This window comes from Micromonospora sp. NPDC050686 (genome assembly GCF_040654475.1).
Taxonomy (GTDB): domain Bacteria; phylum Actinomycetota; class Actinomycetes; order Mycobacteriales; family Micromonosporaceae; genus Micromonospora.
In genome coordinates this window covers 1-45,674 of record NZ_JBFAID010000054.1, presented here as the reverse complement: position 1 = coordinate 45,674, position 45,674 = coordinate 1, and the positions used below count along the sequence as shown (strand labels likewise).

The window sequence follows — 45,674 nt, the reverse complement described above, 5'->3', positions numbered from 1 at the left end:
TTGGCGCCGCCGTGGCAGGTCCAGAGGTGCACGGCCTGGCCGTCGGTGGAGCTGTTGTTGGAGACGTCGAGGCACTTGCCGGTCTGTGGGTTGCGCAGTGAGCCGTCGGATTGGGCCGACCAGTTCTGGCTGGCGGCGCCGGTGCAGGTCCAGAGTTGGATCTTGGTGCCGTCGGCGGAGGCGCCGCCGCTGACGTCCAGGCACTTGTTCAGTGCCTTGATGGTGCTGTTCGGGGTCACCGTCCATTGCTGGTTGGCGCCGTTGTTGCAGGTCCAGATCTGGATCTTGGTGCCGTCGGCGGAGGAGCCGCCATTGACGTCCAGGCACTTGCCGCCGAGCCCCACGATCCGCCCGGTTCCCGTCGCCGGCGGCGGGGTGCCCGACTTGACCAGGGTGAACTCGTCGACGTCGAAGAGGAACCCGGAGCCACCGGAGAAGGTCAGGTAGAGCGGCTGGGTGCCCGACGGGACCCCGGTGAGGTTGGCGGTGACGGTGGTGTACGTCTCCCAGCCGCCGGTCACCGGCACCGCGACCTGACCGAGGATCGGGCCACTGGCCGAACCGCTGCGCACCTGCAGGGTGCCACCGGAGCCGGCGGAGGCGACCCGGGCCCGCAGCGCGTTGACCCCGGTCAGGGTGAGGTTCTGGTAGCCGACCCAGTCGCCGTTGTTGATGTCACCGACGACCTGCCCGCCCCGCGCGGAACCCTTGGCGACCCGGCTGATCCCGCTGCCCGAGACGTACGACTCGGCCTGCACGGTGACGTCACCGCTGGGCGGTGGGGTGCCACCGAGCTCCTTGATCCGGATGTTGCGGAACAGGACGTCGTCGCCCGTACCGTGGTTCTGGATGCCGATGTGGCCGTCGAACTGTCGATTCGGGTCGGTGTTGGTGAAGTCGTTGATCCGGACGCCGTTGAGGAAGACCTGGAGCCGTTCCCCCTCGACCAGCAGTTCGAAGGTGTTCCACTCGCCCGGCGGGTTGAGCGCGGCATCCCGGGCCGCGGTGTCGGGGGCCTTGATGGCATAGATCGAGCCGGTGGTGCGATCCACCGCGTCGGTGGCGTCGATCTGCACCTCGTAGCCGGTGTCCAGGGCGGCGTTCGGGTCGTTCGTCGCCGGGAAGCCGAGGATCACCCCGGAGTTGTCGTCGCCCAGGACCTTCCAGTCCAGCTTGAGCGAGTAGCTGGGCGCGAACTGCTTGGCGCTGTACCAGAGCATGCCCATGCCACCGAACGAGGTGAGGGTGGCGTCGGAGTTGGTGAAGCCGCCCGGCCCGGCCTGGGACCAACCGGTGGTCGAGCCGTTGTAGAGGGCGGTGTAGCCGGTCTCCGGCCGGCAGTCGGCCCTGACCTGGCCGGCCGCGTACCGGATGCCGCCCAGCAGATGGGCCCGGAAGGCCGGGTCGGAGTACGACGCCTGGGTGTGGCCGCCGCCGGTGTAGAAGGACCGGCCGCCGCTGTAGGTCTTGCACCAGGCGTGCGGGTGGTCGCCGCCCATCTGGCCGCCGGAGTACGAGGACTCGTCGAGGCTGGCCAGCACGTGCGCGGTGGACCGGGCGTTGGTGCGGTAGTCATACCACTCGTCGGTGCGGTTCCAGCGCTGGGGCAGGTGCGCGGTGGCGGCGTGGGCCCGGTCCTCCACCTTGACCGCCGCCGCCTGGATGGCGGGGTGGGAGGCGAACCAGGCGCCGACCAGGTTGCCGTAGAACGGCCAGTCGTACTCGGTGTCGGCGGCGGAGTGCACCCCGACGTAGCCCCCGCCGGCCCCGATGTACGACTCGAACGCCGCCTGCTGGGTCGCGTTCAGCACGTCGCCGGTGGTGTTGAGGAAGATCACCGCCTCGAATCGGGCCAGGTTGGCGGTGCTGAACTGGGCGGCGTCCTCGGTCGCGGTGACGGTGAAGTTGTTCGCCGCGCCGAGATCCCGGACGGTCTGGATGCCGACCGGAATGGCGTCGTGCCGGAAGCCGGCGGTCTTGGAGAACACCAGCACGTCGTACGGGTTGTCGGCGGCGCTGGCCGGGGTGGCGGCGGTGGTCAGCGCGAGAGCCGCCAGGACGCTGGTGGCCGCGCCGAGAGTGGATCGGAGGAGTCTTCGCATGTCGCTCTCCTAGCGGTTAGGAGGGGCCCCCGCCACAGCAGAATGCGTTAAGCGGGGGCCCCTCCTTTCATGTCAGGGCAGGGTCCATTTCTGGTTGGCGCCGCCGTGGCAGGTCCAGAGGTGCACGGCCTGGCCGTCGGTGGAGCTGTTGTTGGAGACGTCGAGGCACTTGCCGGTCTGTGGGTTGCGTAGTGAGCCGTCGGATTGGGCCGACCAGTTCTGGCTGGCGGCGCCGGTGCAGGTCCAGAGTTGGATCTTGGTGCCGTCGGCGGAGGCGCCGCCGCTGACGTCCAGGCACTTGTTCAGTGCCTTGATGGTGCTGTTCGGGGTCACCGTCCATTGCTGGTTGGTGCCGTTGTTGCAGGTCCAGATGATGATCTGGGCGCCGTCGGCGGTGGAGCCGCCGTTGACGTCCAGGCACTTGCCGCCGAGCCCCACGATCCGCCCGGTCCGGGTCTGCGGTGGGGGAGTGCCGCCGGTGTTCAGGGTGAACGAGTCGACGTCGTAGAGGTACCCGGAGCCGCCGGCGAAGGTCAGGTAGAGCGTGGTGGTGCCCGCCGGCGCCCCGGTGATACTGCCGGTGACGGTGGTGAAGGTTTCCCAGCCACCGGTGCTCGACACGCTCGCCGAGCCGAGCACGGTGCCGGTGGGGGAGCCCGCCCGCAGCTGGAGGGTGCCACCGGAGCCGCCCGACGAGACGCGGGCGGTGAACGAGGCGGCGTTGTCGAGCCGGTACGGTTCGAACGCGATCCAGTCGCCGTTCTCGATGTTGCCGACCGTGGTGCCGCCCTCGGCGGTGGTCTTGGCGAAGGTCGCCACGCCGGAGGCGGTCTTGTAGTGCTCCGCCTGCCGCTTCCGCGGCTGGAGGGTGTGCTGCTTGTGGGTGGTCAGCCCGCCGTTGTCGGTGTACTCGGCGTCGAAGACGCCGAAGATGTTGGCCGCGTCGTCGTGTTCACCGTCGACCGGGATGGTGATCGAGCCGGAGCAGCCGTTCTTCGAGGTGATCGCATGGCCGTGCTGGTCGTGGCCGAGCACGTAGGTCAGCTTGACCTTGGCGCAGTCGATCGTCCCGTCCTCCGGGTCGGTGACGGTGACGGTGTACGGCACCGTGTCGCCGTAGGAGAAGAGGGTGCCGTTGAGCGGGGTGGTGATGGTGACCGTCGGGGCGGTGTTGCCGACCCCGATCTGCACGCTGGCGGTGCCGGTCGCGCCCTGCGGATCCCGGACGGTGAGCGTGACGTTGTACGTGCCGTTCGCGGCGTACGTCTTGCTCGGGTTCGCCGCGGTCGAGGTGGTGCCGTCGCCGAAGTTCCACGAGTAGGTCAGCGCCCCACCCTCCGGGTCCGACGAGCCGGCGGAGGAGAAGCTCACCGTCAGCGGCGCCTGGCCGGAGGTCTTGTCGGCGCTGGCCACGGCGGTCGGCGCCCGGTTGCCGGCGGGACCGACGTAGTCGAACCGGTACAACGCCGAGTTGGCGTCGCCGTTGTAGTACCCGGTGCCGTAGTCGAGCACGTACAGCGCGCCGTCCGGGCCGAAGGCCATGTCCATGACCTGCTTGCCGACCCAGGGGAAGGTGTCGATGGCGCCCCGGGAACCGTCGGCGTTGAGCTGGATCGGCTTGATCCAGCCACGGCCGAACTCCCCGGCGAAGAACTGCCCGTTGAGCGACTGCGGGAACTTCGTGGTGGAGGGGTTGTTCGCGTCGTACCGGTAGACCGGGCCGGCCATCGGCGACTCGGAGCCGCCGCCGAACTCCGACGGGCTGCCGGAGTCGCCCGCGTACCTGATCCAGGCCGGCTTCGCCGCCGGCAGGGTCGACAGGCCGGTGTTGCGGAACGAGTTGTTCGTCGGGCCGCCGGTGCAGTTGTACTTCGCGCCGGAGGAGTTGCTGGCGAAGTCCCACTCCGCGTAGGTCTCGTTGCTGGTGTTCGTGCCGGTGCAGTACGGCCAGCCGTAGTTGCCCGGACCGGTGACCCGGTTGAACTCGACCTGCCCGCTCGGACCCCGGTTGCTGGTGACCCCGGCGTCCGGGCCGTAGTCACCGACGTAGACCACCCCGGTGGCCTTGTCGACGCTCATCCGGAACGGGTTGCGGAAGCCCATCGCATAGATCTCGGGCCGGGTCCGCGCCGTGCCCGGCGCGAACAGGTTCCCGGCCGGGATCGAGTACGACCCGTCGGCGTTGACCTTGATGCGCAGGATCTTGCCGCGCAGGTCGTTGGTGTTGCCGGCGCTGCGCTGCGCGTCGTACGCCGGGTTGCGGTTGGTGCGTTCGTCGAGCGGGGAGTACCCGGCGGACTCGAACGGGTTGGTGTCGTCCCCGGTGGACAGGTAGAGGTTGCCGGCGGCGTCGAAGTCGATGTCGCCACCGGCGTGGCAACACTGGCCGCGGTCGGCCGCCACGTCCAGGATGGTCACCTCGCTGGCCCGGTTCAGGGTCCAGTCGGCGTTGAGGGTGAACCGGGACAGCCGGTTGACGCCCTGCCAGGCCGACCAGTTCGTGCCGGTGCCCGGGGCGTCCCCGCCGGGCGTGCTCAGTGGCGGCGCGTAGTAGAGGTAGATGTGCCGGTTGGTGGTGAAGTTCGGGTCCACCCCGACGCCCTGCAGCCCGTCCTCGTCGTGCGAGTAGACGGCGAGGCTGCCGATCACGGCGGTGTTTCCGGCCGCGTCGGTGCGCCGCAGCGTGCCGTTGCGGGCGGTGTGCAGCACCGAACGGTCGGGCAGGACCGCGAGGGTCATCGGCTCGCCCATCTCGGCGACGCCCTTGGCCAGGGTGACCTGTTGGTAGTCCGCGGCGTTGATGACGGCCGCGGCGGGTGTGGCGCTGCCGGCGAGGGCTACCGCACCGGCCGCGGCCACCATGAGCAGCGTGGCGCCGGCCGACGTGAGTCGCCGGCCCACCTTCGTATCGCGTACAGACATGTTGGGTTCAGTCCCTTCGGTTGTCACGCCGCACCGAACCGCCACTGCTGGTTCGCGCCGCCGTGGCAGGTCCACTGCACGAGACGCGCGCCGTCGCTGGTGGAGGCGCCGTTGACGTCGAGGCAGAGCCCGCTCGGGACGCTCTTCACCGTGTAGATCCCGGTGGTCCCGGTCGAGGTGGTGGTGAACTTCTGCTGGTTGCTGTTGGTGCAGGTGGCTTGCTGGAGGAAGGCGCCCGCGGCGGTGGAACCGCCGATGACCTCGGCGCACTTGCCGCTGTGCACCGCCTTGAGGTAGACCGCGCCGCCGCCGGCGTCGACCGCCTGCCACTTCTGGTTGTTTCCACCGGTGGCGGCCCACTGGTTGATCTGGGCGCCGTCGGCGGTGGAGACGCCGCTGACGTCCATCAGCTTGCCGCTGTGCTGCGCGGTGAGAGTCCAGGTCCGGCCGGCCACGCCGCCGGGACCGGTGCCGCCGCCGGTGCCGACCCCGGCACCCCCGAAGGTGTACGAGTCGAGGTCGAACCAGTTGTTGGCGCTGCCCTTGAAGACCAGGTACAGGGTCTGCGTCCCGGCCAGGGCGGTGACGTTGACCGGCGGCGTGGACTGGTAGTTGTCCCAGCCTCCGGTGCTGGGCACCGGCGTGGTGGCCAGCAGCGTGCCGGTCGGCGAGCCGGCGCGCAGCTCGATCGAGCCGCCGCCGGAGGGTGACGACAGCCGGTAGCTCACGGTCGTGATGCCCGACAGGTTCAGCGGGTTGAACGCCAGCCAGTCGTTGTTGGAGATGTCGCCGACCCGCTTGCCGCTCTCCGCGGCGGCCTGGTCGACGACCCGGGTGCCGGACTGGCTGCTGAAGTACTCGGCCTGCTTCTGCTTGGGTTGGAGGATCACCTGCGCGTGGCCGGTGAGCGGGGCGGCGCCGCCCGCGCCACCGTTGTCGGTGTACTGCGCGTTGAGCACGTAGAACAGGTTGGCGCCGTCCGGGTGCCCGCCGAGCAGGTCGGTGGAGATGGTTCCCGAGCAGCCGGCCAGATCGGTCGTCTCGTGCGCGTGGTCGTCGTGGCCGAGCGCGGGGTTGAGGAACACCTTGGTGCAGTCGATCGCGGTGCCGCCCGGGTCGGAGACGGTGATCTGGTACGGCACCTTGTCACCGAAGGTGAGCATGCCGCCGTTGGGTGGGGTGGTGATGGTCACCACCGGAGCGGTGTTGCCGACGGTGATCTGGACGTTGGCGAAGCCGGTCTTGCCGGTGTTGTCGGTGACCTTCAACTGCGCCGTGTAGTTGCCGTTGGTGGTGTAGACGTGCGACGGGTTGGCCGCGGTCGAGGTGGTGCCGTCGCCGAAGGTCCACTGGTAGCTGAGCGTGTTGCCGGGGTCGGGATCCATCGACCCGGCGCTGGAGAACTGCACGGTCAACGGGGCGTTGCCGCTGGTGGGCGTGCCGCCGGCCTTGGCGATCGGGGACCGGCCGCCCTGGATGTAGTCGATCCGGTAGAGGCCGGAGTCACTGTTGCCGCCGCCGAAGTTGGTGCCCCACTCCAGCAGGTAGAGCGAGCCGTCCGGGCCGAACTCCATGTCCATCGGCTTGTTGAACCGGGTGTTGGGCAGGAACGGGTTGGTCCGGGTGACCGCCGTCGCCGAGTCGAAGTGCATCTCCTTGATGTAGTTGCGCGACCACTCGTAGAAGAAGTGCACGCCGTCGTAGTACGGCGGGAACTTCGTCGCCGACGGGTTGGCCGCGTTGTAGCGGTAGACCGGCCCGCCCATCGGAGCCGAGCCGCCGGAGCCCACCTCGGGGAAGGTCGGCGAGGCGCCGTAGCCGTACCACAGGTTGGGGGCGACGACCGGCCGGAGGCTGGTCAGGCCGGTGTTGTTGGGGGAGTTGTTGACCGGCGCGGCGCAGTTGAACTTGGCGCCGACCACCCCGGTGTCCGGGTTGTACGGCGCGTAGGGCTGGTTGTCGCCGTGGCAGAACGGCCACCCGTAGTTGCCCGGCGCCTTGATGACGTTGAGTTCGACCAGGCCCTCGGGGCCGCGGTTGGTGGTCGGCGGGTTCCGGTCGGGCCCGTAGTCGGCCAGGTAGACCCAGCCGTTGGCCGGGTCGATCGAGAACCGGAACGGGTTGCGGAAGCCCATCGCGTAGATCTCCGGCCGGGTCTGCGCCGTCCCCTGCGGATAGAGGTTGCCCGTCGGGATGGTGTAACCGCCGCCGGCCGACGGCCGGATGCGCAGCAGCTTGCCGCGCAGGTCGTTGGTGTTGCCGGCGGTACGCGCCGAGTCGAGCATCTGCTTGCCCGGCCGCCAGTCCAGCGGGGCGTAGCCCTGCCAGTTGGGGTCCAGGTTCGGTGGCACGTCGTCGCCGGTGCCGATGTAGAGGTTGCCGTCCGGGCCGAAGTCGATGTACCCGCCGGTGTGGCCGGGCTCCGGGTAGGTCCGGTCGCGGTACGCCGGGATGTCGATGATGGTGACTCCGCTGGACATGTTCAACGTGTCACCGGAGAGGGTGTACCGGGAGACCCGGTTGATGTCCGTGGTGCTGCTGGCGGGTGAGTGGTACAGGTACACGTAGCCGTTGCTGGCGAAGTTCGGGTCCAGCGCCAGGCCGGTCAGGCCGTCCTCGCCGCCGGTGTAGACGCTGAGGGTGCCGGCGGTGACCGTGCTGTTCGTGCTCGGCTTGAAGATCTTCACCTGGCCACCGCGCTGGATGTAGAGCACCCGCCCGTCCGGGGCCACGGCCAGCGCCATCGGGTCGACGGTGTTGCTGTCCAGCGTGCGCTTCTCGAAGTTCCCCCAGACGGTGCCGCCGCAGTCGCCGGGCTCGTTGCCGGCGGCCCACTTCACGCCGCCGAGGACGTGGTTGCGGAAGTTGGTCTCGCTGTACGACTCGATGGCATGGCCCATCGCGGTGGCCCAGACCCGGCCGCCCCCGACGCCGCGGCACCAGGAGATCGGATGGTCCGAGCCCATCGCCCGGGGGCCCGGGTTGTAGGTCCGTTCGTCGGCGGTCACCAGCACGTGCACGTCGCCGCGCGGGTTCTTGTCGAAGTTGTACCACTCTTCGCTGCGGTTCCAGCGGTCCGGCAGGCTGGTCGTCGACGGGTGCTTCTTGTCGGCGACGATGGCGGTGCCGGGCAACACGCCGGGGGAGTGCTCCGGCATGTGCGCGCCGGCGTTCACGGTCTGGTCCCACCAGGGGTATTCGCCCTCGATGCCCATGTCGGTGGCGTTGTGGACGGCGACGATGCCCTTGCCGCTGGCGAGGAAGCCCTCCACCGCCTGGCGTTGGGCCGCCGTGGTCCAGACCATGCCGGAGGTCTGGAACATGATGAGTACGTCGAAGGTGGCCAGGTTGGCCGGGGTGAAGACGTTCGAGTCCTCGCTCTGCACCAGCTCGAAGTTGTTGGCCGCCGCCTGCTGCTGGAACATCGAGATCCCCGCGGGGATCGAGTCGTGCCGGTAGCCGGTGGTCTTGGTGAACAACAGGGCGCGGAAGGCCGGGGCCGCCGACGCCGGGTGCACGAGCGCGAGCGCCAGTATCAGGCCCGCGATCACTCCGATGATGGATGGTGTGCGACGCATGCTGTCTCCTCGTTGGGGCGGGGCAACAGTGGGTGCGACCACGGGCCGGTACCGGTTGAGGTGACGGAGCGTCATCTCGGAGTGGTGCCTGGCCCATGGTGGCAGCGCGGCCGAAGGTAATGTCCATAGGTTAACATCGATGTTAACGACAACATGTACGACCACATGGGTGATGCCCTCCCATGTGCTGGCGGCCCGGCAGCCTCCTCGGGTCAGCGCCGTCGTGGCCGAAGGGCTCGACCTAAACGCGCTGTGAGATCGGGGATTGCGAACTCATTCCCGAGCATCTATCTTCATACGTGTGATGTTTCGATCGTGTCAAGCGAAAGTTTGAGCACGACAACACGAAGTAGCCCTCCCGGTGATCGGAACCGGGTGTCACCGACCGCGACATGGTCCACGCGCGGGTGTCGGTGCGCGGCAATAACTACTTTCCGTAAGGAAGGAGACCTGGTGTCCGTACCGTCATCCCCCATCGCCGGGCGGGTGCTTGCCGTGGTCGCGGCGGCGGCACTGGCCGCCGTGACCACCGCGACCGTGGTGGCCTCGTCAGCCGCCCCGGCCCTGGCCGCCACCACCACCCTCTACGCGTCCCCGTCCGGTGGCGGCAGCAGTTGCAGCGCGACCCAACCGTGTTCGGTGACCGCCGCGCAGACCGCGGTGCGCGCGCTGACCGGCTCCATGTCCGGCGACATCGTCGTGCAACTGGCCGACGGGGTGTACCGGCTCTCGGCGCCGCTGCGGCTGACCGCGGCCGACTCCGGCACCAACGGCTACCGGGTGGTGTGGCAGGCGGCCCCGTCGGCCCGCCCCGTGCTCAGCGGCGCCCGGGCGGTCACCGGCTGGTCGCTGGTCGACGCCGGGCGCAACATCTGGCGGGCCAACGTCGGCGCCGGCGTGGACAGCCGGCAGCTCTACGTCGACGGAGCCGTCGCCACCCGGGCCCGCACCCAGGTCAACCGCGCCGACTTCACCGCCGACAGCACCGGCATGCGGTTCACCACCGGCGCGTTGAGCTACCTGAACAACCTGGCCAACCAGAGCCGGATCCAGCTGGAGAGCGTCAACTCGTTCACCGACCGGTACGTGTCGGTGCAGAGCATCAGCGGAAACCTGATCCGGATGCAGCAGCCCGGCTGGAGCAACAACAACTTCGGCTACGACACCTTCACCAGCCCGCACCGGGCCGGTCCGCTCTATCTGACCAACGCCTACGAGTTCCTCGACGCGCCGGGGGAGTGGTATCTCGACCCGGGCACCGGGGCGCTCTCCTACATCCCGCTCGCCGGCCAGAACATGAGCAACGTCCGGGTGGAGCTGCCCACCCTGCAGTCCCTGATCCAGATCGGTGGGACGTACGACGCGCCGGCGCACCACGTCACGCTCACCGGCATCACCTTCACCGGGACGAGCTGGCTGGGAGCGAGCAGCAACCAGGGCTACGTGGACCAGCAGACCGGCGCGTACATCTACGGCAACTGGACCTGGCCCGGCTTCACCACCTGCCACAACGGCTGCCCGCAGTTCGAGGCGACCCGGCCCAACTGGCAGCAGATGCCCGCCGCCGTGCAGATCTCGGCCGCCAACACCATCACCCTCAGCGACTCACAGTTCGTGAACCTGGGACAGACGGCCATCGGCATCGGCAACGACGCCAACGCCCACGCCAGCGGGGTCGGCCTCGGTGCCAGCAACATCACCGTCACCCGGTCCGAGATCGCCCGCAACTCGGCCGGCGGCATCGTCGTCGGCGGGGTACGCGCCGACGCCCATCACCCGAGTGACCAGCGCATGGTCAACCGGGACATCACGATCAGCAACAACCGGCTGCACGACCTGGGGATCGAGTACCGGGGCATCGTCTCGGCACTGGCCACCTACGTCACCAACGCCACGATCTCGTACAACGAGGTCTACAACATGCCGTACACCGGCGTGTCCATCGGGTACGGCTGGGGCTCCAACGACGCCGGCGGCAGCAACCACTACGCCGACCGCGGCCTGTACAACTACCAGCCGCGCTACAGCACCGCCACCACCGCGTCCAACAACCGGCTCATCGGCAACTACGTGCACGACGTCATGCAACAGATGAACGACGGCGGGTGCGTCTACACGCTGTCGGCGAACCCGGGCGCGCTGATCAGCGACAACTACTGCCTGCGGACCAACGGCTACTTCGGGCTCTACTTCGACGAGGGCTCCCGCTACTACACCGCCCGCAACAACGTCTTCTCCTCGACCGGCACGTGGGCCACCGCCAACTACTGGTTCGCGGAGAACATGGGCAACTTCACCGTCACCAACAACTGGTCGACCAACGGCAGCACCAACGTGACCAACGGCGACCGGGGCAACGCCGTCTCCGGCAACGTGACGGTGACCAACGGGAACTGGCCGGCGGGCGCCCAGGCTGTGATGACGGCGGCCGGGCCGCAGAACGGCGGCGGACAGCAGAGCGGGCAGATCGTCGGCGGTCAGTCCGGCCGCTGCCTGGAGATCGGCGGATCGAGCACCGCCAACGGCACCCAGGCGCAACTCTGGGACTGCACCGGCGGAGCGAACCAACGGTGGACGTACACCGCCGGCCGGCAACTGATGGTGTACGGCACCAAGTGCCTCGACGCGTCCGGCCAGGGCACCGCCAACGGCACCCTGGCGATCATCTGGGACTGCAACGGCCAGGCGAACCAGCAGTGGAACGTCAACGCCAACGGCACGATCACGGGCGTCCAGTCCGGGCTCTGCCTCGACGCCAGCGGCAACGGCACCACGAACGGCACCAAGGTTCACCTCTGGGCCTGCCACGGCGGCAGCAACCAGCAGTGGAGCCTGCGCAACTGACCTCGCCGGCGCGCCGATGCCGGTGCAGGTGGCGCCGTCCACCCGGCCGGCCGGCGGCCACTGCCGAAATGCCGGACTCGTTGTCCCGGATCTCCGCCCGCCGCCGCCCCACTCCGGCCCACCATGACGGTGGGGCGGGCGGTGGAAGCTGCTCGCCGGCCGCCCGATGCGGGCGGTCCGGCCGAGCGAAGGAGTGGACGTGTCGACCAAGGAGATCGTCCAGCGGATCGGCGAACTGCTGGATCTCGCCGGCGTACTGGTCATCGCGGTGGGTGTCGTCCTCGCGGCCGTCGTCTTCGTCCACCGGTCCTGGCGCACCCGGGACCTGATCGCCGCCTACCCGCAGTTCCGGCAGGGTGTCGGCCGGGCGATCCTGCTGGGACTGGAGTTCCTGGTGGGCGGCGACATCATCCGTACGGTGGCCGTGTCGCCCACGTTCTACAGCGTCGGTGTGCTGGCGCTGATCGTCGCGGTCCGCACCTTCCTCAGCTTCTCCCTGGAGGTCGAGTTGGAGGGCCGCTGGCCCTGGCAGAGCAAGGAGAGGAAGGCCCTGGCGTCCGACGGCTGACTCGTTCCCGAGGGCGGTCAGGAGGTGAGCAGCCGGCGTATCTCCCCGGCGGCCGGGTGGTCCGGCGCGACGGCGACGAATCGCCGCAGCGTCCTCGGCGCATCCCCGGGCCGGGTGGTCCGCTGGGCCAGGCCCAGCACCAGCAGCCCGTCGGGTGAGTCCGGGGTGTGGTCGAGGACCTCCCGCGCGGTCCGCTCCGCCCCGGCGGGGTCCGACGAGCGCAGCATGGCGAAGGCGAGGCGCAGCCGGACGGCGTCGTCGGGCCGCTCGCGCAGCGCCTCGCGGTACATCTGGGCGGCGGCGTCGTACCGCTGTTGGCCCTCCAGGTCCCGGGCCAGCCGCAGGGCGACCGCCGCCGGGTCGGTGGCCGGCGGTGGCGGCGCCGGCGGCGTCAGCCGGTCGGCGGCCACCGCCACCGCCGCCACCAGGACGGCGAGCCCGACGGCGGAGAGCCACCAGGCCACCCGGGGCCGTCGCCCCGGCGTCGAGCCCTCGTCCGGCCCCGGCCGCGCCCCGGCCGGGCGGCGCGCCGGTCGGCCGGCCGGGCGCCGACGCCGGGGAGCGCCGGGCGTCCGGATCGGGCGCAGGCTACGCCGCGCGGCGTAAGCCGCGCCGAGCAGCGCCACCACGGGTACGGCCCACAGCAGCAGACCCGTCCCGCGCAGGGGTGGCCGGGCCAGCACCTCGGGGCCGTAGCGGTCGACGAACCAGCGGCGGATCTGCTCCGGGCTGCGGCCCTGCGCCACCTGGTCGGCGATGGCCTGCCGCATGGACGCGGCGATCGGGGAGCGGGAGTCGGCCACCGACTCGCCCTGGCAGGCCGGGCAGCGCAGCTCGGCGGCCAACGCGCGGACCGGGTCCTGGTGGGCACCGGGACCGGCCGAGCGGGCCAGCCCGGTGACCGCCAGGGCCAGCAGCGCGGCCAGGCCGAGCGCGACGAGCAGCCGTCGTCCGGCCAGGCCGCCCCGGGTCACGCCGCCGCCAGCAGGGGAGCGAGGTGCTCCTGGAGCCACTGGGCGGTGACCACGCCGGGCTGGCGGGCGACGATCCGCCCGGCGCGGTCGACGACGAAGGTTTCCGGGACGCCGCGCACTCCCCAGTCGACAGCTCGGGTGCCGTCGGGGTCGGGCAGCACGGTCAGCCCGTCCGCGTCGGCCTCCCGGAGCAGGGCGCGGACCGCCTCGGGGCCGTCCCGCAGGTTCAGCCCGACCACGGCCAGCCCCTGCGGTGACCACCTGCCGGCGGCCTCGACCAGCAGCGGCAGTTCGTCCCGGCAGGGGCCGCACCAGGAGGCGAAGACGTTGACCAGCACGACCCGCCCCCGCAGTGCCGCCAGGTCGAACCGGTCGCCGGCGAGCGTCGTCCCGACCAGCGCGGGCGCGGGCACCGCCGGCCGCTGCCGGACCTCGCCGGCTCCGGCGAGGTGTCCGGTCGTGGCGGCGGCGCCCAGACCGACGCTCAGCAGCAGGACCGCGGTCGGGACCGGGCCGGCCCGCCACCACCGGGGTTGGCGAGGTCTTCCGCTCATGCCGGGGCTCCGGCCGTCACCGGCGTGCCCGACCGGGCCGCTGGGGATCGCCGCTGCCGGCCTGAGCGAACCGCGCCGGCGAGGGCGAGCAGGCCGCCGGCGGTGCCGACCGCGCCGCCCGCCCAGATGAGACCGACCAGCGGATTCACGGCCAGGCGTACGGTCGCGCTGCCGCCGTCGCCGGCCACGGCGAGCAGGGTGAGGTAGACGTCGCGGCGCGGGCCTTCGTCGATCGCGGGCACGGTGACGGCCGTGTCGCGGGCCGGGTCGTAGCGCAGTTGCGGGGTGGCGGTGCGGGTGGCGCCGCCGGCCGAGACCGCCAGCCGGGCCTGGACGGCCATCCGGCCGTCCGGTGTGCCGCGCCGCACCGATTCCAGCCGGGCCGACACGTCGGCCACCCGCAGCGTCTCGCCCACCCGCAGGGTTCGCTCGTCGGCACGCCCGTACGCCGAGGATGCCGCGACGCCCACGGCGACCAGAGCGAGCCCGGCGTGCCCCAGCACCCCGGCCCAGCGCCGGGGGCGCGTGGTGAGCAGGCCGGTGAGGACGAAGGCGGCCGCCCCGAACGCGGTGAGCGCCGCCGGGCCGGGCCGGCTGAGCAGGCCGATCGCGGCCACGGTGGACAACGCCGCCGCGCCGGGCAGGGCCAGGCGCCGCAGGGCGGCGGCGCGGTCCCGAACCCGCAGCGCGGACGTGACCCCGGCCAACAGCAGCACGACCACGGCCAACGGCACCGCGGTGCGCTGGTAGTAGCCGGCGCCGACGCTGGCCCGGGCGCCGGCCAGCGGCTCGGTGAGCAGCGGCAGCACGGTGCCGATCAGCACCGCGGCGGCCACGGTGACCAGCAGGACGGCGTTGACCAGCACGGCGGTGCGCCGGGACCACACCGGCGCGGCCACGCGGGCCGGCGCCGGCCGGTGGCGACCGGTGAGGACGGTCGCGGCCAGCACGGCCAGCAGGACGAAACCGAGCAGCAGCGGCCCCAGCGGCGAGTCGGTGAACGCGTGCACGCTCGCCACGGCGCCGGAGCGGGTCAGGAAGGTGCCGAGCAGCACCAGCAGGAAGCCGGCGCAGGCCAACCCGCTGTTCCACCGTTCGCGCCCTCGACCGCCGCCCAGGCTGGTGTGCAGCAGGGCGGTGGTGGTCAGCCAGGGCAGCAGCGACGCGTTCTCCACCGGGTCCCAGGCCCAGTAACCGCCCCAGCCGAGCACCGCGTACGACCACCAGGCGCCCAGCACGACGCCGGCCGTGAGCGCGCACCAGGCCGCCAGCGCCCACGGCCGGGCCCGGCGGATCCAGTCGCGTCCCTGGGCGCCGGCGAGCGGGGCGGCCAGCGCCAGCGCGAACGGCACCACCATGCCGAGGTAGCCGGCGTACAGCAGGGGCGGATGCACGCCCATCGCCGGATGCTGTTGCAGCAGCGGGTTCGGGCCCGGCCCGTCGAGTGGGACCGGGTCCACCGCCCGGAACGGATTGGCCGCGAAGGTGGACAGCGCGAAGAAGCAGGTGGTGACCACGCTGACCACCACCATCGCGTACGCGCGCAGCCGGTCCGCTGCGCGCCGGGCGAGCAGGGCGCCGTACCCGGCGAGGACCAGCAGCCAGAGCAGCAGCGACCCGTCCATCGCCGACCACAGGCTGGTGACCGTGTAGTAGGCGGGCACGTGCCGGCCGCCGTTCTCGGCGACGAACCGCACGCTGAAGTCGCGGCCCAGCAGCGCCGTTTCGAGGACCGCGCAGGCCGCGGCGGCGGCGAGCAGCGCCCCGACCGAGGCCAGCCGGGCGGGCCGGGCCGGCGCCCCGAGCAGCGCCACCCGCAGCCAGAGCAGCGCGGCGAGCGGGGCGGTGAGCAGCCCGGCGGCCAGGCCGGCGGTGCCGAGGTCACCGAGCATCGGGCGACTCCCCGGCGGGCGCGGCGGGCCGGTACTCGTTGCCGTGCCGCACCACCACGTGGTCGGCGTGGAACACCCCGTCTGCGCCGAGCCGTCCCTCGACGACGGCGTCCTCGCCCTCCCGGAAGGTCTCGGGCGGCACGCCCCGCTGGCGTACGGTCACCTGGTGGCCGGCGTCCGCCAGCCGGAACACCACGAGGTCGCCGTCGAGGCGCAGCGAGCCCGGGACGACCTCGCCGCCGAGGCGGACGCGTTCCCGGCCCCCGGCCGGGTCGGTGAGGACCTCGGCCGGGGTGCGGTAGTAGGTGAGGGTGTCGCGCAGGGCGCCGGTGACCAGCAGGCCGCCGGCGGCGAGCAGCACCGCGACCAGCGCGAGGCGTCCGGGGCGGCGGATCATCTCACCCGTGCCGGGCTGCGTCGGCCGGCCGCGGCCCGCGCGGCCGGCGGCTCGCCGGCGGCGGCCGTCGACGGCGCCGGCAGTTCGCCGGTGGCGGCGAGCCGGCGCTCCAGCCGGAGCACCCGGTGGGCCAGGACGAGCAGCGCCGCCGTACTCGCCGCCGCCACGGCGAGCAGCAGCGCGAGCGCCATCCGCGGGTCGATCGGTGGCCGCTCGGGGGCGAGGATGGTGGCCTGCTGGTGCAGCGATCGCCACCAGAGCACCGAGAAGTGCACCACTGGGACGAATAGGAAGCCGGCGATGCCGGCGACCGCCGCGGGCCGGGCGATCCGCGGGTCGCCGCCGTCGGGTCCGCCGGTGCGTTCGGCGAGCGCGCGGCGCAGCGCCAGATAACCGGCGTACACCAGCAACAGCAGCGCGGTGCTGACCAGCCGGGGATCCCAGGCCCACCAGGTGCCCCAGACCAGATGCCCCCACAGGGCTCCGGTGCCGACGGCCGCGGCGGTGAGCGCCACCCCGATCTCCGCGCCGGCCCGCGCGACGCGGTCCCAGCGCAGGTCCCCGCCGATCAGGTGGGCCGTGCTCGCGGCGAACACGAGGGCGAACGCCAGGTACGCCACCCAGGCGGCGGGCACGTGCAGGTACATCAGCCGCTGCGCCTGCCCCTGCAGGGCGTCGGCCGGCGCGAGGATGCCACCGGCCAGCCCGGCCGCCGCGGCGAGTCCGGCGGCGATCCAGGCCGTCGTGCGGCGCGCGCCGGCTCCCCGAGGGTTGTCGGCGGTCAGGTCCACGGTGGTGGTTGGCATGATCATCCCTGTCCGCGCCGTCGGCGCTTGCCGGCTGTCTCCGAGCACGACTGTAAGCAGACCAACGAGCCATGTGGCCCAATCGGGGCAAAACCTGGCATATGTCTCCGTAATCGATATCGTGGGTGCCGGTGGACACGAGACGCGGCCTGACGAAACGCCCCCGACCGGGGCGCCGATGCCGGCATCTCCTCCCGGTCGCGGTGCTGGGTGGCGGGCTGGCCCTCGCCGGCTGCTCCGGCGGGGCCCCGTCGGCGCTGGACCCCGCGGGATCCGGTGCGGGCCGCATCGCGGGCCTGTGGTGGCTGCTGTTCTGGATCTCCATGGCGGTCTTCGCCGAGGTCATGGTGGTGCTGGCCTGGGCGCTGCTGGCCCGCCGCCGCCGCGACGTCCGGGTCCGGCACGGCCAGCCGCTGCGGTTCGTGACCGTCGCCGGCGCCGGCATACCGCTGGTGATCCTGGTGGCGGTCTACGCCGTCGGCCTGCGCGACCTCGCCGCGCTCGGCGACGGGCCCGGCCCGGACGCCCCGACGATCGAGGTCACCGGCCACAAGTGGTGGTGGGAGGTACGCGTGCAGGGCGTCGCCGGCGCCACCGCCAACGAACTGCACATCCCGGTGGGGGAGAAGGTGCGCATCCGGCTGCGGACCGCCGACGTGCTGCACAGCTTCTGGGTGCCGCAACTGATGCCCAAGACCGACCTGATCGCCGGCGAGGTACGCGAGACGTGGCTGCACGCCGACCGGCCCGGTAGGTACCGGGGGCAGTGCGCGGAGTACTGCGGCACCCAGCACGCCCACATGGCGCTCCTGGTCGTCGCCGAGCCCCGGCCGGACTTCGACGCCTGGACGGCCCGGCTCGCCGCACCGGCCCCCGCGCCGCAGACCGACGCCCAACGGCGCGGCCGGGACGCCTTCGTGCAGGGCAGCTGCGCCGGCTGCCACGCCGTCCGGGGGACCGCCGCGAACGGCCGGGTCGGCCCCGACCTGTCCGACGTCGGCGCCCGCTGGAGCATCGGGGCCGGGGCGGTGCCGAACGACGGCGGCCACCTGGGCGGCTGGATCGCCAACTCGCAGACGGTCAAGCCAGGCAACCGCATGCCACCGCAACCGGTGGACGCGGGCCGGCTGCCGGACCTCATCGCCTACCTGCAGTCGCTGAAGTGAGTGGAGGGAGGTAACGGATGTCCACGACCGCCGCCCCGGTGCCCGGCGCCAGCCGCACGGAGTTGGCCGCGCTGGAGGAGCACTGGGGGGAGCGCCCCTCGCTGCGCGCCTGGTTCAGCACCGTCGACCACAAGAAGATCGGCCGGCGCTACCTGGTCACCGCCGCGTTCTTCTTCGTCCTCGCCGGGCTGAGCGCGCTGGCGATGCGCACCCAGCTCGCCCGGCCGGAGGCGGGGCTGCTCTCGCCGCAGGAGTACAACCAGCTGTTCACCATGCACGGCACCGCGATGATCTTCCTCTTCGCCACCCCGATGCTCTTCGGGTTCGGCAACTTCCTGGTCCCGCTGATGATCGGCTCCCGGGACATGGCGTTTCCGAAGCTCAACGCGTTGGGCTACTGGGTCTTCCTGTTCGCCGGGCTGTTCATGTGGGCCAGCCTGCCGTTCGGTGCCGCCCCCAACAACGGCTGGTTCGCCTACGCGCCACTGACCGAGCGAACGAACACCCCGGGCCTGCACATGGACGTGTACAGCCTGGGCCTGCTCTTCCTCGGGATCGCCACCACCGCCGGCTCGATCAACTTCATCGTCACCGCGCTCAAGCTGCGCGCCCCGGGCATGTCGCTGAACCGGGTGCCGCTGTTCGTCTGGGCGATCGTCGCCACCGCCTTCATGGTGATCTTCGCGCTGCCGGCGCTGAACCTCGACAACGCCATGCTCTTCCTCGACCGGCGCTTCGGCAGCCACTTCTTCGATCCCGACGCCGCCGGCAACGTGCTGCTCTGGCAACACCTGTTCTGGATCTTCGGGCACCCCGACGTCTACATCATCGTGATGCCTGCCCTGGGCATCGTCTCGGCGGTGCTGCCCGCGTTCACGCGCCGCGGCGTGGTCGGTTACCCGCTGATCGTGCTCGCCATCGTCGCCATCGCCATCATCTCGTTCGGCGTCTGGGTGCACCACATGTTCGCCACCGGGCTGCCCCGCCTGTCGTACAGCTTCTTCAGCGCCGCCAGCACCGTCATCACCATCCCGTCGGGGATCCAGATCTTCGCGTGGCTGGCCACCATGGCGCTCGGTCGGCTGGTGCTGAAGGTGCCGATGCTGTTCCTGATCGGTTTCATCGTGACGTTCGTGCTCGGCGGGTTCACCGGCACGATGTTCGCGCTGACCGCCTTCGACCAGCAGGTCACCGACTCCTACTTCGTGGTGGCCCACTTCCACTACGTCCTCATCGGCGGGGCGGTGTTCCCGATGCTCGCCGGGATCTACTACTGGCTGCCCAAGATCAGCGGCCGGATGTACCACGAGGGGCTCGGCCGCTGGGCGTTCTGGCTGGTCTTCGCCGGCATGCACATCACGTTCTTCCCCATGCACCTGTACGGGCTTTTCGGCATGCCGCGACGGGTCTACACCTACCGCAGCGAGCCGGGCTGGGACGTCTGGAACCTGGTCGCCACCGTCGGGTCGTACGTGCTCGCCATCGGGCTGCTGCTGGTCCTGATCGGCGTGGTGCACGCCGTCCGGCGCGGCCGGCCCGCGCCGCCGGACCCCTGGGGCGGCGACACCCTGGAATGGTCGACCGACTCGCCGCCGAAGCCGTACAACTTTCCGGTCCTGCCCCGGGTGCACAGCCTGCATCCGAACTGGGACGAGGCGAGCCGGGAGTCCATAAGCGGCGGCGCCACCGGGGACCGGATCCTGGCCGACGGGCGCCGCACGCTGTTCACCAGCGAACTGGACGGCCACCGTGAGCGGGTGGTGGAGATGCCGGAGGCGTCCCTGCAACCGCTGCTGCTCGCCCTGGCGATGCTGGTCTTCTTCACCGCGATGCTGTTCGCCTGGTATCCGGTCGCCGCCGTCGCGGCGGTCGCCGTGGCGGCCACCATCGCCGTCTGGCTCTGGCCACCCCGGCGGCCGGAGCGGGAACTCGGGGTGCAGGCATGAGCGAGCGCAGCAAGCGAATCAACAGGCACCGCGCGACCGCGCATGCCGGCACCCCGGGAAGCGCGGTGCCGGCATGAGGGTACGGGGTGGCATCGCCGCTGCCACCGGCACGGAGGCGCTGACCACCGAACTGCCGGTCGGCCGGTCGGCCGGCTGGTGGGGAATGGTGATGTTCGTGGCCACCGAGGCGACCCTGTTCGCCTGCCTGCTCGGCAGCTACTTCTACCTGCGCTTCCAGTACGGCGGCCCGTGGCCACCGGACGACATCAGCAAGCCCAAGCTGCTGGTCCCGCTGGTGATGACCGCAGTGCTGCTGCCCAGCAGCCTGCCCGTGGTGTGGGCCGAACACGGCATCCGCAAGGGTCAACGCTGGCGGCTGCGCTGCGGACTGACCGCCACCCTCGTGCTCGGCCTCGCCTTCATGGCCCTACTGGCCAACGAGTACGCCGAGAAGCTGCGCGAGTTCACCATGACCACCAACGCGTACGGGTCGCTGTTCTACCTGATCACCGGCTTCCACGGCCTGCACGTGCTGGTCGGCCTGACCATGATCAGCTGGCTGCTGGCCGCGTCCCTGCGCGGCGGCAGCTTCGGCGCGCACCGCCACGAGCGGGTGCGCAACGCCGCCATCTACTGGCACTTCGTCGACGTCGTCTGGGCGGCGATCCTGTTCACCATCTACCTGTCGCCGAGGCTGTGATGAGCACCCACCCCGGCCCCCGCGCCCGGCTCACCGGCGGACTGCTCCTCTGGTACGCGGTGCTCGGTGGCGCGGTCGCCTGGGCGGTGCACCTGCTCGCCGGCTGGGGCGTGGACGAGCTGACCTGTGCCGGCGGCCGGGAGCACATCGGGACGGTGCCGCTGCGGGCCGTCATCGCGGTCGCGGTGGTGCTGCCCGCGCTGGCCACCATCGGGGCCCTGCTCGCCGCGACGCTCGTCTGGCGCCGCACCGCGCACCCCCCAGAGGGGATGGACGATCGGCCGGTGGGCCGCAGCCGGATGCTCGCCGTGGTGGCCATCTGGTCCAACCTGCTGTTCCTGACCATCATCGTGCTGGGCGGGGTCGCCCTGCTGTTGTTGCCGCCATGCCTGAGCTGAGCGCCGGGGGACCGAACGACGTGGCGGCCGGGCTGCTCGCCATGCTGCTGGCCGCCGCGCTGGCCCTGCTCGCCGCCGGCTACGGCCGCGGGGTCCACGAGCTGTGGGCCCGCCGAGGGGCCGGCCGGGTCCTGCCCGGCTGGCGGGTGGCCGCCTTCGGCGCCGGACTGCTCTGCGTGCTCGCCGCGCAGGACGGACCGCTCGCGGCCGCCGCACAGCGGTCCTTCGCGGGCCACATGACCCAGCACATGCTGCTGCTGCTCGGCGCCGGCCCGCTGCTCGCCGCCGGCGCCGCCGGCCTGCCGCTGACGCTGGCCTGCCCGCCGGCGGCACGGCGATGGCTGGCCCGGCTCCGCGTGGCCGGGCCGGTCCGCCGGCTCCGGCGACCGGCCGTGCTCGCGCTCACCGCCGGCGGCGCCCACGCGGCGGTGCTCTGGTTCTGGCACCTGCCCGCGCCGTACCTCGCGGCCGAACGGCAGCCGGTCGTGCACGCCGTGGAACACCTCTGCTTCCTCGGCTCGGCCTGGCTGCTGTGGGCGCCGCTGCTCGGCGCGCGGCGGCACCGGCTGCCCGTGCCGGCCGGCATCCTGCTGCTGATCGGCACCATGCTGCCGGCGTCCGCGCTCGGCGCGGTGCTGACCTTTGCGCCGCATCCCGTCTACCCGCCGGCGGTTCTCGGGCCGGACCCGCTCGCCGACCAGCAGCTGGCCGGGCTGCTCATGTGGGCGCCGATGGACGTCGCGGTGCTGGCCGCCACCCTGACCGCGTTCCTGCGCTGGCTCGTCGGCCTGCAACGGCAGCGCCCCGAGCGGGTGACATCACCTGAGTCCCGCGGCCCGCTGCCCGCCCCGACCGGGAGAGTCGTGCCATGAGCCGCCGGACCCGATGGCCCCTGCTGGTGGCGCCGCTGCTGCTCGTCGTGCCCGGCTGCGCACACACCAGCCCGCCGCCACCACCGGAGGTACGCGCCGGCCGTCCCGACCGCGGCGCCGCGCTCATCGCCCAGTACGGCTGCGGCTCCTGCCACACCATTCCCGGCATCGACCGGGCCGACGGCCTCGTGGGCCCACCGCTGACCCGGTTCGGCGCCCGCTCGTACATCGCCGGAGAGCTGGTGAACAACGCCGACAACCTGCAGCACTGGATCACCGACCCGCAGTCGGTCGAGCCCGGCACCGCCATGCCGAACCTAGGCGTGAAACCGATCGACGCCCAGGACATCGCCGCCTACCTCTACACGCTGGACTGAGCCGTGGGCGCGGGGACGTACCGGTCGACACGCCGGCGGTGGCAGCCGGGACGGGCGGTGGTGCTCGGCGCGGCGCTCAGCCTGGCCGCCGGCCCGGCGGCCCTCGCCGCCCCCGCGGACCCGACACCCGCCGGCTCCCCCACGCCGAACCGGGCCGGCGGCGCGCGAGGAGAGGAACTGTTCCGACAGAACTGTGCCAGCTGCCACGGCCAGCAGGGACAGGGAAGCCAACGCGGGCCGTCGCTGGTCGGGGTCGGACCCGCCTCGGTGGACTTCCAGCTCTCCACCGGCCGGATGCCGATCCCGCACGAGATCCCGCAGCCGGGCCGGGGCGAGCCGGTCTTCTCCTCTGACGAGATCGCCGCCCTGGTCGACCACGTCGGCAGCTTCGGCGGTGGCGGCCCGCAGATTCCCCGGGTGGCGCCGGGCAGCCTCACCGCGGGCCGGGAACTCTATGCCGCGAACTGCGCCCCGTGCCACGGGGCCACCGGCTCCGGCGCGCCCCTCACCAACGGCTGGATCGCCCCGCCGCTGTACGAAGCGACCTCGGTCCAGGTCGCCGAGGCGATCCGGGTCGGTCCCGGCCTCATGCCGGTCTTCCCGAGCCAGGTGCTCACCGACGAGCAGGTGAACGACCTCACCACCTACGTACGGCGGCTGGGCTCCGAACACCTGGACCGGGGCGGCAACCCGCTGGGCCGGCTGGGGCCGCTGGCCGAAGGACTCGTCGGCTGGATCGTCACCCTCGGACTGCTCGTGGCCGCGGCCCGCTGGCTGGGCCGGAGGGCCGGCGAATGAGGCGGCGCGCACCGGTGCCGGCCGCGCCACCCGGCGTGAACCGCCGGATCATCCTGTCCTTCCTGACCAGCGCGGCCGGCGCCATCGGCTTCGCGGTCACCTACGGTCTCGGCGGGCAGACCCAGTGGGAAGGGGTGTGCCTGGCGGTGGCGTTCGCCGGGCTGGCGACCGGCCTGGCGATCTGGGGCCGGCGGCTGGTGCCGGCCGGCGGCTACGTGGAGGAGCACGAGGGCTTCACCCCGCCGCCGGCCGAGCAGGCGCTGACCGCGGCGGTGCTCACCGCCCCGGACAGCCCGATCCGCCGCCGTGGCCTGCTCGCCGCGCTGGGGCTGGCGCTGACCGCGCTCGGCGTCGCGGCGCTGTTCCCACTCCGGTCGCTGCTGCCGTGGGACCGCAACCGGCCGGTGCCGGCCCGCCGGGACACCCCGTGGGGGCCCGGCGTGCGACTGCTGACCGCCGACGGGAAACCGCTGCGGCCCGAGGACGTGCCCGCCGGAACCATGGTCGGGGTGTTTCCCGAGGGCGGCACCGGCGCCGGCGACGCCCCAGCCTTCGCCGTACGGATGCAACCCGAACGGTTCACCCGGCCCCCGTCGGCCGGGCACCTCGCCGGACTGGTCGTCTACTCCCTGCTCTGCACCCACGCGGGCTGTCCGGTGCGGCTCTACCTCAAGGGCACCGGCCGGGTGCTCTGCCCCTGCCACCAGTCCTCGTTCGACCTGCTCGCCGACGCCGCCCCGGTCGCCGGGCCCGCCGCCCGGCCGCTGCCCGGCCTGCCCATCGAGCTGGGCCCCGACGGCTACCTCCGCGCCGGCGGCGACTTCACCGCGCCACCCGGCGCCGGCTTCTGGAGCCGGCGATGATCGTCGACCGGCTGGCCCGCGCCTTCGACGACCGGCTGCGGCTCTCCCCGCTGACCCGCAGGGCGCTGGCAAAGGTGTTCCCGGACCACTGGTCGTTCATGCTCGGCGAGATCGCCCTCTACTCCTTCGTCGCGCTCATCCTCACCGGCGTCTACCTGACCCTGTTCTTCGACGCGAGCTCCGCCGACCGCGTCTACCACGGCTCGTACGCCCCGCTGGACGGCACCACCACCTCCGCCGCGTACGCCTCCACCGTTCGGCTGAGCTGGGACGTCCGCGCCGGGCTGCTGATCCGGCAGACCCACCACTGGGCCGCGGTGGTCTTCGTCGCGGCGATCCTGGTGCACCTGGTGCGGATCTTCTTCACCGGTGCGTTCCGCAAGCCGCGGGAGCTGAACTGGCTGGTGGGCGTCACCATGCTGACGCTGGCCCTGGCCAACGGCTTCACCGGCTACTCCATGCCCGACGACCTGCTCTCCGGCCTCGGCCTGCGGATCATCGTGTCGGTGGTGGAGTCGATCCCGCTGGTCGGCTCGTGGCTGGCCGCCCTCGGCCTCGGCGGCGAGTTCCCGTCCGACGAGATGATCCCGCGGATGTTCGTCACCCACGTGCTGCTGGTGCCCGCGGTGCTGGTCGCCCTCGTCTCCGTGCACCTGGCGATGATCGTGCGGCAGAAGCACAGCCAGTTCCCGGGCCCGGGGCGCACCGAGCACAACGTCGTCGGCTCCCGGCTCTACCCCAGCTACACCCTGCGGTCGCTGGCACTGTTCCTCTGGGTGCTGGCGGTGCTGTTCGCCCTCGGCGGGCTCGTGCAGATCAACCCGGTCTGGCTCTACGGTCCGTTCGCCCCGGACCAGTCCACCTCACCCGCGCAGCCCGACTGGTACGTCGCCTGGGGCGACGGGGCGCTGCGGCTGTTCCCACCGTGGGAGTTCCACATCGCCGGCCACCTGGTACCCGCGCCGTTCTTCCCCGGCGTGGTGCTCGGCGGCGTCACCTTCCTCGCCCTGTACGCCTGGCCGTTCCTGGAGCGCTGGTGCAGCGGGGACCACCGCCCGCACCAGCTGCTCGACCGACCCCGTGACCACCCGGTCCGGATAGGTGTGGGCGTGATGGCCCTGACCTTCTTCGGGGTGCTGGTCGTGGCCGCCGGCGACGACATCCTGGCCCGGCTGCTCCGGGTGCCCGTGTACGACCTGCTCAACGTGTTGCGCGTGCTGGTGTTCGTGCTGCCGGTGCTCGCCGGCGCGTCGGCCTTCCTGCTGGCCCGGTCGTTGCGTCGGGGCGACGCGGCGCGCCTCGGCGAGCTGACCCGGTCCGACCTGCGCGCCGGCCGCCGGCCCGCCCCCGCGGCGCGGGCAGCGACCGACGAGCCGGAACTGCCGGCCCCGGACCGCCCAGGGGAGCGGATCGAGCTGTGGCCCGAGGGCGAGGTGTGGCGCTGGCGCTACCGCGACGAGCCGGCCGGCGTCGCGATCCTGAGCAACCGCGTGGTGCTGACCGAGCAGGAGGCCACCGAGGCGGCCCGGCTCGCCTACCCCGGCGTCGACCACGTGACGGTGCCCGGTCCGCCGCCGCCCGCCCCGCCGGGCCGGGTCCGCGCCGCGGTGCGCCGGTGGGGAAACGCCGCGCTGGGCGTCGCGGTGCTGGCGGGGGCCCTGCGGCAGCGCCGCGCCAGCCGGCGCGGCAAGGGCGGTAACGGGCCGGCGGGCCGGCGGGGCGGTGAACGGTGAACGCCGTCACCGCGTTGATCGGGCACCCCGGCGGGCTGGGCTGGGTGGCGCTGAAGGCGTTCCTGCTCTACGTCACCGCCGTGATCGCGCTGCGCGCCGGCGGGCGCCGGACCCTGGCCGAGCTGTCCGCCTACGACTTCGTGGCCGCCGTCGCGGTGGGTGCGGTGGTCGGACGACTGCCGAGCGCTCCGGACGCGAGCTACCTGGCCGGTGCGGTGACCCTGCTGGCCATCCTGGCCGGCCACGCGCTGATCACCTGGCTGCGGCTCCTACCCGCGGGCCGACGGCTGATCGAGGAGGGACCGGTGGTGGTCGTCTGCGAGGGCCGAGTGCTCTCCGGGAACCTGCACCGCGCCGGGATGACCCGGACCGATCTCGATGGCCTGCTACGGGAAAAGGGCATGTCCGAGGTCGACGGCGTCCACCTGGCCGTGTTGGAGGGCCGGGGGCGGTTGTCGGTGCTGCGCCGGGCGGCGGGCGGGTGACGGCCCGGGCGGACGTTGGCGTTCACCGGAGCGGAGTGGTGTCGAGGCGGCTGAGCCGACGACGGCGCCACCGGGTGCGCTACGCCCGCCCCCGACCGGACGAGCCGGTCCACGACGTGCCGCTGCTGCTCGGCGAGGTCGAAGAAGGTCCGCCACGTCGGTCGACTGACCGGCGAACCCGCCCTGCTATCTGGGCGTGCCCGCCGCGCGGGGAGTGGCCGGCACCAGCCGGCGGGTGATCCACAGTGGTGAGGTGACGGCGTTGCCCATCACCACCGCGTGCGCACCGGCGGCGAAGGCCTGGCCGATCTGCTCCGTGCCGCGGTACCGCCCTTCGGCGATCACCGGCACGGGCAGCAGCGCGGCGAGTCGGGCCACGAGTTCGAGGTCGGGCCCGTCGGTAGCCGGGCTGGCCGTGGTGTAGCCGGACAGCGTGGTGGCGACCGCGTCCGCGCCCGCCGCCACGGCGGCCACCCCCTCGGCCGTGGTGGAGACGTCGGCCAGGACCAGCGCGCCGGTCCGCTCGTGGAGCGCCCGGACGGTGTCGGCGAAGGTGCGCCCGTCGGGCCGGGGACGGTCGGTGGCGTCGACCGCGACGAGGTGCGAACCGGCGTGCGCCACCTCCAGCGCGTGGGCGGCGGTCGGGGTGATGAACACGTCGGCGGTGCCGTGCTTGTACAGCCCGATCACGGGCACGTCGACCGCGGCGCGTACCGCCCGGACGTCGTCGGGGCCGTTGACCCGGACCGCCACCGCACCGCCGCGGACCACCGCCGCCGCGACGCGGGCCTGCACGTACGGGTCGCGCATCGGGTCGTCCGGCTCGTCGGGCAACGGCTGGCAGGACACCACCAGCCCGCCGGCCAGGTCGTCGAGCACACTCACCCTCTGGTCCTTTCCTCGATGTCGGGCGGGTCCATGGCCAGCCGGGCCGCGCCGACCAGCGCGGCGTCGGCGCCCAGCGTGGCCGGCAGCAGCGGCACGTCCGCCCAACCCGCGGGCAGGTGCGCCGCGTAGGCGGCCGACGCGGCGGGCAGCAGGACGCCGGCCGCCCCGCCGGCCACGACGACGGCCTCCGGGTCGAGCAGGGCCACCAACCCCGCCAGGGCCGCGCCGAGAACGGCGCCGGCCCGGTCCACGGCCTGCCGGGCGACCGGGTCGCCGCCCGCCGCGCGCTGCGCCACGGCCCGGCCGGTGAGCCGGGCACCGGTCGCGAGGGCGTACGCGGCGGCCAGCCCGGTGCCGGAGGCGATCGCCTCCAGATGCCCGTACCGGCCGCACCCGCACCGCAGCCGTTCGGCGCCCGGCGCGGGCAGGTGCCCGACCTCGCCGGCCGCGCCGCGGGCCCCGGCCTCGACGCGGCCGGCGCGGACGATCGCCCCGCCCAGGCCGGTGCCGACGGCCACCAGGAGCACATCGGCGTGGTCCCGGCCGGCACCGGCCCAGCATTCGCCCAGCGCCGCGGCGTTCACGTCGTTGGTGACCCGTACGGGCCGTCCCAGCCGCACGCCGAGGGCGTCGGCGACCGGGGTGCCCGCCCAGCCGGGCAGGCTGTCGGTGGCGTACCGGATCCGGCCGCTCGCCGGGTCGACCGTGCCCGCGGCGCCCACCCCCACCGGGCCGGCGCCGGCGCTGCCGAGCAGGTCCGCGGCCAGGCCCGCGGCGGCGTCGAGCACCGCGTCGGGCCCGGACCGGGCGGGGGTGGGGACCTCGCGGCGGGCCAGCACCTCGGCGCCGGGGCCGACCAGGGCGGCCGCGGTCTTGGTGCCGCCGATGTCGACCCCGACCACCGGTGCCGTCATCCCTTCAGGCCGGTGTGCGCGAGGCCCTCGACGAACTGCTTCTGGGCGATGACGAACACCACCAGGACCGGCAGCGCGGTCATCGACGCCGCCGCGAGCTGTACGTCCCACATCGGGCCGCCGTAGGCGTCGACGAACTGGGTGAGCGCCTGCGGCAGGGTGAACTTCTCCGGCGAGGAGAGGAACACGATCGGTTCCAGGTACAGGTTCCAGCTGTGCAGGAAGGTGAAGATGGCCACCGCGCCCAGCGCGGGCCGGGACAGCGGCAGCGCGATCCGCCAGAAGGTGGCGAAGCGGCCCAGCCCGTCGACCCGGGCCGCCTCCTCCAACTCGCCGGGGAGGCTGATGAAGAACTGCCGCATGATGAACGTGGCCAGCACGCTCGGCGCCCCGAAGATCGGCACCAGGATCAGCGGCCAGTGGGTGTTGATCAGTCCGAGCTTGAAGAACATCTGGAACAGCGGCACGATCGTCACCTCGCTGGGGATCAGCAGGCCCGCGAGGACGACCAGGAACAGCACGTTCTGGCCCCGGAACCGGATCCGGGCGAAGGCGTATCCGGCCAGCGCCGCCACGGCCAGGGTGCCGACGGTGACGAGCAGCGCGATGTAGAGGCTGTTGAGGTACTGCTGCCCGAACGGCTGCAGCTCGAACACCCGCCGGTAGGCGTCCAACCGCGGGTTGGTCGGCAGCAACTGCGGCGGGAAGGCGAAGACGTCCGCCACCGGCTTCAGCGACGAGGTGACCATCCACCAGGTCGGGAAGACGAACGGCGCGGCCAGGACCAGCAGCACCCCGTAGAGCATCAGCTTGGTCCGCCGCGACAGGTCACGACTCATGGAAGACCCACCTCTTGCGCATCTGCCACTGCAGCACGGTCAGCGCGAGCACGATGACGAACAGCAGGATCGACAGGGTGGCGCCGTAGCCGAAGTGATGGAACTGGAAGGCCTGCTGGTAGAGGTAGTAGACGAGGACCGTGGTCGAGGTGCCGGGCCCGCCCTGGGTCAGCACCGCGATCTGCGCGAAGACCTGCAACGACCCGACCACCGTGATGATCGACGTGAGCAGGATCGTCGGGCTGATCAGCGGCACGGTGATCCGCCAGAACTGGCGCATCCGGCTCGCCCCGTCGACCTCGGCGGCCTCGTACAGCTCCACCGGCACGCCCTGCAGGGCGGCCAGGAACAGCACCATGTTCAGGCCGACGTTCTTGAACACCTGCACGACGATGACCGACAGCATCGCGCTGCCCTCACCGCGCAGCCAGTTCGGCCCGTCCACGCCGACCAGGTCGAGCAGTCCGTTGATCCCGCCGTTCTTCTGCAGCAGGAAGCCCCACACGATGGTCCAGGCCACCAGGGACACCACCACGGGGGAGAAGAACAGGGTGCGGAACAGGATCGTGCCCCGCAGCTTCTGGTTGAGCAGGACGGCCAGCAGCAACGCCAGGCCGAGGTTGAGCACCACCAGGCCGACGGAGAACAGCCCGGTGGCCCGCAGCACGGCGCCGAGGTTCGGGTCGTCGGCGAGCGCCGCGTAGTTGTCGGCGCCCACGAAGTCGAAGCTCCCGGCGAGGACGTTCCACTCGTGCAGGCTGTACCAGACCACGAGGATCAGCGGCAGGAGCACGAACAGCACGCTGCCGAGCAACTGCGGGGCGATGAACAGGTAACCGGCGAGTTGGTCCCGGCGGCGGCTGGTCCAGAACGGCCGGGCCCGGCCCGGGGCGGGCCCGGCAGCGGCCGGGCCCACCCTGGTGTCCGTCTGGGTCATGATCGTCGGCCCTACTTCGCCAGCAGCGGCTGGATCTTGGCGCAGACGCCGTCGAGTACGGCCTTGACGTCCGCGTTCGGCTGCCACAGCGGGTCCAGGCCGGCGCGGACCTGCTGGCTCAGCTCGGCCTGACCGGCGTGGCTGGGCTTGACCACGCCGCTGGTGATGCCGTCGATGACCACCTTCTGCAGCTGCTCGGGCTTGAGCTTCGGGTTCGTCTTCGCGAGGGTCTCGGCGGTCAGCTGCGACTGCCGGGGCGGCGGGAAGAACTGGGCGAGCTTCGCCGAGTTGGTGGGATTGGTGAGGAAGGCCAGGAAGTCGGCCGCCTGCTGGGCGTGCGGGCTCTTCTTCAGCACCCCGACGCCGGCCTGGCCGACCACGGCGTACGGTCCCTTCGGGCCGGCCGGCAGCGGCACGAGGTCCCAGCCGAAGCCGCCGTCCTCCAGCAGCGAGGCGCGGGAGATCTGGGTGACCGTCATCGCCGCGTCACCGGCGAAGAAGTCGGCGGTCGTACCCGGGCCGGGTAGCGCCTTCGTGGTGAAGATCCCCTTGTGCAGGGCGGTCATCGCCTCGACCATCTCCGGGCTGTTGAAGCCGCAGGTCCGGCCGTCCTCGCTCCACGCCTGGGCGCCCCACCCGGTCCAGAAGGTGGACAGGTTGTCCCAACCCTTGTAGTCGAAGTCGCGGATCACCAGGCCGGCTTTGCCGGACCTCGCCGCCGTCGCCCCGGCGGTGGCCAGGGCGTTGTCCCAGGTCCACTGCCCGGCCGCGATCAGCTCGGCCGGGGTCTTCTGCCCGGCCTTCTTGACCATGTCGGTGTTGACGAAGACCCCGAACGGCGAGGTGGAGAAGGGGTACGCGTACAGCTTGTCGTCGGCCTGCCACAGCTTGAGGGTGGCGGGGGAGATGTCCTCGTACTGGTAGCCGTCGGCCTTCTTGAGGGTGTCGTCCAGCGGCAGCAGCGCGCCCGAGGCGACGAAGTCGGGGGCCGAGTTCTCGAACACCCACGCGAGATCCGGCGCGTTCCCACCGGCGATCTGCGTGGTCAGGGTCGTGGTGTAGTTGTCGAAGGGCAGCGGATCGAACGTGATCCCCGCGACGTCCGGGTGGGTCTTGCGGTACTCGTCGGCGATCTCGTTGAACAGCTTCAGGTGCGCCTCGTTGGCCGACCAGACGGTCATCCGCAGACTGGCCGGACCATCGTCCTTCGCCTCGCCGCCACCACAGGCGGACAGGGCGAGGACACCGGACAGCGCCGCGGCGACAACAGTCAGGCCCTTTCCTGGTTTCACTATCTTCTCCTCACCGGGGGTTTCAGTAGCCCGCGATCCGCGGCCAGCGGCGTTCCACGCCGGCGGCCGAGATGCGGTCGGTGAACTCGGCCAGCAGGCGGGGGGTGCCGCGGACCGCACGCGGGGACTCGCCCCGCGTCAGACAGAAGTCGGCGAGCAGACCGGCGACCTCGCCGACGTTCCACTCGACCGGGTGCAGCCGGTAGCTGCCGTTGGTGATGTGCGTGGTGCCGATGTTCTTGCCGGCCGGCAGCAGGTTCTCCATCCGCTGCGGGATGAGCGCGCCGAGCGGGATCTCGAACGGGCAGGAGCCGACGTCGATGTAGTTGTCACCGCCGGTGGAGGGGTGCAGGTCGATGCGGTACATCCCCACGCCCACCGAGTCGGGGTAGGCCACCGCGCCGTGCTCACCCCGCACGGCGAGGGAGAGGTCCTGCTCCACCACCGTGTACTCGGCGCGGATGCGGCGGGATTCCCGGATGTAGGGCGCCTGCGCCAGGCCGTCGGGGCTGCCGGTCACGTCGCCGCGCAGCCGCAGGCCGGGGAAGCCGGTGCCGCCGTCGGGGCGGGGCGCCTCCGTCTGCAGCCAGTACAACACCGAGTACGACAGCTCGCGGGCCTTGGCCAGGTGCCAGGACGCGTTCGGCACGTCGATGACCGGACTCTCGAAGTAGTCGATCATCGGCCAGTTGACCAGCGTGATGTCGCTGCCGTACGCCCCGTCGACGAAGTTGCGCCGGGCGGCGATGCGCCGGAACGTCCACAGGTTGCCGTCACCCGGGTTGACGCGCTGGTCGGCGTTGACGCTCAGCGGGTCGTCGTCCGGGTTGGGGGTGAAGCTGCGCTCCACGATCTCCAGCGTGCGCGGGTGCGGCGACCGCCAGGACAGCAGCCGGTCACCCCAGAAGTCGGGCTTGTAGTCGCGCCAGAAGTCGTACCCGGCGGGGCGGTCGATGGTGTGATCGCCGTCGACGTGGTCCAGGGCGAAGCAGACCGACACCGCCTGCATGTTCATCGGCTGCGCCTCGGCCGGCGCGCTCGGCTCACCGGTCTCGGCCCGCGACTCGAACCCGGTGACGTACTCGGTGCCGGTCAACGGTAGCAGCTCACCGGTCTCGGTGGCGTCCAGGACGTACGGCGCCAGCACGTCGATCCGCTCGTCCCGGTCCCGGTGCGCGAGGGTGACCCCGGTGACCCGGTCCCCGTCGGTCTCCGCCGCGACCGGCCGGTACGGCTGCAGCACCGTCAACCGCCCCGACCCCCGGTACGGCGCCAGCATCTCCTCGATGACGGCGACGGCGACCCGGGGCTCGTGACAGATCCGGCTCACCCAGCCGGCACCGGGGTTGAGGTCGGTCCAGGCCCGGGACCGCCCGGTCAGCGGGTAATGGCGGCGGTAGTAGTCGCGGATGCCGTCGCGCAGGGCCCGGTAGCTGGCGGTTGCGCCGAACTGCTCGATCCAGGAGTGCTCGTCCGGCGGGACGGCCTGGCTGGTGAGCTGCCCGCCGAGCCAGTCGAACTCCTCGGTCAGGATGACGGACCGGCCGGCCCGGGCCGCGGCGAGCGCCGCGGCGACCCCGCCCAGTCCGCCCCCGACGACGAGGACGTCCGCACGCATAGATACCACTTGCTTCCTTCCAGTTGCGCGGCCGGCCGCTCAGCGCCGGTCGACCGCCGGATCAGGGGTGCCGAGGGTGTCGCCCTCGACGAGTTCGCAGGGCAGGAGCCGCTGCTGGGAGCCGGCTGCGCTGCCGTCGATGACGCCGGTCAGCACCTCGCCGGCCTGCCGGCCCATCTCCTCCCGCGGGATGTGGAACCCGGTGAACGCGATGTCGGTGGGGACCGGGACGGTCGGGTCGCCGAGGGTCACGATCGACAGGTCGCCGGGCACGGTCAGTCCGCGCCGGCGGGCGGCCGACTCCAGCGCGACCGCCGTGGCGAAGTCCTCCACGAAGGCGGCCGTGCTCCCGTCGGCCAGCAGGTCGTCCAGAGTCGCGTCGGCCGCCGTGGCGACCGCGGACACCTGGCGGGCGCTCTCCGCGGTGGCCGAGGCGGCGACGAACCCGCGCCGCCGGTCCTGCGAGGACTCGGCGGTCATGCCCATGCCCACGTACGTCAGGCGCCGGTGACCGCGCCGCAGCGCCAGCTCGACGAGCCGGGCCACCGCCGCGGCGTAGTCGGCGCCGACGTAGGGCACCGCTCCGCCGGCGTCGTCGCGCCGGCCGACGGCGACGTACGGAAATCCGTCGCGGTTGAGCCGGTGCAACTCCGCGCCGTCGATCTCGCGGCCGAGCAGGATGCACCCGTCGGCCAGGCGCAGCCGGTTGTCCTGGTGGAAGATGCGCCGCCGGCCGTCCACCACCGGCGCGCTGGTGAACAGCAGCAGGTCGCAGCCGACCCGCTCGGCGTACTCCTCGATGCCGAGCAGGAACGGGTGGAAGAAGTCCCGGCTGCCGCTGGGAAAGGCGGGCTCGTACGTGAAGACGCCGATGATCCGGTTGAACCGCGCGGCGAGGCGGCGGGCCACCGGGTCGGCGGCGTACCCGGTCTCGGCGATGACGCGCAACACCCGGTCCCGGGTCTCCGGGGCGATCCGGACGTCCGCGTCGGTCCGGTTGTTGAGCACCAGCGAGACGGTCGCCTGACTGACGCCGGCCATCCGGGCGATGTCACGTTGGGTGACGCGTCTGAGCGGAGGGGTCACGTCGGTCCTTCCCAAGGCGGCTAATGCGTATTAGCGCTCGGCGTTGGGAAGGAGCCTCGCGGCTGGGCTGCCGCGTGTCAAGAGGATGACGAAGATTTCTGGCCGATGAACTCCCAGGAGTAATGCGGATTAGCGCCAGCGGGGACCGGTCGCGGGACGGGGGTGCGGCGTCGAGCGGGGGAGGTCTTGACAGGAGGCCCTCCGGGCGCGCAACCTTTGAGAAACGTCGATGCTAATACGTATTAGCGAGCCGCTCCGGGGCATCCCCGGCGGTCGATGTCCCCTGCACGCCTACGGAAAGTCACCACCTGTCCCTCGCCGCCGGGTGTCGGCGCACCCCCGACGGCGGCCCGGCGCTGCCCTCGGCACCGCACGCCCGGCGCGGCGACCCACCCGACAGCAGAGGAAGACCCATGCCGAGACCACCCGCCCCGTCCCCCCGACGCGCCGTCGCGGCCACCGGCGCCGGCCTGCTCGCCGTCGCCCTGACCGGCGCCGTGCCGGCCGCCGCCGGCCCCGGCCTGAACTTCCCGCGGTTCAGCTATGCCGGCACCGCGTTCGACAAGAGCGCCCTCGCCTACAACCCGACGAACGAGTTCATCTTCCCGAGCGTCATCCGGGCGGCCGACTACTTCGCCAACCCGCTTGGCGCCTACTACCTGTACTACGCCCCGCACGAGCGGCCCGGCGGCATCGCCCTGGCCTACTCCGACTCGATCAACGGCCCGTGGACCGAGTACGACGCCAACCCGCTCATCAGCAACACCTGGCTGCCGCACTACTCCACGGTCAGCCACATCTCCTCACCGCACGCCGTCTGGATCGAGGACGAGGGCAAACTGTTCCTCTACTTCCACGGCGAGAACTCGATCACCCGGTTCGCCACCTCCGACGACGGCATCCACTTCAGCTACGGCGGCACCGCCGTCAGCCGCAACGACACCACCGGCGGCGAGACCTCCTACGCCCGGGTGTTCGAGCAGTCCGTGCCCCGGCTGGGCACCCGCTACCTGATGCTCTTCATGGACAACCCCACCGGTGGGGCACCCGGCCCCACCGGCCCGGTGTCCCGCCGCATCCGCTGGGCCGTCTCGAACGACGCGCGCAACTGGAACATGCAGCCCGAACCGATCGTCACCCCGCAGGGCGACGAGGGTCCGAACGCCTCCGGGCCGTTCTTCCTCCGCTGGAACGACCGCAACCTGGTGATCTACCACGCCGCCGACGGCAACATGCACGCGGTCGACGTCGGCGAGAACCTCGACCAGGAGATCCACCTCGGCATGGTGCACGATTCGCTGGCCGCCGCGCCCGACCTCGGCCGGTCCGCCGCACCGACGTTCTACTTCGACGGGTCCACCGCGCACATGTACTACGAGGCCGGTGGCCGGCTCACCGCGACCATCGCCCACGCCACCGCGGCCCTGGCCGAGCCCCTGCCGGTACGGCAGCTGGACTGCGCGGTGGACCGGCCGGTCCTGTGGCCGCCGAACCACCGGCTGGTCGACGTCGACGTGACCGTGGACCTGCCCGACGGCGTGCTCGGCCCGAACGCGTTCGCCCTGACCGGCGTGACCGGTGACCCCGCGGACATCAGGGACTTCGCCACCGGCACCCCCGACACCAGCGGCAGACTGCGGGCCGAACGCGCCGGCAACGGCGGGGACCGGGTGTACCACCTGACCTACGCCGGCCACGACGAGATCGGCCGACCGGTCGGCTGTACCGTCACCGTCACCGTCCCCCACGACGAGGGCGGCAGCTGAACCCGGTCGACACCCCGCCGACCCGCCGTCGGTCGAGCCCTGCCCACGGAACGGCGGGCGGCGGGTGGGGCTGACATCGCCGTGCCCAGGCGCCCGTCACGTCGAAGACCACGTCGTCGGCGGTGACGGTGGCCTGGGTGCGTCCGGCCGCGGAGGCCGCCGACCCGAAAATGGTGTGGGTCTCGGTCCCAGTGACGCCGAGGGCACCGGCACGAGCGACCGTGGCCGTTCCGGCCAACCGGCCCCGCCGGGATCGGTCTCCTCGTCGTCGCGGGGCAAAGGTCGAAGACTTGGCCGGCGTGCCACGGCATCACCTGCCCGGCTGGCCGTCGCCAGCGTCAGCCCTTCGTTCAGGAAGCCGGAGATGGTGCGCGACCAGCAGCGGCTCGGCCGGCTCCGGGAGTGTGTAGCCGAGTTCCTGCGAGATCTGGTTCGCGGTCCCCATCAGGAGCGGGAGGTTGCTCATCAGCTGGTCGAGGCTCGCGATGACCTCGATCGCCGTGATGGATGTTGCGGCGATGACCTGCCCGCGCGAGTCCCGGACGGGCGCCGCCACACACATCACGTAGGCGTCGTGCTCACCGTTGTCGGTGGCCCAGCCCTGTTCCCGGATGCGGGTGAGCTCGGCATCCAGGGAATCGCGGTCAGCGAAGGTGGTCTCGGTGAACCGCTCGAAGACGACGTGAGAGAGGAGGCGGTCACGCTCCTCCGACGGCAGGTAGGCGAGGATGGTCTTGCCGACGGCGCTCGCATAGAGCGACACCGCGCGCCCCACCCTGGACGGCAGCTTCACCGCATCGAACGCCGGACTGTCGACCTTGTCGATGTAGATGATCTCGTCGCCGGTCAGTTGCGCCAGGTGGACGGTGTGCCCGGTCTCGCGCTGCAGGCCACGCAGGTGCGCGGCGGCGAACTGGCGTAGGTCCATCGAGCCGAGCGCGAGCTCCGACAGCTCGATCAGTCCGCTGCCGAGCACGTACGTCCCCGCGCCGGTCCGGCGCACGAAGCGCGCGGACTCCAGTGTCTGCAATATCCGCAGCGCCGTGGACTTGTGGACCCCGAGCACGTCCGCCGCCTCCGTCAGCGACAGCGGATGCTCCGCGGACCGCCGGATGAGGTCGATCGCGCGACGAATCGATTGCGACAAGGCCCTGGCTCCCCTCGTGCGTTGGCTGCACCAGCACCAACGTTGCGTAATGTGCAATGTAGTTGATGCTATGCGCAACCGCTACTTGACACCGTTGCATATGTCGCTACGATCGTTGCAAATTGATGCGCCCGACTTGATCTCTTAACCGGGAGAAACAATGAGGAAGCAGCGCACCTGCCTCGGCATCCTTGCGGCGACCAGTGCCATCGGCCTGGTCGCCGCCCTCATGACCGGCTGTGGCTCCGACGCCGAACCCAGTGGTGGCGTCCGAAAGCTCACCTTCGCCGCCTCGACCTTCGGCGACCCCGGCCGTGGGCCTCAGCTGACACAGTGGATCGACGAGTTCAACAAGAGCCAGGACAAGATCGAAATTTCGCCGGCGGCGGTGCCGTACCCGACCTTCGGCCAGACCGTGCTGACCCAGATGGGCAGCGGCAAGGGCCCCGACCTCGTCCGCTTCGACATGCCCGAGTTCGAGGCTGCCGCCGACGCCGGCCTGATCGCGCCCCTGGACAAGGTGGTGGACGTCGGCAAGTACGACCTGCTGAAGCAGCCGGACCAGTTCATGGTCCACGACGGTGTCCGGCACGGCATCATCTTCGAGGCGTCGAACTACGCGATGTTCTACAACGCCGATCTCATCCCGAAGCCGCCGACCAGCTACGAGGAGTTCGTCTCCACCGCGAAGTCGCTGACCAAGGGTGACGTCTACGGCCTGGCCTTCCGGCAGACGGAAGCCGAGGAGGCCGGCGTGTGGCAGGACATCTTCAACTACGTTCACGGCTTCGGCGGCGCGTGGTCCGACGGCAAGAGCCTGACCATCAACTCGCCGGAGAACCTGAAGGGACTGCAGGCGTACAAGGACCTGTACGACGCGAACGTGATTCCGCGCGGCGCGGACGCGGCGACGTTCCGGCGGATGTTCGCCGAGGGCAAGGTCGGCATGGAGCTCAACAACGGCGGATACGTGACCGCGACCCGCGGCCAGAACCCAAAGCTGAACTTCAGCGTCGCGCCCATCCCGTTCCCGGTACGCAAGCAGGGCGCGATCCTCGCGCCGATCGTCATCAACGAGGCCAGCGCGGGCAAGGAGGAGGCGGCCACCTTCATCCGCTGGGCGCTGGAGCCGCAGAACCAGGTCAAGCTGCAGGAGGTCCTCGGTGCGAGCAGCGTCGCGACGACCACCCAGCGCAGCGCCCGGTCGCTCGAGCAGACCCCGTTCCTCACCGTGTTCGATGAGCTCACCGAGTCCAGCCTGCCGCAGGTCGTGCTGGGATTCGAGGCCAAGACGCCCGACATCCGCAAGGTCGTCGTGCAGAACGTGATCGCGGCCCTGCAGGGCAAGGCGGACCTCAAGTCCGCGCTGGACCGGGCCCAGCAGCAGGCCACCGAGCTCGTCGGCTGACAGCCATCGACAAGGCGACGCTGCCGGCGCCGCGACAGCCGGCGCCGGCAGCGCCCCGGCCGGGAAGGACCGAATTCGATGACTGTGCTTGAGCGGACCAGGCCCCCGGGACCGGTGCGCCGATCCGAGCAGCGGCGCCGGCGCAGCCCGCTGGGTAGCAAGTGGACGCCCTACCTGTTCCTGGGACCGGCCGCCGTCTTCATCCTCGTCTTCCAGGCGGTGCCGCTCGCGCAGGAGATGTACCTCAGCTTCACCCGGACGACGCTGCTCAACCCGACCCGCAGCCAATGGATGGGGCTCGCCAACTTCCACCGCATCTTCGGCGACCCCGACTTCCACCAGACGCTGCTGATCACCTTCGGCTACGTGCTCGCCTGCGTCGTCGGCGCGGTCGGCACCGGGCTCGCCGTCGCGCTCCTGCTCAACAAGGGTTTCCGCGGGCGGGGCGTGGCGCGCGCACTGGTGACCGTCCCCTGGGCTGCGCCCGGCATTGCGGTCGCTCTCATCGCGACATGGATGCTCAACGCGCAGTACGGGATCGTGAACCGGCTTTTGAACGCGGTCGGCCTCGGCGTTCCGGGCGGCGCGATCCTGGACAGCCCGCGATACGCGCTGCCGGCGGTGCTCGCGACGACGATCTGGCAGCTGTTCCCCTTCACCTCCGTGGTCCTGCTCTCCGCACTGCAGGCCGTTCCGCAGGACCTGAACGAGGCCGCGACCGTGGACGGCGCCGGACGGTGGGCCACCTTCAGCGCCGTCACCTGGCAGGTCATCAAACCCACCGTGGGACTGCTCGCGCTGCTCATGACGATCTGGTCGCTGCGGCGGTTCGAGTTGATCTGGCTGATGACCAAGGGCGGGCCCGTCGGCTCCACCGAGACGCTCGTCATCGACCTCTACTCGCAGGCCTTCGATTCCAAGGAACTCGGCTCCGCGGCGGCCATCGGCATGGTCGGCGTGGTCATCTCGCTCGTCGTCATCACCGGCAGCCGCTTCGTCGCACGGGCCGTGGAGAAGGAGGATGTCCGATGAGGCGCTTCCGCCTCGGTCTCACCGCGCGCATCGTCGCCGTGCTCGTCGTGCTGGGCGTCGCGGTGTTTCCGCTGTACTGGATGCTCGTCACGGCGCTGTCCAGCAACGGTGACCTGTTCGCCGAACAACCCCGGCTCACCCCCGACCTCGGCCGGTTCGGGGTCTTCGTCGACGCGCTGGCCGAAGGCAAGGCGGCCGGCTGGCTGCTCAACAGCCTGGTGATCGCCATCGGCACGATGGTCCTCTCCGTCGGCCTGGGCATCCCGCTCGGCTACGCGCTGTCCCGGTTCTCGTTCCGGGGCAAGGCCCTGCTGACCGTCGCGCTGCTGTTCACCCAGATGCTGCCCGAGGCACTCATGGTGGTGCCGCTGTTCGCGCTGTTCCGCCGCTTCGACCTGCTCGACTCGCTGATCGGCCTCGTCCTGGTGAATTCCGCCTTCGTTCTGCCCATTGTCGCGCTGATCCTCAAGGGCGCGATCGACGGCATACCCAGGGAACTGGAGGAGGCCGCGCGGGCCGACGGCGGCCGCCCCTTCACCGTCCTGACCCGCATCAACGTGCCGCTGATCGCCCCGTCGATCGCGGCCACCGCGGTCATCGCCTTCTTCCATGCCTGGAATGAATACGTATTCGCGGTTACCTTCATCTTCAATCCGGAGTTGCAGCCGGCGTCCGTAGGCATTGCGAATTTCATCGGCGAACTGGGCACGCCGATCCAGACGGTGATGGCGGTCGCCTTCCTGTTCACACTCCCCGCCGTCGCCTTCTACCTGTTGGCGCAGAAGTACGTCGTATCCGGAATGACCGCCGGCGCGGTGAAGGGTTGACGGAAAATGAAAATCGTCTCGGTGGACACCCTGGTCGTCGACTTCTATCGCACCAATCTTGTCATCGTGCGCGTCTTGACCGACGAGGGGATCGTCGGACTCGGTGAGGCCACCCTGGAGGGAAAGGAACGGGCCGTCCTGGGGGCGGTGGCCGAGGTCGCCGAAGCGGTGGTTGGCCTCGACCCCACCGGCATATCGAAAATTCTCTACGAACTCTCGCGGGACTGGTACTGGCGGGGCGGCCCGGTCATCATGACCGCCCTGAGCGCGCTGGAGATGGCCCTGTGGGACATCTCGGCCCGGGAACTCGGCGTACCGGTCTCCCGGCTGCTCGGAGGAGCGACCCGTGATCGGGTACGGGCGTACGCGAACGGCTGGTTCTCCGGAGCGGTCACGGCCGAGGACTATGCGGCCGCCGCGCGCCGGACCGTGCGCAGCGGCTTCCGCGGTCTCAAGTGGGATCCGTTCGAGAACTACGACCTGACCATCACGACCGGGCAACTGGACCGGGTGCTCGCCCAGGTCGACGCCGTCCGCTCCGCCGTGGGACGGGAGGTCGAGCTGTTCATCGAGGGACACGGCCGATTCGACGTCCGTCACGCGATCACCATCGCCAGGGAGATCGCGCAATTCGACCCGGTCTGGTTCGAGGAGCCGTGCCCGCCGGACAACATCGACGCCCTGGTCGACGTCCGCCGCGCCTCACCCGTGCCCATCGCCGCCGGGGAGCGGTGGTACGGCCGGCAGGGCTTCGCGCCGGCGCTCGCCCGCCAGGCGGTGGACTTCGTGCAACCCGATGTGACCCACGCCGGCGGGATCGCCGAGCTCGTCTTCATCTCGACGCTCGCCGCGACCAGCTATGTGGGCTTCGCACCGCACAACCCCAGCGGTCCGCTGAGTACGGCCGCGACGCTGCAGCTCGCGGCGACACTGCCCAACTTCCGCTACCTGGAGATCATGGCGACCGACGTGCCCTGGCGGCCCGACATCACCAACGAACGGCTGGTCCTGACCGCCGAGGGCGACGTGCTCATCCCGGCCGGCGTCGGGCTGGGTATCGAGGTGGATCTGGCCGTGATCGAGCAGCACCCGTTCACACCGCGCCCGGTGCGCATGTTCCGTGATGCCGTGTACGACATCCGCCCCCGGGACGCGCGATCCTTCTTCAACCTGGAGAGCGGCGCATGACGGTGCGTCAGCCCGCGGCGCGCGCCGCCGGGGCCGACTGGTTCGGCACCGCTGCCGAGGCGTTGCCGGTTGACGCCGGCCACGCCGTGCTGATCGGGCGGGTCTGGGATCCGTCCGTCGAGGGCCCGTCGCCGGTGGTGGTTCGGGGTGGTGATGTCTTCGACGTCAGCCACCGGTTCCCGACCGTCCGCGACATCTGCGAGCTGCCCGATCCCGCCGCAGCGGTGGCCGAGCTCGACGGTCCTCGGCTGGGCGACTTCGGGGAACTGCTGGCCAACACGGGCGCGGCGACCCGCGACGCCGCCCGGCCGTGGCTGCTCGCCCCGGTCGACCTTCAGGCGTTGAAGGCCGCCGGCGTGACCTTCCCGGTGTCGTTGATCGAACGCGTCATCGAGGAGCGGGCCCGCGGCGACCTGGCGCTCGCGGCGGACATCCGTGACCGGATGCTCGCCGACATCGGCGCCGACCTGCACAGCCTGGCCCCCGGCTCGGTCGAGGCCGAGCGACTGAAGGCACTGCTGGTCGCCGAGGGCATCTGGAGCCAGTACCTGGAGGTGGGGATCGGCCCGGACGCGGAGATCTTCACCAAGGGCCAGGTGCTTTCGGCTGTCGGCACCGCCGTCCCGGTCGGCGTGCTCGCGGCGTCCAGTTGGAACAACCCGGAGCCGGAGGTCGCGCTCATCGTCTCGTCGAGTGGCCGGATCGTCGGGGCCACCCTCGGCAACGATGTGAACTTGCGGGATGTCGAGGGCCGCTCCGCCCTCCTGCTTCCTCGGGCCAAGGACAACAACGCCTCGTGCGCCCTCGGGCCCTTGATCCGGCTCTTCGATCAGCGGTTCGGTCTGGAGCAGGTGCGCATGGCCGAGGTGCGCCTGCAGGTTCGCGGCGTCGACGGTTTCCAGTTGGAGGCGGTCTCCGAGATGAGGCGGATGTCGCGGGACCCGGAGGGGCTGGTGCGGCAGCTGATCGGCCCGCATCACCACTATCCCGACGGTGCGGTCCTGATGCTCGGCACGATGTTCGCGCCCATCCAGGACCGGGACCGCCCCGGCGAGGGATTCACCCACAAGGTCGACGACGTGGTCCGGATCAGCTGCTCCGCCCTCGGCACCCTGGTCAACTGCGTCCGGCACGCGGAGGAATGCGAGCCCTGGCGATTCGGGGTCCGCGACCTGATGGGCAATCTGGGTAGGAGGGGACTGTTGTGAACGTGGTCATCACCGTCGACCCGCGCAACGGCGGCCGTCGGACGACCGACCTCACCGAGACCGACGACTCCCGGCTGGCGGAGATCGCCGACCAGGCGTCCCGGACGGCCCGGTGGCTGTCGGGCCTGGGACGGCTCGGCCGGGCCGGCCTGCTCGACGCCATCGCCGCTTCGATGGAGGCCTGTCGCAGCCGGCTGATCGGGACGGCGGAGCCGGAGACCGGGCTGAGCCGGCCACGACTCGATCACGAACTCACCCGGGCCGCCGTCCAGTTCCGGATGTTCCGGGACGTGCTGCACGACGGCGGGTACGTCGAGGCCGCCATCGACCACGCCGCCGACACGCCACTGGGCCCTGGTCCGGACGTGCGGCGCATGCTCGTCCCACTGGGGCCGGTCGCCGTCTTCGGGGCCAGCAACTTCCCGTTCGCCTTCTCGGTCGCCGGTGGTGACACGGCCGCCGCGCTGGCCGCTGGCTGTCCCGTCGTGGTGAAGGCCCATCCGTCGCATCCGCTCACCTCGCACGCCTCCGTCGAGGCGATCGAGTCGGCGGTGCGCGGCATGGACGGGCCGGATGGTGTCGTCGCGCTGGTGTACGGGCAGCAGGCGGGCCTCGCGCTGGTACGGCATCCCGCCATCCGCGCGGCAGCCCTCACCGGCTCCGTCGGCGCTGCCCGGGCCATCCAGGCGGCCATCGACGAACGACCCGATCCCATTCCCCTCTACGGCGAACTGAGCAGCCTCAACCCCATCGTGGTGCTGCCTGGGGCGGCAGCCGACCGGGGCGACCAGATCGCCGAGGGCCTGTTCGCCTCCTTCACCGGCTCGGGCGGGCAGCTGTGCACCAAGCCCGGCCTGGCGTTCGTCCCGGCCGGCCCCGGCGGTGACCGTCTCGTCGAGGCGCTGCGCACGCGGGTCGCCTCTGCCGGCGGCGCGGTCCTGCTCAACCAGAATATCCGCGACGCGTTCCTCGCCCGAGCGGCCGTGATCGAGCGGGCCGGTGTCCGCGTCTCGGCGCGCCCGCAGGTCCCATCCGGGGAGGGCTTCACCGTCGCACCGGCACTCCTGGAGACCAGCCTGCCGGGCCTGCCCGCCGAGATCACCGACGAGTGCTTCGGGCCCCTGCTGGTGGTGGTCCGTTACCGCGCGGTCGCCGAGCTCGACGCGGCGCTCCGGGCCGTGCCGCCATCGCTGACCGCTTCCGTCCACACCGGGCCGGGGGAGGGAACCGCCGGGTTCCGCCGGCTGGTCGACCTGCTCACCGCCCGATCGGGTCGAGTCGTCTTCGACGGCTATCCCACCGGCGTCCGCGTCTCGTGGGCGCAGCACCACGGCGGACCCTGGCCGTCGACCAACACCGTGCACACCTCGGTGGGAGCCACCTCGATCCGTCGCTTTCTCCGCCCGCTGGCCTGGCAGGACGCACCCGAATGGATCCTCCCCGAGGAACTGCGAGACGATTTCACGAACATCCCCCGGCGCGTCGATGGGAGGTTGGAACCAGCAGTGCAACCCGTGCGGCGGTAGCCGACACGGCCGACCTCGAAGACCCGCCAGGGTCGCCTCACCCATTACCCGTCGCGGTGGTGCGGTTGATGTGGCGCTGCCCTGATGAATGAATGCCGAAAATGGTTTCCGCGCCAGCGCTTCTGGCGCCAGCCCTACCTTGCCTAATTGTTTCCCGGCCCAATTCAAACAGATTACGAAATCGTCTTGACCTGCCCGCAAGCCTTATGGTTGTATCCATTTCAACCAACGATGTTAGCGCTCACATTGCTGCATCGCTCGGTGTCGGTATCCGTTCACCTCCACCATCGAATTGCCGGCCAGGCCGGTCGATCCGGTCCGGCCGCGTGCCCGAGAGGGAGCAGGAACATGCCCATTGCACGTCCTCGTCTCTTGCCGATGCCGCCGAGTCGGCGGCTTGCGCTCGCGCTGCTGACGGCGATCACCGTCGCGGCCGGAGCGCTCGCGGCCCCCGCGGCGTCGGCCGCGCCGGCCGCGCCCCTGAGGCCCACCGTCACCCGCACCGACCAGCCGCCGACCGGGTACTCGGTCACCTTCAGGTACCAGGCGCCCGAGAACGTCCAGCAGGTCCACATCTACGGCGACTGGTGGTACTCCGACCCGGCGAACATCCCGTGCCAGGACTGCGGCGACGCCCGTCCGCCCGCCGAGTGGCAGCCGGGCGACGTCGCGGCCACCCCGTGGCACATCCAGGCCATGCAGAAGGGCCCGGACGGCGTGTGGACGTTCACCACGCCGCTGCCCGCCGGCACCTTCCGGTACGCCTTCACCCACGACTGCACCAACGAGCTCGCGACCGGCTGCACGCTGTACGACGACCCGGCCAACCGGTGGCAGATCCAGCCGCAGTACCCGGGCGCGCCCGGCGCGGTGCGCAGCACGATCTACGTTCCGGCCAGCAGGAAGTTCCCGACGTACGACACCGGCTACCAGGCGCCGGTGGCCACGATGGGCACGTTGGAGTCGCGGCGGTACACCTCGCCGCTGTCGACCAACCCGCGGGGCGTGCACGACATCGTCGTCTACACGCCGTACGGCTACGACCCCAACCGGGCCACGCCGTACCCGACGCTGTACCTCAGCCATGGCGGTGGTGACCACTCGACGGCCTGGACGATGCAGGGCGTGGCCCACCTCATCCTGGAGAACGCCATCCAGGACGGCGCCGTGCAGCCGATGGTGATCGTGTCCACCGACTTCAACGGCCTGCCCGGCGGCAACGAGGGCTACGTCAACGAGCTGCGGAACAACATCTTCCCGTTCGTCGAGCAGAACTACAACGTCTCCGCCCGCCCTGAGGACCGCGCGTTCGCCGGCTTCTCCGCCGGCGGTAGCCGGGCCTACACGATCATGTACAACCACACCAGCCTGTTCGGCTACCACGCCGCCTGGAGCGCGGGCGGCCCGAACGCCACCCAGGCCCAGATCGACCGGATGAAGGCGGTGGCCGGCGGCATCATGATCGGCACCGGGCTCCAGGACCGCCTGGGGAACATCGCCGACGCCTCGCAACGCAACGCCGCCGCGCTGCGGGCGGCCGGCGTCGAACTGGACGAGTTCAACGTGCCCGGCGTGCACACCTGGCATGTCTGGCGCCCGCTGCTGAACCACTACCTGCGGACCCTGGTGTTCCGCGCCACCACGAACGGGCTCGACGTCGAGGCCGAGCCGGCGGGCGCCTCCCACAACACCAAGGTGACCGCGACCGCAACGCTGGACACCGTCAGCACCAGCGTCGCCAACCCCTCCGGCAAGGTCGACTTCTACGCCGGTGACACGTACCTCGGATCCGCGCCGATCATCGGCGGGGTCGCCCGGCTGAAGACCGTCGTCCACGGGGCACTCGGCGCACCGGTCGTCGCCCGGTACGAGGGCGACAACCTCTTCAACGGCTCGCAGAGCGCGGCGGTCGACGCCCAGTAAGGCCGAGCTCCACCACCCTGCCCGTTGGGGCCGTGGCCGCTCACTCCTGACGATCGTCAGGAGCCCGGGTGTCGGCGGCCTTCTTCGCGGCGTCGACCTC

36 protein-coding genes are annotated in these 45,674 nt (G+C 71.5%); 20 read left to right on the top strand and 16 right to left on the bottom strand.

Annotated elements, in window-relative coordinates; translation table 11 throughout:
• The 3 genes from AB0H57_RS26820 to AB0H57_RS26810 all read right to left on the bottom strand — a co-directional run.
• Positions 1–2,102, bottom strand: a 2,102-nt coding sequence (locus tag AB0H57_RS26820) for a ThuA domain-containing protein (RefSeq protein WP_357511071.1), incomplete at its 3' end; no start/stop codon positions are given.
• 72 nt (positions 2,103–2,174) lie between these two features.
• A complete protein-coding gene (locus AB0H57_RS26815) occupies positions 2,175–4,964 on the bottom strand; it encodes a PQQ-dependent sugar dehydrogenase (RefSeq protein ID WP_357511073.1) in 2,790 nt (929 codons plus the stop codon).
• Between the two features lie 83 nt (positions 4,965–5,047).
• Positions 5,048–8,602 carry a ThuA domain-containing protein gene (locus AB0H57_RS26810; RefSeq protein ID WP_357511069.1) on the bottom strand — a complete coding sequence of 1,185 codons (3,555 nt, stop codon included), beginning with the start codon at positions 8,600–8,602 and terminating at the stop codon, positions 5,048–5,050.
• 453 nt (positions 8,603–9,055) lie between these two features.
• On the opposite strand from AB0H57_RS26810, the gene AB0H57_RS26805 reads away from it, so the two are divergent.
• Positions 9,056–11,446: a ricin-type beta-trefoil lectin domain protein gene (locus AB0H57_RS26805; RefSeq protein ID WP_357511067.1), complete on the top strand. Its 2,391-nt coding sequence runs from the start codon at positions 9,056–9,058 to the stop codon at positions 11,444–11,446.
• Between the two features lie 199 nt (positions 11,447–11,645).
• Positions 11,646–12,014: a DUF1622 domain-containing protein gene (locus AB0H57_RS26800; RefSeq protein WP_357511065.1), complete on the top strand. Its 369-nt coding sequence runs from the start codon at positions 11,646–11,648 to the stop codon at positions 12,012–12,014.
• Positions 12,015–12,031: 17 nt separating this feature from the next.
• Here AB0H57_RS26800 and AB0H57_RS26795 read toward each other — a convergent pair whose 3' ends face one another.
• The 5 genes from AB0H57_RS26795 to ccsA are packed head-to-tail and all read right to left on the bottom strand — an operon-like array spanning position 12,032 to position 16,637.
• Positions 12,032–12,988: a cytochrome c-type biogenesis protein CcmH gene (locus AB0H57_RS26795; protein ID WP_357511063.1), complete on the bottom strand. Its 957-nt coding sequence runs from the start codon at positions 12,986–12,988 to the stop codon at positions 12,032–12,034.
• A complete protein-coding gene (locus AB0H57_RS26790; protein ID WP_357511061.1) occupies positions 12,985–13,542 on the bottom strand; it encodes a TlpA disulfide reductase family protein in 558 nt (185 codons plus the stop codon). The genes AB0H57_RS26795 and AB0H57_RS26790 overlap by 4 nt, the downstream gene beginning before the upstream one ends.
• The gene (locus AB0H57_RS26785; RefSeq protein WP_357511059.1) at positions 13,539–15,434 is read right to left on the bottom strand and encodes a cytochrome c-type biogenesis CcmF C-terminal domain-containing protein; all 1,896 of its coding nucleotides are present in this window, start codon (positions 15,432–15,434) and stop codon (positions 13,539–13,541) included. Before AB0H57_RS26785 ends, AB0H57_RS26790 begins: the two co-directional genes overlap by 4 nt.
• Positions 15,424–15,831 carry a cytochrome c maturation protein CcmE gene (locus tag AB0H57_RS26780; protein ID WP_357511057.1) on the bottom strand — a complete coding sequence of 136 codons (408 nt, stop codon included), beginning with the start codon at positions 15,829–15,831 and terminating at the stop codon, positions 15,424–15,426. Before AB0H57_RS26780 ends, AB0H57_RS26785 begins: the two co-directional genes overlap by 11 nt.
• Positions 15,828–16,637: a cytochrome c biogenesis protein CcsA gene (ccsA, locus tag AB0H57_RS26775; protein WP_357511055.1), complete on the bottom strand. Its 810-nt coding sequence runs from the start codon at positions 16,635–16,637 to the stop codon at positions 15,828–15,830. Before ccsA ends, AB0H57_RS26780 begins: the two co-directional genes overlap by 4 nt.
• A gap of 131 nt (positions 16,638–16,768) precedes the next feature.
• Between ccsA and AB0H57_RS26770 the strand changes: the two genes are divergently transcribed.
• The 10 genes from AB0H57_RS26770 (at position 16,769) to AB0H57_RS26725 (ending at position 25,975) form a co-directional block, all read left to right on the top strand.
• Positions 16,769–17,803, top strand: a complete 1,035-nt coding sequence (locus tag AB0H57_RS26770; RefSeq protein WP_357511053.1) for a cytochrome c oxidase subunit II — start codon at positions 16,769–16,771, stop codon at positions 17,801–17,803.
• Between the two features lie 17 nt (positions 17,804–17,820).
• Entirely contained in the window at positions 17,821–19,749 is a 1,929-nt protein-coding gene (gene ctaD / locus AB0H57_RS26765) for a cytochrome c oxidase subunit I (RefSeq protein ID WP_357511051.1), read from the top strand.
• A 73-nt stretch (positions 19,750–19,822) separates the two neighbouring features.
• Positions 19,823–20,449 (top strand): heme-copper oxidase subunit III, encoded by a 627-nt coding sequence (locus AB0H57_RS26760; RefSeq protein ID WP_357511049.1) that lies wholly within the window; start codon positions 19,823–19,825, stop codon positions 20,447–20,449.
• Entirely contained in the window at positions 20,449–20,847 is a 399-nt protein-coding gene (locus tag AB0H57_RS26755) for a hypothetical protein (RefSeq protein ID WP_357511047.1), read from the top strand. The genes AB0H57_RS26760 and AB0H57_RS26755 overlap by 1 nt, the downstream gene beginning before the upstream one ends.
• On the top strand, positions 20,835–21,719 hold the full coding sequence (locus AB0H57_RS26750; protein ID WP_357511045.1) for a cytochrome c oxidase assembly protein: 885 nt from the start codon (positions 20,835–20,837) through the stop codon (positions 21,717–21,719). The genes AB0H57_RS26755 and AB0H57_RS26750 overlap by 13 nt, the downstream gene beginning before the upstream one ends.
• Positions 21,716–22,096 (top strand): c-type cytochrome, encoded by a 381-nt coding sequence (locus AB0H57_RS26745; RefSeq protein ID WP_357511043.1) that lies wholly within the window; start codon positions 21,716–21,718, stop codon positions 22,094–22,096. Before AB0H57_RS26750 ends, AB0H57_RS26745 begins: the two co-directional genes overlap by 4 nt.
• Positions 22,097–22,099: 3 nt before the next feature.
• A complete protein-coding gene (locus AB0H57_RS26740; RefSeq protein ID WP_357511041.1) occupies positions 22,100–22,894 on the top strand; it encodes a c-type cytochrome in 795 nt (264 codons plus the stop codon).
• Positions 22,891–23,757 (top strand): Rieske (2Fe-2S) protein, encoded by an 867-nt coding sequence (locus tag AB0H57_RS26735; protein ID WP_357511040.1) that lies wholly within the window; start codon positions 22,891–22,893, stop codon positions 23,755–23,757. The genes AB0H57_RS26740 and AB0H57_RS26735 overlap by 4 nt, the downstream gene beginning before the upstream one ends.
• The gene (locus AB0H57_RS26730; protein ID WP_357511038.1) at positions 23,754–25,490 is read left to right on the top strand and encodes a cytochrome bc complex cytochrome b subunit; all 1,737 of its coding nucleotides are present in this window, start codon (positions 23,754–23,756) and stop codon (positions 25,488–25,490) included. The genes AB0H57_RS26735 and AB0H57_RS26730 overlap by 4 nt, the downstream gene beginning before the upstream one ends.
• Positions 25,487–25,975: a YetF domain-containing protein gene (locus AB0H57_RS26725; protein WP_357511036.1), complete on the top strand. Its 489-nt coding sequence runs from the start codon at positions 25,487–25,489 to the stop codon at positions 25,973–25,975. Before AB0H57_RS26730 ends, AB0H57_RS26725 begins: the two co-directional genes overlap by 4 nt.
• A 186-nt stretch (positions 25,976–26,161) precedes the next feature.
• Here AB0H57_RS26725 and AB0H57_RS26720 read toward each other — a convergent pair whose 3' ends face one another.
• Genes AB0H57_RS26720 through AB0H57_RS26690 form a run of 7 tightly spaced genes read right to left on the bottom strand, consistent with a single transcriptional unit; the run spans position 26,162 to position 33,549 of the window.
• Positions 26,162–26,860, bottom strand: a complete 699-nt coding sequence (locus AB0H57_RS26720; protein WP_357511034.1) for a putative N-acetylmannosamine-6-phosphate 2-epimerase — start codon at positions 26,858–26,860, stop codon at positions 26,162–26,164.
• Positions 26,857–27,777 (bottom strand): ROK family protein, encoded by a 921-nt coding sequence (locus AB0H57_RS26715; RefSeq protein ID WP_357511032.1) that lies wholly within the window; start codon positions 27,775–27,777, stop codon positions 26,857–26,859. Before AB0H57_RS26715 ends, AB0H57_RS26720 begins: the two co-directional genes overlap by 4 nt.
• Positions 27,774–28,616 (bottom strand): carbohydrate ABC transporter permease, encoded by an 843-nt coding sequence (locus AB0H57_RS26710; RefSeq protein ID WP_357511030.1) that lies wholly within the window; start codon positions 28,614–28,616, stop codon positions 27,774–27,776. Before AB0H57_RS26710 ends, AB0H57_RS26715 begins: the two co-directional genes overlap by 4 nt.
• Positions 28,606–29,553, bottom strand: coding sequence for a sugar ABC transporter permease (locus AB0H57_RS26705; RefSeq protein WP_357511028.1), 948 nt, complete (start codon positions 29,551–29,553; stop codon positions 28,606–28,608). The genes AB0H57_RS26710 and AB0H57_RS26705 overlap by 11 nt, the downstream gene beginning before the upstream one ends.
• Before the next feature lie 11 nt (positions 29,554–29,564).
• Positions 29,565–30,845: a sugar ABC transporter substrate-binding protein gene (locus AB0H57_RS26700; protein ID WP_357511026.1), complete on the bottom strand. Its 1,281-nt coding sequence runs from the start codon at positions 30,843–30,845 to the stop codon at positions 29,565–29,567.
• Positions 30,846–30,867: 22 nt separating this feature from the next.
• Positions 30,868–32,463, bottom strand: coding sequence for an FAD-dependent oxidoreductase (locus AB0H57_RS26695; RefSeq protein WP_357511024.1), 1,596 nt, complete (start codon positions 32,461–32,463; stop codon positions 30,868–30,870).
• A gap of 39 nt (positions 32,464–32,502) precedes the next feature.
• On the bottom strand, positions 32,503–33,549 hold the full coding sequence (locus AB0H57_RS26690; RefSeq protein WP_357511022.1) for a LacI family DNA-binding transcriptional regulator: 1,047 nt from the start codon (positions 33,547–33,549) through the stop codon (positions 32,503–32,505).
• A 413-nt stretch (positions 33,550–33,962) separates the two neighbouring features.
• On the opposite strand from AB0H57_RS26690, the gene AB0H57_RS26685 reads away from it, so the two are divergent.
• Complete coding sequence (locus tag AB0H57_RS26685) at positions 33,963–35,315, top strand: hypothetical protein (protein ID WP_357511020.1); 1,353 nt, start codon at positions 33,963–33,965, stop codon at positions 35,313–35,315.
• A gap of 310 nt (positions 35,316–35,625) precedes the next feature.
• Here AB0H57_RS26685 and AB0H57_RS26680 read toward each other — a convergent pair whose 3' ends face one another.
• On the bottom strand, positions 35,626–36,462 hold the full coding sequence (locus tag AB0H57_RS26680) for an IclR family transcriptional regulator (RefSeq protein WP_357511018.1): 837 nt from the start codon (positions 36,460–36,462) through the stop codon (positions 35,626–35,628).
• Between the two features lie 160 nt (positions 36,463–36,622).
• Here AB0H57_RS26680 and AB0H57_RS26675 point away from each other — a divergent pair, with 160 nt between their 5' ends.
• From AB0H57_RS26675 to AB0H57_RS26645, 7 genes are all read left to right on the top strand, one after another.
• Positions 36,623–37,870 carry a sugar ABC transporter substrate-binding protein gene (locus AB0H57_RS26675; RefSeq protein ID WP_357511016.1) on the top strand — a complete coding sequence of 416 codons (1,248 nt, stop codon included), beginning with the start codon at positions 36,623–36,625 and terminating at the stop codon, positions 37,868–37,870.
• Between the two features lie 114 nt (positions 37,871–37,984).
• Positions 37,985–38,902, top strand: a complete 918-nt coding sequence (locus AB0H57_RS26670) for a sugar ABC transporter permease (protein WP_357511014.1) — start codon at positions 37,985–37,987, stop codon at positions 38,900–38,902.
• The gene (locus tag AB0H57_RS26665; RefSeq protein ID WP_357511012.1) at positions 38,899–39,729 is read left to right on the top strand and encodes a carbohydrate ABC transporter permease; all 831 of its coding nucleotides are present in this window, start codon (positions 38,899–38,901) and stop codon (positions 39,727–39,729) included. The genes AB0H57_RS26670 and AB0H57_RS26665 overlap by 4 nt, the downstream gene beginning before the upstream one ends.
• 6 nt (positions 39,730–39,735) lie before the next feature.
• Complete coding sequence (locus tag AB0H57_RS26660; protein ID WP_357511010.1) at positions 39,736–40,917, top strand: mandelate racemase/muconate lactonizing enzyme family protein; 1,182 nt, start codon at positions 39,736–39,738, stop codon at positions 40,915–40,917.
• On the top strand, positions 40,914–42,125 hold the full coding sequence (locus AB0H57_RS26655) for a fumarylacetoacetate hydrolase family protein (RefSeq protein ID WP_357511008.1): 1,212 nt from the start codon (positions 40,914–40,916) through the stop codon (positions 42,123–42,125). Before AB0H57_RS26660 ends, AB0H57_RS26655 begins: the two co-directional genes overlap by 4 nt.
• Positions 42,122–43,651 carry an aldehyde dehydrogenase (NADP(+)) gene (locus tag AB0H57_RS26650; protein WP_357511006.1) on the top strand — a complete coding sequence of 510 codons (1,530 nt, stop codon included), beginning with the start codon at positions 42,122–42,124 and terminating at the stop codon, positions 43,649–43,651. The genes AB0H57_RS26655 and AB0H57_RS26650 overlap by 4 nt, the downstream gene beginning before the upstream one ends.
• A 378-nt stretch (positions 43,652–44,029) precedes the next feature.
• Positions 44,030–45,574, top strand: a complete 1,545-nt coding sequence (locus AB0H57_RS26645; protein ID WP_357511004.1) for an alpha/beta hydrolase-fold protein — start codon at positions 44,030–44,032, stop codon at positions 45,572–45,574.
• Positions 45,575–45,674: the final 100 nt, after the last annotated feature.

Coding starts and splice junctions, on each gene's coding strand:
- AB0H57_RS26815 (WP_357511073.1), bottom strand. CDS start 4,964: ATGGTGGCCGCGGCCGGTGCGGTAGCCCTCGCCGGCAGCGCCACACCC.
- AB0H57_RS26810 (WP_357511069.1), bottom strand. CDS start 8,602: ATGCGTCGCACACCATCCATCATCGGAGTGATCGCGGGCCTGATACTG.
- AB0H57_RS26790 (WP_357511061.1), bottom strand. CDS start 13,542: ATGAGCGGAAGACCTCGCCAACCCCGGTGGTGGCGGGCCGGCCCGGTC.
- AB0H57_RS26785 (WP_357511059.1), bottom strand. CDS start 15,434: ATGCTCGGTGACCTCGGCACCGCCGGCCTGGCCGCCGGGCTGCTCACC.
- AB0H57_RS26780 (WP_357511057.1), bottom strand. CDS start 15,831: ATGATCCGCCGCCCCGGACGCCTCGCGCTGGTCGCGGTGCTGCTCGCC.
- ccsA (WP_357511055.1), bottom strand. CDS start 16,637: ATGCCAACCACCACCGTGGACCTGACCGCCGACAACCCTCGGGGAGCC.
- ctaD (WP_357511051.1), top strand. CDS start 17,821: ATGTCCACGACCGCCGCCCCGGTGCCCGGCGCCAGCCGCACGGAGTTG.
- AB0H57_RS26760 (WP_357511049.1), top strand. CDS start 19,823: ATGAGGGTACGGGGTGGCATCGCCGCTGCCACCGGCACGGAGGCGCTG.
- AB0H57_RS26755 (WP_357511047.1), top strand. CDS start 20,449: ATGAGCACCCACCCCGGCCCCCGCGCCCGGCTCACCGGCGGACTGCTC.
- AB0H57_RS26750 (WP_357511045.1), top strand. CDS start 20,835: ATGCCTGAGCTGAGCGCCGGGGGACCGAACGACGTGGCGGCCGGGCTG.
- AB0H57_RS26745 (WP_357511043.1), top strand. CDS start 21,716: ATGAGCCGCCGGACCCGATGGCCCCTGCTGGTGGCGCCGCTGCTGCTC.
- AB0H57_RS26735 (WP_357511040.1), top strand. CDS start 22,891: ATGAGGCGGCGCGCACCGGTGCCGGCCGCGCCACCCGGCGTGAACCGC.
- AB0H57_RS26730 (WP_357511038.1), top strand. CDS start 23,754: ATGATCGTCGACCGGCTGGCCCGCGCCTTCGACGACCGGCTGCGGCTC.
- AB0H57_RS26715 (WP_357511032.1), bottom strand. CDS start 27,777: ATGACGGCACCGGTGGTCGGGGTCGACATCGGCGGCACCAAGACCGCG.
- AB0H57_RS26710 (WP_357511030.1), bottom strand. CDS start 28,616: ATGAGTCGTGACCTGTCGCGGCGGACCAAGCTGATGCTCTACGGGGTG.
- AB0H57_RS26705 (WP_357511028.1), bottom strand. CDS start 29,553: ATGACCCAGACGGACACCAGGGTGGGCCCGGCCGCTGCCGGGCCCGCC.
- AB0H57_RS26695 (WP_357511024.1), bottom strand. CDS start 32,463: ATGCGTGCGGACGTCCTCGTCGTCGGGGGCGGACTGGGCGGGGTCGCC.
- AB0H57_RS26685 (WP_357511020.1), top strand. CDS start 33,963: ATGCCGAGACCACCCGCCCCGTCCCCCCGACGCGCCGTCGCGGCCACC.
- AB0H57_RS26675 (WP_357511016.1), top strand. CDS start 36,623: ATGAGGAAGCAGCGCACCTGCCTCGGCATCCTTGCGGCGACCAGTGCC.
- AB0H57_RS26665 (WP_357511012.1), top strand. CDS start 38,899: ATGAGGCGCTTCCGCCTCGGTCTCACCGCGCGCATCGTCGCCGTGCTC.
- AB0H57_RS26660 (WP_357511010.1), top strand. CDS start 39,736: ATGAAAATCGTCTCGGTGGACACCCTGGTCGTCGACTTCTATCGCACC.
- AB0H57_RS26655 (WP_357511008.1), top strand. CDS start 40,914: ATGACGGTGCGTCAGCCCGCGGCGCGCGCCGCCGGGGCCGACTGGTTC.
- AB0H57_RS26645 (WP_357511004.1), top strand. CDS start 44,030: ATGCCGCCGAGTCGGCGGCTTGCGCTCGCGCTGCTGACGGCGATCACC.